General features: G+C 58.9%; 54 protein-coding genes and 2 tRNA genes (1 of these 56 cut by a window edge). 21 read left to right on the top strand and 35 right to left on the bottom strand.

Annotation, left to right across the window (positions count from 1 at the left end):
* Nucleotides 1-75 precede the first annotated feature (75 nt).
* The 4 genes from ABD919_RS19560 to ABD919_RS19545 form a co-directional block, all read right to left on the bottom strand.
* Nucleotides 76-750 carry a J domain-containing protein gene (locus ABD919_RS19560; RefSeq protein ID WP_345237749.1) on the bottom strand — a complete coding sequence of 225 codons (675 nt, stop codon included), beginning with the start codon at nucleotides 748-750 and terminating at the stop codon, nucleotides 76-78.
* A 9-nt stretch (nucleotides 751-759) separates the two neighbouring features.
* On the bottom strand, nucleotides 760-1,191 hold the full coding sequence (locus tag ABD919_RS19555; protein WP_345237748.1) for a hypothetical protein: 432 nt from the start codon (nucleotides 1,189-1,191) through the stop codon (nucleotides 760-762).
* Nucleotides 1,192-1,350: 159 nt separating this feature from the next.
* Nucleotides 1,351-4,140, bottom strand: coding sequence for a M36 family metallopeptidase (locus tag ABD919_RS19550; protein ID WP_345237747.1), 2,790 nt, complete (start codon nucleotides 4,138-4,140; stop codon nucleotides 1,351-1,353).
* 191 nt (nucleotides 4,141-4,331) lie between these two features.
* Complete coding sequence (locus tag ABD919_RS19545) at nucleotides 4,332-4,877, bottom strand: RNA methyltransferase (protein ID WP_345237746.1); 546 nt, start codon at nucleotides 4,875-4,877, stop codon at nucleotides 4,332-4,334.
* A 293-nt stretch (nucleotides 4,878-5,170) separates the two neighbouring features.
* Between ABD919_RS19545 and mutS the strand changes: the two genes are divergently transcribed.
* From mutS to ABD919_RS19525, 5 genes are all read left to right on the top strand, one after another.
* Complete coding sequence (gene mutS, locus ABD919_RS19540; protein ID WP_345237752.1) at nucleotides 5,171-7,849, top strand: DNA mismatch repair protein MutS; 2,679 nt, start codon at nucleotides 5,171-5,173, stop codon at nucleotides 7,847-7,849.
* A 130-nt stretch (nucleotides 7,850-7,979) separates the two neighbouring features.
* Nucleotides 7,980-8,055 (top strand) — tRNA-Gly (locus ABD919_RS19535).
* A 107-nt stretch (nucleotides 8,056-8,162) separates the two neighbouring features.
* Entirely contained in the window at nucleotides 8,163-8,618 is a 456-nt protein-coding gene (locus tag ABD919_RS24025) for an HNH endonuclease signature motif containing protein (RefSeq protein ID WP_425556423.1), read from the top strand.
* Nucleotides 8,601-8,684: transfer RNA gene (locus ABD919_RS19530), tRNA-Leu, on the top strand. The genes ABD919_RS24025 and ABD919_RS19530 overlap by 18 nt, the downstream gene beginning before the upstream one ends.
* Nucleotides 8,685-8,765: 81 nt before the next feature.
* On the top strand, nucleotides 8,766-9,926 hold the full coding sequence (locus ABD919_RS19525; RefSeq protein WP_345237745.1) for a tyrosine-type recombinase/integrase: 1,161 nt from the start codon (nucleotides 8,766-8,768) through the stop codon (nucleotides 9,924-9,926).
* A gap of 338 nt (nucleotides 9,927-10,264) precedes the next feature.
* On the opposite strand, the gene ABD919_RS19520 is transcribed toward ABD919_RS19525, so the two are convergent.
* The 24 genes from ABD919_RS19520 to ABD919_RS19405 form a co-directional block, all read right to left on the bottom strand.
* Complete coding sequence (locus tag ABD919_RS19520) at nucleotides 10,265-12,010, bottom strand: JAB domain-containing protein (RefSeq protein ID WP_345237744.1); 1,746 nt, start codon at nucleotides 12,008-12,010, stop codon at nucleotides 10,265-10,267.
* A gap of 146 nt (nucleotides 12,011-12,156) precedes the next feature.
* Complete coding sequence (locus tag ABD919_RS19515; protein WP_345237743.1) at nucleotides 12,157-12,408, bottom strand: hypothetical protein; 252 nt, start codon at nucleotides 12,406-12,408, stop codon at nucleotides 12,157-12,159.
* Complete coding sequence (locus tag ABD919_RS19510) at nucleotides 12,398-12,628, bottom strand: hypothetical protein (protein WP_345237742.1); 231 nt, start codon at nucleotides 12,626-12,628, stop codon at nucleotides 12,398-12,400. The genes ABD919_RS19515 and ABD919_RS19510 overlap by 11 nt, the downstream gene beginning before the upstream one ends.
* A 56-nt stretch (nucleotides 12,629-12,684) precedes the next feature.
* Nucleotides 12,685-13,380, bottom strand: a complete 696-nt coding sequence (locus ABD919_RS19505) for a hypothetical protein (protein WP_345237741.1) — start codon at nucleotides 13,378-13,380, stop codon at nucleotides 12,685-12,687.
* Between the two features lie 57 nt (nucleotides 13,381-13,437).
* Nucleotides 13,438-14,025 (bottom strand): glycoside hydrolase family 73 protein, encoded by a 588-nt coding sequence (locus tag ABD919_RS19500; RefSeq protein WP_345237740.1) that lies wholly within the window; start codon nucleotides 14,023-14,025, stop codon nucleotides 13,438-13,440.
* A 1-nt stretch (nucleotide 14,026) separates the two neighbouring features.
* Nucleotides 14,027-14,968 (bottom strand): hypothetical protein, encoded by a 942-nt coding sequence (locus tag ABD919_RS19495; RefSeq protein WP_345237739.1) that lies wholly within the window; start codon nucleotides 14,966-14,968, stop codon nucleotides 14,027-14,029.
* 1 nt (nucleotide 14,969) lies between these two features.
* Complete coding sequence (locus ABD919_RS19490) at nucleotides 14,970-15,671, bottom strand: hypothetical protein (RefSeq protein ID WP_345237738.1); 702 nt, start codon at nucleotides 15,669-15,671, stop codon at nucleotides 14,970-14,972.
* 3 nt (nucleotides 15,672-15,674) lie between these two features.
* A complete protein-coding gene (locus ABD919_RS19485; protein ID WP_345237737.1) occupies nucleotides 15,675-16,175 on the bottom strand; it encodes a hypothetical protein in 501 nt (166 codons plus the stop codon).
* 123 nt (nucleotides 16,176-16,298) lie between these two features.
* Nucleotides 16,299-16,967 carry a hypothetical protein gene (locus tag ABD919_RS19480; protein ID WP_345237736.1) on the bottom strand — a complete coding sequence of 223 codons (669 nt, stop codon included), beginning with the start codon at nucleotides 16,965-16,967 and terminating at the stop codon, nucleotides 16,299-16,301.
* A 90-nt stretch (nucleotides 16,968-17,057) separates the two neighbouring features.
* Nucleotides 17,058-17,465, bottom strand: coding sequence for a hypothetical protein (locus ABD919_RS19475; protein WP_345237735.1), 408 nt, complete (start codon nucleotides 17,463-17,465; stop codon nucleotides 17,058-17,060).
* Between the two features lie 52 nt (nucleotides 17,466-17,517).
* Nucleotides 17,518-17,682: a hypothetical protein gene (locus ABD919_RS19470; protein ID WP_345237734.1), complete on the bottom strand. Its 165-nt coding sequence runs from the start codon at nucleotides 17,680-17,682 to the stop codon at nucleotides 17,518-17,520.
* 59 nt (nucleotides 17,683-17,741) lie between these two features.
* The gene (locus tag ABD919_RS19465; RefSeq protein WP_345237733.1) at nucleotides 17,742-19,661 is read right to left on the bottom strand and encodes a transglutaminase-like domain-containing protein; all 1,920 of its coding nucleotides are present in this window, start codon (nucleotides 19,659-19,661) and stop codon (nucleotides 17,742-17,744) included.
* An 11-nt stretch (nucleotides 19,662-19,672) separates the two neighbouring features.
* Nucleotides 19,673-20,431 carry a hypothetical protein gene (locus ABD919_RS19460; RefSeq protein ID WP_345237732.1) on the bottom strand — a complete coding sequence of 253 codons (759 nt, stop codon included), beginning with the start codon at nucleotides 20,429-20,431 and terminating at the stop codon, nucleotides 19,673-19,675.
* 167 nt (nucleotides 20,432-20,598) lie between these two features.
* A complete protein-coding gene (locus ABD919_RS19455; RefSeq protein ID WP_345237731.1) occupies nucleotides 20,599-20,739 on the bottom strand; it encodes a hypothetical protein in 141 nt (46 codons plus the stop codon).
* A gap of 233 nt (nucleotides 20,740-20,972) precedes the next feature.
* Nucleotides 20,973-21,293, bottom strand: coding sequence for a hypothetical protein (locus ABD919_RS19450; RefSeq protein WP_345237730.1), 321 nt, complete (start codon nucleotides 21,291-21,293; stop codon nucleotides 20,973-20,975).
* Between the two features lie 3 nt (nucleotides 21,294-21,296).
* Nucleotides 21,297-21,686 carry a DUF3127 domain-containing protein gene (locus ABD919_RS19445; protein WP_345237729.1) on the bottom strand — a complete coding sequence of 130 codons (390 nt, stop codon included), beginning with the start codon at nucleotides 21,684-21,686 and terminating at the stop codon, nucleotides 21,297-21,299.
* A gap of 189 nt (nucleotides 21,687-21,875) precedes the next feature.
* Nucleotides 21,876-23,132: a replication initiation factor domain-containing protein gene (locus ABD919_RS19440; RefSeq protein WP_345237728.1), complete on the bottom strand. Its 1,257-nt coding sequence runs from the start codon at nucleotides 23,130-23,132 to the stop codon at nucleotides 21,876-21,878.
* Between the two features lie 54 nt (nucleotides 23,133-23,186).
* Nucleotides 23,187-23,444 carry a hypothetical protein gene (locus tag ABD919_RS19435; protein ID WP_345237727.1) on the bottom strand — a complete coding sequence of 86 codons (258 nt, stop codon included), beginning with the start codon at nucleotides 23,442-23,444 and terminating at the stop codon, nucleotides 23,187-23,189.
* 78 nt (nucleotides 23,445-23,522) lie between these two features.
* The gene (locus tag ABD919_RS19430) at nucleotides 23,523-23,690 is read right to left on the bottom strand and encodes a hypothetical protein (RefSeq protein WP_345237726.1); all 168 of its coding nucleotides are present in this window, start codon (nucleotides 23,688-23,690) and stop codon (nucleotides 23,523-23,525) included.
* A gap of 348 nt (nucleotides 23,691-24,038) precedes the next feature.
* On the bottom strand, nucleotides 24,039-24,236 hold the full coding sequence (locus ABD919_RS19425) for a hypothetical protein (RefSeq protein WP_345237725.1): 198 nt from the start codon (nucleotides 24,234-24,236) through the stop codon (nucleotides 24,039-24,041).
* 21 nt (nucleotides 24,237-24,257) lie between these two features.
* Complete coding sequence (locus ABD919_RS19420) at nucleotides 24,258-24,716, bottom strand: hypothetical protein (protein WP_345237724.1); 459 nt, start codon at nucleotides 24,714-24,716, stop codon at nucleotides 24,258-24,260.
* Nucleotides 24,716-24,928, bottom strand: coding sequence for a hypothetical protein (locus ABD919_RS19415; RefSeq protein ID WP_345237723.1), 213 nt, complete (start codon nucleotides 24,926-24,928; stop codon nucleotides 24,716-24,718). The genes ABD919_RS19420 and ABD919_RS19415 overlap by 1 nt, the downstream gene beginning before the upstream one ends.
* Complete coding sequence (locus ABD919_RS19410) at nucleotides 24,925-25,098, bottom strand: hypothetical protein (protein WP_345237722.1); 174 nt, start codon at nucleotides 25,096-25,098, stop codon at nucleotides 24,925-24,927. The genes ABD919_RS19415 and ABD919_RS19410 overlap by 4 nt, the downstream gene beginning before the upstream one ends.
* 3 nt (nucleotides 25,099-25,101) lie before the next feature.
* On the bottom strand, nucleotides 25,102-25,467 hold the full coding sequence (locus ABD919_RS19405; RefSeq protein ID WP_345237721.1) for a hypothetical protein: 366 nt from the start codon (nucleotides 25,465-25,467) through the stop codon (nucleotides 25,102-25,104).
* Nucleotides 25,468-25,570: 103 nt separating this feature from the next.
* Here ABD919_RS19405 and ABD919_RS19400 point away from each other — a divergent pair, with 103 nt between their 5' ends.
* Together ABD919_RS19400 and ABD919_RS19395 are read left to right on the top strand one after the other, a co-directional pair.
* Nucleotides 25,571-25,912 (top strand): hypothetical protein, encoded by a 342-nt coding sequence (locus ABD919_RS19400; RefSeq protein ID WP_345237720.1) that lies wholly within the window; start codon nucleotides 25,571-25,573, stop codon nucleotides 25,910-25,912.
* Nucleotides 25,909-26,367, top strand: coding sequence for a hypothetical protein (locus ABD919_RS19395; RefSeq protein WP_345237719.1), 459 nt, complete (start codon nucleotides 25,909-25,911; stop codon nucleotides 26,365-26,367). The genes ABD919_RS19400 and ABD919_RS19395 overlap by 4 nt, the downstream gene beginning before the upstream one ends.
* 727 nt (nucleotides 26,368-27,094) lie before the next feature.
* Here ABD919_RS19395 and ABD919_RS19390 read toward each other — a convergent pair.
* From ABD919_RS19390 to ABD919_RS19375, 4 genes are all read right to left on the bottom strand, one after another.
* Nucleotides 27,095-27,580, bottom strand: a complete 486-nt coding sequence (locus ABD919_RS19390; protein ID WP_425556422.1) for an XrtX-associated membrane protein — start codon at nucleotides 27,578-27,580, stop codon at nucleotides 27,095-27,097.
* 49 nt (nucleotides 27,581-27,629) lie between these two features.
* Nucleotides 27,630-28,217 carry an exosortase X gene (gene xrtX, locus ABD919_RS19385; RefSeq protein ID WP_345237717.1) on the bottom strand — a complete coding sequence of 196 codons (588 nt, stop codon included), beginning with the start codon at nucleotides 28,215-28,217 and terminating at the stop codon, nucleotides 27,630-27,632.
* Between the two features lie 88 nt (nucleotides 28,218-28,305).
* Nucleotides 28,306-28,512, bottom strand: coding sequence for a PID-CTERM protein-sorting domain-containing protein (locus ABD919_RS19380; protein WP_345237716.1), 207 nt, complete (start codon nucleotides 28,510-28,512; stop codon nucleotides 28,306-28,308).
* A gap of 119 nt (nucleotides 28,513-28,631) precedes the next feature.
* A complete protein-coding gene (locus ABD919_RS19375) occupies nucleotides 28,632-34,064 on the bottom strand; it encodes a fibronectin type III domain-containing protein (protein ID WP_345237715.1) in 5,433 nt (1,810 codons plus the stop codon).
* Between the two features lie 270 nt (nucleotides 34,065-34,334).
* Here ABD919_RS19375 and ABD919_RS19370 point away from each other — a divergent pair, with 270 nt between their 5' ends.
* Complete coding sequence (locus ABD919_RS19370; protein WP_345237714.1) at nucleotides 34,335-35,324, top strand: AAA family ATPase; 990 nt, start codon at nucleotides 34,335-34,337, stop codon at nucleotides 35,322-35,324.
* Between the two features lie 83 nt (nucleotides 35,325-35,407).
* Here the strand turns inward: ABD919_RS19370 and ABD919_RS19365 are convergent, their stop codons facing one another.
* From ABD919_RS19365 to ABD919_RS19355, 3 genes are all read right to left on the bottom strand, one after another.
* On the bottom strand, nucleotides 35,408-38,140 hold the full coding sequence (locus ABD919_RS19365; protein ID WP_345237713.1) for a T9SS type A sorting domain-containing protein: 2,733 nt from the start codon (nucleotides 38,138-38,140) through the stop codon (nucleotides 35,408-35,410).
* Nucleotides 38,141-38,484: 344 nt separating this feature from the next.
* Nucleotides 38,485-39,498, bottom strand: a complete 1,014-nt coding sequence (gene mnmH, locus ABD919_RS19360) for a tRNA 2-selenouridine(34) synthase MnmH (RefSeq protein ID WP_345237712.1) — start codon at nucleotides 39,496-39,498, stop codon at nucleotides 38,485-38,487.
* 102 nt (nucleotides 39,499-39,600) lie between these two features.
* Nucleotides 39,601-40,335: a pyridoxine 5'-phosphate synthase gene (locus tag ABD919_RS19355; protein ID WP_345237711.1), complete on the bottom strand. Its 735-nt coding sequence runs from the start codon at nucleotides 40,333-40,335 to the stop codon at nucleotides 39,601-39,603.
* Between the two features lie 98 nt (nucleotides 40,336-40,433).
* On the opposite strand from ABD919_RS19355, the gene ABD919_RS19350 reads away from it, so the two are divergent.
* The 13 genes from ABD919_RS19350 to ABD919_RS19290 form a co-directional block, all read left to right on the top strand.
* The gene (locus ABD919_RS19350) at nucleotides 40,434-41,450 is read left to right on the top strand and encodes a hypothetical protein (RefSeq protein ID WP_345237710.1); all 1,017 of its coding nucleotides are present in this window, start codon (nucleotides 40,434-40,436) and stop codon (nucleotides 41,448-41,450) included.
* Between the two features lie 94 nt (nucleotides 41,451-41,544).
* Nucleotides 41,545-42,009, top strand: a complete 465-nt coding sequence (locus ABD919_RS19345) for a GatB/YqeY domain-containing protein (protein WP_345237709.1) — start codon at nucleotides 41,545-41,547, stop codon at nucleotides 42,007-42,009.
* Nucleotides 42,010-42,108: 99 nt separating this feature from the next.
* Nucleotides 42,109-42,639: a CvpA family protein gene (locus ABD919_RS19340; protein WP_345237708.1), complete on the top strand. Its 531-nt coding sequence runs from the start codon at nucleotides 42,109-42,111 to the stop codon at nucleotides 42,637-42,639.
* A gap of 42 nt (nucleotides 42,640-42,681) precedes the next feature.
* Nucleotides 42,682-43,284, top strand: a complete 603-nt coding sequence (locus tag ABD919_RS19335; protein ID WP_345237707.1) for an anthranilate synthase component II — start codon at nucleotides 42,682-42,684, stop codon at nucleotides 43,282-43,284.
* Nucleotides 43,285-43,322: 38 nt separating this feature from the next.
* Nucleotides 43,323-44,108, top strand: a complete 786-nt coding sequence (locus ABD919_RS19330) for an alpha/beta fold hydrolase (RefSeq protein ID WP_345237705.1) — start codon at nucleotides 43,323-43,325, stop codon at nucleotides 44,106-44,108.
* A 97-nt stretch (nucleotides 44,109-44,205) separates the two neighbouring features.
* Nucleotides 44,206-44,880, top strand: a complete 675-nt coding sequence (locus ABD919_RS19325; protein ID WP_345237704.1) for a CBS domain-containing protein — start codon at nucleotides 44,206-44,208, stop codon at nucleotides 44,878-44,880.
* 51 nt (nucleotides 44,881-44,931) lie between these two features.
* Nucleotides 44,932-46,338, top strand: coding sequence for a POTRA domain-containing protein (locus ABD919_RS19320; protein ID WP_345237703.1), 1,407 nt, complete (start codon nucleotides 44,932-44,934; stop codon nucleotides 46,336-46,338).
* Between the two features lie 7 nt (nucleotides 46,339-46,345).
* A complete protein-coding gene (locus tag ABD919_RS19315; protein ID WP_345237702.1) occupies nucleotides 46,346-47,239 on the top strand; it encodes an NAD kinase in 894 nt (297 codons plus the stop codon).
* A gap of 141 nt (nucleotides 47,240-47,380) precedes the next feature.
* Nucleotides 47,381-48,331 (top strand): DUF6089 family protein, encoded by a 951-nt coding sequence (locus ABD919_RS19310; RefSeq protein WP_345237701.1) that lies wholly within the window; start codon nucleotides 47,381-47,383, stop codon nucleotides 48,329-48,331.
* 42 nt (nucleotides 48,332-48,373) lie between these two features.
* Nucleotides 48,374-49,123, top strand: coding sequence for a type IX secretion system protein PorG (porG, locus tag ABD919_RS19305; RefSeq protein ID WP_345237700.1), 750 nt, complete (start codon nucleotides 48,374-48,376; stop codon nucleotides 49,121-49,123).
* Nucleotides 49,124-49,252: 129 nt separating this feature from the next.
* Complete coding sequence (uppS, locus tag ABD919_RS19300; RefSeq protein ID WP_345237699.1) at nucleotides 49,253-49,999, top strand: undecaprenyl pyrophosphate synthase; 747 nt, start codon at nucleotides 49,253-49,255, stop codon at nucleotides 49,997-49,999.
* 9 nt (nucleotides 50,000-50,008) lie between these two features.
* A complete protein-coding gene (gene bamA, locus ABD919_RS19295; RefSeq protein ID WP_345237698.1) occupies nucleotides 50,009-52,522 on the top strand; it encodes an outer membrane protein assembly factor BamA in 2,514 nt (837 codons plus the stop codon).
* A gap of 38 nt (nucleotides 52,523-52,560) precedes the next feature.
* Nucleotides 52,561-52,864: the 5' portion of an OmpH/Skp family outer membrane protein gene (locus ABD919_RS19290; protein ID WP_345237697.1), read on the top strand. The gene runs 383 nt beyond the window's last position; only the first 304 of its 687 coding nucleotides appear in the window; its start codon is at nucleotides 52,561-52,563; its stop codon lies off the right edge, out of view.

The following is a 52,864-nucleotide window of genomic DNA, read 5'->3' as shown; positions in this document are numbered from 1 at the left end:
GGTTTGCCCTGAAAATTGCCCTCTTCATTTTTGCCCACACCCTCCACCAAGCCGGCCTATAGCCCGCAACTTGGGTTAGCTAACTTTCCCATACAACGGGATAGGCTCACCTTTTGACTGAGCCTGCGCGTAGTGTGCGGCAAGAGCGGTGCGGAACAGCGGCGTGCGCTTAATCAGCAATAATGTTCCAGGCGGAATTTCATCGTCCGCATCATTAGCGTTGAAAGTGCCTTGGTCGGTGGTGTATTGGAGGTAATAATGCGCCTGCCTCCGGGAGTGGCGGCTGCCCCCACTATGGTAGACTTCCAATTCTGCGCGCTGCACCCTTTCCGGGCTTTCGCGAGCCAACAGATAGTCCCCCATTACCCCAAGGCAGATTATAAGGGCCGCAATTAATATGGGCCGGAACAGGCGATAAAAACGGGCGTGCTCCGCATCGTAGTCCGTAACGGTGACCGTTGCGACCCGTCGGGGTGCGTGGAAGCCGCGGGCAGCGGCATCCCGTCGGCGGCCTGGGGACGCACCCAGCTCGGAAGTAAACGCCTTGCTGTGCAGCGTCCTGTCGTAGGCCTGCCGCCGGGCCGGGTCGCTTAGCGTATCGTAAGCCGCAATTACGGCCAGGTAGCGGCCGTGGGCAACTGGGTCGGGTGTACGGTCGGGGTGAGTAAGCAGCACGAGCCGGCGGTAGGCCCGGCGAATGTCATCTTGGCTTGCGGTTTCGGGCAGCTCGAGGGCCTGGTAGTGAGTCATGGGCGGGTGCTAGGCGGCCTTCAGGAGCTGCATTACTTCGGCCACCTGGTCGAGCACCCGACGCTGCGCCAGCTCCAGCAGGCGGCGGTTTATTTCCGGGCGGTGGGCGCGGTAGAATTGGTATTCCGCACTGGTAAACATGCCCGATACCAGGCCAATGATGCTGTAGCGCAGCTTGGTGTTGCGGGCCAGCAGCTCAGCCAGCTGCCGCTCCTGGTCGGCCACGGCCAGCCGGGGCAATGGCATGTGGTGGTCGTGCACAAAATCGGCTACTACCTGCAGCAGCAGCTCATTTTGTAGCTTCAGCACCGGGCGTAGGGTAGTGTGCAGAAAATGCCCCGCGGAAGGAGCATCCTGCTCAGGCGCAGCGCTGATAACGGGACGCAGCGCCAGCAGGGCTTCATCGGCTCGGGTAGGGGAGGGTAGTGGGCTAATGCTCATGAGGGGCAGCGCAGCTAAACGCTTGGGAATGCAATGTACTCTTACAACAAAAATCCCCCGGCCTTGTGAGCCAGGGGACTTTCATATTCAACTAAATCCGGGCGGTGGCATCTTGTCCGCTGCCGGGTCCGGCAGCGGGCAACTACCAATCAGCAGGTATTAGTGCTGCACCTGCACCTTGGTGGCAAACGTGCCGGTGCTGGTAGTTACCTGCACCACGTAGAGGCCGGGAGCCAGCGAGCTTACGTTGAGCTCCACGCCGCGCTGCAGGTCAGCAATCGGGGCAGTGGTCGACTGGGCTACACGGCCCAGGGCATCGCGCAGTACAATCTGTACGGGCGTGGTGCTGCTAAGCTGGGTGCGCACAATGAGCTGGTGATGAGCCGGGTTGGGGTAGGCCTGCACCAGGCTGCCCTTGGCAGCGGCAATTTCATCTTTGTTGGCCGTCACGATATTCACCGTGGTGGGGTTCATCATCGGGGCGGGCATCACGCCGGGGGGCATGTCGAACGCTTCGCTGATGCCGTTGCGGGTAGGGTTGCCAGCCGGGTTGCGGATGCCCTGCAGGGCACTGTAGCCCATGCCGCGGCGGGCAAACGTGGTCCAGATAAGAGCCGAGTTTCTGCCGCCGTTGGCAATGCTGTCGGCCCGCAGGATGGCGTCGCGTCCGTCCAGCATGCCCGGGTTGCACACCTGCAGCTTGCAGCCGTCCAGCACCAGCTTCAGGAATACGTTGTTGCCCCCGTTGGTAGCCAGGAAATTGGGGTTGAAGCCGTAGCGGTAGATAAACTGCCAGTTCAGGTCCCACAGAACGCCGGCCCATACTTCACCCAGGTTGTGGGTTTCGTTGTACTGGGGAGTAGCCACGATGCCGTAGGTATGGTTGTTCAGCGTCATGTTGTCGGTGTAGGGCTTGATGCGGATACCCGGGCCAGTAGCGGCCTGCTGGCCCACTACATAGGCACCGATGAAGCGCGGGGTAGCGCCGGTTACACCGCCGGGGTTAGCGGTAGTTGCTACGTTGGCCGTCGTCATCCACAAGCCGAAGAAGTCGCTCCAGCCTTCACCCATGGTCTGGAAGGTGTTGGTGCCGTCGCTGGTTACCAGGCAGCTGGAGTTGTTGGGGCCACCGGTAAGACGGTTGGAGATGCCGTGGCCCAGCTCGTGGGTTACGATGCCATTCTCGAAGGAGCCGTCGAAGTTGGGCTGGCCGTTGGCGCAGCCGGTTACCGTGGTGCCGGCCGCCAGGGCCTGCCGCACAGCCGCGCCATCTACCCCGCGCAGGAAGAGGGCCGGAATGCGAATGCCTACCGTATCGGCGCCGCCGGTCATGTTGGAGATGGTGGTGTTCGTCGCTACCGAGTCGATGATAATGGCCATGATGGCGCCGTTGTCCTGGGCGCGCTTGATTTTGCCGGCAAACGAGCTGGTGGTGCGGTTGGGGCCCAGCTGCACGCAGCCGCCGCGCATAATCACGGCAATCTTGCCGGCCACAGCGGCGGCGTTTACGTAGGGCGTGGCGCAGCCGTGCAGGCCGTTGTTGCCCGATACGCCGTCGTTCACCAATACCATGTTACCGCAAACCGGTCCTACATCGACCAGGCTGCGGCCAAACACGGTGGAGCCGGCCTGATAGGTGCCCGCCAGGCTGGCCGGGGCGCTGATGGTCAGCGAAGCCCGCCGCGGGTTGTCCCACAGGTACATCTGCATGCGGCCGGACGTACCATCGGGCGGGGTGCTGAAGTTGGCATTGTTGGTGCCGCCGCCGTCCTGGGCTTCGGCCCGCACGGGGTCGTTGCCCAGCCCCTGGGTGCCGAAGTTCTTGTACTGGAAGTTGCCAGACGCTTCGTTAAAGCCTTTGGAGGCCATCACGTCGTGCAGCATGTTGTTCCAGTAGAACAGGTTCACCACGCTGGCGTTGACGTTGCGGCGCGGGTTGGCGGCCGGGTCGAAGGGGAAGTCGAAGTCCAGCGTTGCGCCGCCGTCCGGCGAGTTGGTGTTGGAGTAGAGGTTCCCCGTATTGGCGTTGTCGTCGTAGGCCGCTACGTTGTTGCCGCGGGTGAACTGGTAGCCGGAGCGGGCATAGACGGCCGCGAAGAACGGGGGCGTCATTGCCGGGGCCTGGCTGGTTTGCCAGCCATAAGGCGACCAGGCGTTGATGCCGTCGCTCAGCGATACGCTGCTGCGCGGGCCGGAGAGGGGGCTTTCGGCCGGCACCTTCCAGACCGTCATGCTGTTGGGGGCGCTGATGCCGCGGGTGGCGGCCGGAGCCGTCACGTGGCTGTGGCTGCCTACTGATGCTGTCTGCTGGCTTACGGCACGGCTGTTCAGCTGCTGGAAGGTGGTGGCTTCCGATACCACGTAGTCGTGCTTGTAGAGCAGGCGGCCGGTGCGGGCGTCCACCAGCACGTTCCAGTGGTGCTGCTGGTCGAGCTCGGCGATGGTTACGCTCCAGGCCAGGTGCAGGGTGCTGCGGTTCAGCGGGTCGGGGAAGTAGAACAGGCGTACCGGAATGTTGTGCTCCGAGATGCCGCCGTTGTTGAACTCCAGCCCATCGGCGGGGCGTGCTTCGCGCACCAGCGTGAGGCCGGCCGGGCGGGGCAGGCCCAGAGCTACCGAAGCCGCCACTACGGCCTGCTCAGCCGTCAGGCCAGGCGTGGCAGCCGGAGCCAGGCGGGTAGCATTAGGCACGAAGCTCTGATTGGCCCACACCGGCTTGCCGCTACGGTCGGTATGAACGGCACCCACAGCGCCGAATACTTCCACGCCATTCACCCGCTGCCGCAGGTAGGTGTGGGCTACGCCGTTGTCTTCCCGGTAATAGTTGGTGATGGCCGGCTGAGCTACATCGGTTTCGCTAAGGCCATTGCGCTGGGCCTGGCTGGCGAAGTACGACAGGCTTTGGGCCGAAGGCTCGCCTACCTGGGCCTGGCTGGTGGCGGGTGCCATCCCGGCCAGCAGCGAACCAACTAGCAGTGAACCGCTAAAAGCCCGCGGAAAAGGGGAAAATTTTACCATGTGAGAAGTGTAAAAAGCGGCAATTGTGGGAATTAAGTGAGGAATACAAAATCGTCCCTAAAATTAGGGAAAAACCGGCATTTTTCATATACTCGGGTTGTGGTGTGCCGGCGTTGCCTGTATTACTGCCGGGCGGCAAACACGCCCAGCTTGCTCAGCACATCCCAAAGCACCACGCCCGCCGCTACGCTCACATTCAGCGAGTGCTTGGTGCCCAGCTGGGGAATCTCCACGGCTGCGTCGCACATGGCCAGTACGGCGTCGTCGACGCCAAATACCTCGTTGCCCATGACCAAGGCCACGGGCCGCCCGGCCGCGGGCCGAAACTGAGGAAGCGGCACACTGCCGGTGGTTTGCTCTACCGCCACCACCTGGTAGCCGGCCTGCTGCAGGGTTGCAATGGCGCTGGTGGTTTCTGCGGCGTGCTCCCAGGCTACTGATTCTTCGCTACCCAGCGCCGTTTTGGTGATTTCACGCTGCGGGGGGCGCCCGGTAATGCCGCAAAGCCATACTTTCTCCAGCCCAAAAGCGTCGGCGGTGCGGAATACGGCCCCCACATTATGCAGGCTGCGCACGTTGTCGAGCACCAGCACAACGGGGCTTTTGGGCGTACTTTTGAAGTCGGCTACCGTGGCACGGTTCAACTCCGCCATAGTAAGTTTTCGCATGGGCTGAAGCGCGAACTTTGTGGTTCGCTTTAGTAGTTTCCAGTTGCTGGTTTCCGGGTGCTTGTTGTGGTTTTGTTTCTTGTTGAAACGACAATCAGAAACAGGGAACAAGAAACCAGGAACTCCTTCTGCCGCGAAGTTCTGCTACCCGGCCCGTATTCTCTCACCTTTCTTCGATGCCCCGCCACCAGCGTGGGCGCCCTGTTGTTTTGTCCAGAGCCAAAAAAGAGTTTGTCATCAAGTCCGTCGGTCCCGAGCATACCACCCCCAGCCCGGCCTTCGACACGCCCCTGATGAAGCAGTACTACCAGCTGAAGCAGCAGCACCCCGGGGCCCTGCTGCTGTTTCGGGTGGGCGACTTCTATGAAACCTTCGGCGAAGATGCCGTCACGGCCAGCCGCATTCTCGACATCACCCTCACCAAGCGCGGGGCCGGTACCACCTCGGAAGTAGCCCTGGCCGGCTTCCCGCACCATGCCCTCGACAACTACCTGCCCAAGCTGGTGCGGGCCGGGCAGCGCGTGGCCATCTGCGACCAGCTCGAAGACCCCAAGCAGGCCAAAGGCCTGGTGAAGCGCGGCATCACCGAGCTGGTGACACCCGGCCTGAGCATGCACGACAACGTGCTGGAGCGCCGCGCCAACAACTACCTCGCAGCCATTCACTTTGGCAAGCAGGAGGCCGGTATTTCGTTTCTCGACATCAGCACCGGCGAGTTCCTGGTGGCGCAGGGCGACCGGGCCTACCTGGGCAAGCTGCTGCAGAACTTCAGCCCGGCTGAGGTGCTGTTCTGCAAGAAAAGCCGCAGCGAGTTCGAGCAGCATTTCGGGCCCGACTACTGCACCTATGCCCTGGATGAGTGGGTATTCGGCAGCGACTACGCCCACGACACCCTCACGCGGCATTTCAACACCACGTCGCTGAAAGGCTTCGGCGTCGACAACCTCAAGGAAGGGATTATCGCGGCCGGCTGCATCATGCACTACCTGGCCGAAACCAAGCACGCCGAGCTGGGCCACGTGGCCAGCCTGGGCCGCCTGGAAGAAGACAAGTACGTGTGGCTGGACCGCTTCACCGTGCGCAACCTGGAGCTCACCCAGGCCCAGCACCCCGGCGGCGTGCCCCTTATCGATATTCTCGACCAGACCCTTACGCCCATGGGCGCGCGCCTGCTGCGCAAGTGGGTGGTGCTGCCCCTCAAGGAAGTCAGCCAGATTCAGCGCCGCCTCGACACGGTGGCTGCCCTGGTGGCCGACGAAGACCTGCTCGGTGACCTTACCCTGCACCTGCGCCAGATAAACGACCTGGAGCGCCTGATTAGCAAGGTGGCCGTGCGCCGGGTAAATCCCCGCGAGCTATTGCAGCTGGCCCGGGCCCTCGAGGCCATCGCGCCCATGCGCGAGCGGCTGGCCGGCTCCGGCGTGAAAGCCCTGGTGAAGCTGGCCGACCAGCTCAACCCCTGCCAGCGCCTGCGCGAGGAAATCCTCACCAAAGTAAAGCCCGACGCGCCCCTGCTCACCAACCAGGGCGGCGTTCTCAACAGCGGCGTCGACACCGAGCTCGACGAGCTGCGGGCCCTGGCTTTCTCGGGCAAAGACTACCTGCTGCAGCTGCAGCAGCGCGAGCAGCGCAACACCGGCATCTCCTCGCTGCGCGTGGCTTACAACAAGGTGTTCGGCTACTACCTTGAAGTAACCAACGCCCACAAAGACAAGGTGCCCGCCTCCTGGATTCGCAAGCAGACCCTGGTGAATGCCGAGCGCTACGTAACCGAGGAGCTGAAAACCTACGAGGAGAAAATCCTCAACGCTGAAGAAAAGCTGTTCGTGATTGAGCAGCGCATTTACAACGAGCTGGTGCTGGCGGCCCTGGACTTTGTGCCCCACATCCAGCAGAATGCCCGCGCCATTGGGGTGATGGATTGCCTCGCTTCGTTTGCCCTCACGGCCCGGCAGCAGCGCTACGTGCAGCCCGTAGTGAACGACGGCACCGTGCTCGACATCAAAGCCGGCCGCCACCCCGTGATTGAGCGCCAGCTGCCGCCCGGCGAAAGCTACATTCCCAACGACATCTGCCTCGACCAGGAAGAGCAGCAGATTGTGGTGATTACCGGGCCCAACATGGCCGGCAAGTCGGCTTTGCTGCGCCAGACGGCCCTTATCGTGCTGCTGGCCCAGATTGGGTCCTTCGTGCCGGCCGATGCTGCTACCGTAGGCATCATCGACAAGATTTTCACCCGCGTGGGTGCCTCCGATAACCTGAGCAAGGGCGAAAGCACCTTCATGGTGGAGATGACCGAGACGGCCTCCATCCTCAACAACCTGTCGGACCGCAGCCTGGTGCTGATGGATGAGATTGGGCGCGGCACCAGCACCTACGACGGCATCAGCATTGCCTGGGCCATTGTGGAGCACCTGCACAACAACCCCAAAGCCAAAGCAAAAACGCTGTTTGCCACCCACTACCACGAGCTCAACCAACTGGCCGACGACTGCCCGCGGGTGCGCAACTACAACGTGGCCGTGCGCGAGGCCGATGGCCGCATCCTGTTCCTGCGCAAGCTGCAGGCCGGCGGCTCCGAGCACAGCTTCGGCATTCACGTAGCCCGCCTGGCCGGCATGCCCACCTCGGTGGTGCTGCGGGCCAACGAAATCATGCACCACCTTGAGCAGGAGCGCACCAGCACCGCCGTCGATGCCGATGTTTCTACGGAGTTCGACGACGTGCTGCAGGGCCTAAGCCCGGCGGCAGCCGCGGCAAATGCTGCCGGAGCCGCAGCCCCCAAGCCCCGGGCTACTTCGGCCGTGGCCACCGCCCCGCGCCCCACCCTGCAGCTGAGCATGTTCGAGCCCAGCGACCCGGCCCTGGAACGTATCCGCGAGCTGCTCCAACACCTCGACATCAACACGCTTACCCCCATCGAGGCGCTGATGAAGCTGAATGAGCTGAAGCTGGTATTAGGGAAAGGTTAAATTTTTCGGCCTGAGAATGAGGAAAAAAGGGCTATAGCACGAAAATTTCCATGCTCAGTGCTTGACATGAGTCAAAACGCCCCTACCTTTGTATCACCATTCGCCACCGCAGCAGCGGTAGCGGCCTCAAGCGAGAGTAGCTCAGTTGGTAGAGCGCGACCTTGCCAAGGTCGAGGTCGCGAGTTCGAACCTCGTCTCCCGCTCCAAAAACAAAAAAGACGTTGCTTTGCCGCAACGTCTTTTTTGTTTTCATCCTGCTGTATGGCCCAACAATCCAAAGTAAGCGAAGCTGCCTTGCGGGCTGCTGTAGCCGATAGCTTGGCGCTGGCCCAGGTTTATTGTAAAGCTGGGGCTGATTCCGGCTGGTGGTAACTACAAAACAGTTCAAGAAAAAATAAAGGCCTTTGGAATTGACACCAGCCATTTCACAGGTGCTGCTTGGAATCAAGGGAAGCGCTACCGGGCTTTTGGCAAGTACCCAGACTTAGCAGAGCTTCTTGTTGACGGCTCAACCTGCCAATCTTTTAAGCTGAAAAACAGACTTCTTAAAGCAGGACTGCTGCAAAAAAGCTGTTCATCGTGCGGCCTTACTCAATGGCTAAATAAGCCAATTCCATTAGAACTGGACCATATTAATGGGTTTAGGACTGATAACCGTATCGAAAATTTGCGTTTACTTTGTCCAAATTGCCATGCGCTGACCGATACATACCGTGGTAAGAACCAAAAGCGCGGCAGCGTTTCCAAACATGCCGGAGTGGTGGAATAGGTAGACACGCGGCACTTAAAATGCCGTTTCCGTAAGGAAGTACGGGTTCGATTCCCGTCTCTGGTACGCTTAAAAACCCTGTTTCCAGCCTGGAAACAGGGTTTTTTCTTGACTTAAAAATTTTTATCACAGCTTTTCAACGCGGCCGTGTTTGATTCAGACTATATCCCCCGGCTGTTCGATGCCGACGGAGACGTAAGCAAGCGCTGGTACATTGACTTCCGAATTTGGGACACCGACAAGGGAGAATTTGTGCGCAAGCAGTATACGGGCATGAACAAGCACAAAACCTTGTCAGCCCGCCGGCAGGCTGCAAAAAAGAAGTTGGCTGAAATCAAGCAACTCCTGAAGGACGGGTACACGGCCGGCAAGTCCCACCTGGACCACGTAAGCGGGCTGGACTGGCAGAAGGTGACGGTTAGCGAAGCCATTGCGTATATCCGGGACCAGAAACGGCTTCGGCGCGGTATTGAGGAATATAACCGGCTGCTGCGCCGACTCGGGAAAGGAGAGTATACCACGTTGGGCACTATGCCGGTCCGGCTGGTGCGGCCCCTGCACGTCGCGGGCTTTATGGCCTACCTAAACCAACGCACCAAGCGGAACGGGGAACTGATTGGACCAAAGAGCTATAATCATTACCGCAACACCCTGAGCACTGTGTTTAACCGGCTCGTGGTGCTGGAAGCCGTACCGAAAAACCCCTGCCTGGGTATCGAGCGCCTGCAGGTTGCCCCCTCCCCAATGCACCTGCCTTATTCCAACGAGCAGCGCGCGGCCGTGCGCGCTGAGCTGGAGCGCCGGGGCGACTACCAAATGCTGCTGTACATCAGCTTTATCTACTACTGCTTTATTCGCAGCGGGGGCGAATTGCGGCTGCTGCGCGTGCGGGACCTGCACGCAAAAACGGTGTTAGTGCCGGCTGCGCGGGCCAAGAACGACCAGGCCGAACACATTGCTATCCCTTCCAAGCTGGAAGAAATGATTCAGCAGTACCGCTTGCGCGAGTACCCCCCGGACTATTACGTATTCACCCACGACGGGCACCCAGGCCCGAAGCCGGTCGGGCCGAACTACTTTCCCTTGCGCCACCGACGCATTTTGCGGCTGGCCGGCATTGTGGACGAGGCGCACACCATCTACGGCTACAAGCATACCGGCGCGGTGAACCTTTACCTGGCCACCAATGATATTGAGCTAGTCCGCCGGCATTGCCGGCACGCCCACGCCGGCATTACGGCTACCTACCTGCGCGGCTTGGGCGCGTTGCACGACGGGGAAGCCGTTGATGCCATTCCCGATTTTTGACAGCGCGGCCGACGCCTGCAGGCGTCGGCCGCGTTCCCCAGGGCGAAGGAAGTGACAGCAATTCACCCAGGGCGCCGGCTGCGCAGCGCGAATGTTTGACAGCGTTTCTACCTGGTGCAGCAGCTGGCCAGCTCAAAAAATGACAGCACCACTTGGCCCCAAGTTTGCGTAAGCCATTGGATTAATACCCTGCACTATGTCACGAAAGAAAAAGCTGCCACGGCCCTACTTCTGGCCAGAAGAAACGGTGCACTATCCGCCGGTTATCGTGAACGTCTCCACTGGTGGACAATACGCCCCGGTCGAGTTGGCCCCTGAACTGTTGCCCGCGCCCGGCACTACATCAAGCCCCGGTCGAGCAAACTAACGTAGCCCGCCTGGGTAATAATCAAGCTGTCCATCAACGTCAGGTTGAGTGTTTTGCAAGCCTCCTTTAAGGTGGCCGTAAAATTCACGTCTGCCTGTGAGGGGGTGAGCGAACCGCTGGGGTGATTGTGCGCAACGAACAAGGTGCCGGCTAAGCACTTCAACGCGGCTCCCAGCAGCAAGCGCACATCGATTTGCACGGACGCGGTGCCGCCCACTGTATGCTTGTAGTAGCCCAGCATTACCCCCGAGCCCGTCAGGAAGAGGGCATAAAAGGATTCCTGCACGTCCAGCGTTTTCTTGTCCCAGACTTCGCGGAACATGTCGGCCACATCGACCGACGATGTGAGGGCCCGCGCCGGGCTAAAGCGGCGTTTGCGATACGAGACCGTGATTTCCGGCACGTTCATTTCGTCCAACCGCTCCGGCTCTATCTTCATGCCCCCTTTTAACCCGTCAATGGTATACACCGTTGTACCGGTCGGCCAGACATAGGGGCGCGGCTGTGCGGCCCCAAACAAGCCCGGCGCGGCTTCAGCCTGGCCCAAATCCCGGCGCAGCCGCTGCATTTCCAAGTCTATCAGCTGGCCTTGCTCTTTCAGTGTTTCTCGCTCCGAGTCAGTGTAAACACGTAGGCCCCGGTCGGTCGTGCGCAGCCGCTGGGTAATCGTTTCGCGGTATTTGGCCAGTAGCTCCAATTCCTTATAAGCCGTGGCCTGTGGGCCGCGTTTGGCCAAATCGTCCAAGGTGACACAGCCGCCCCGGTCGCACTCGGGGAAAAGCCGGGGCTTGCCCCATGCCAGGCGCTTCTTTACTACTTCCTCAAAATCGGCCCGGCTGGTGCGCTGGTGCTTTGCGTCCGAGTAGAAGAAGTTGAAGCAGTCCGTCTCGTGGGTGTTGCTCATTTCCGGGTACTGGCTGCGCAGCTGCCCTACCCATAAGGCAAACTTTTCGAGGTAGGGGAATTCGGAGCGGTTGTCCTGGCCAAGTGTGGCCACAAACAGCCCGGCCGGGTCCAAGTGGCTCCACGCCTCCAGCTTCGCGTGCTTGCCCTTAAACGCCTGGCTGAGCTGGCTTTTCTTCGCTGGCTTCAGGTTGCGGGCTTCGTCTCCGTCGCGCATCAACCGGTAAGCGGTCAGGTCTTCGACCAGGTTCTCTGCAGTCGCGGCCCGGTTGGCATCCACGCGGGCAAACTGAATGGCTTCGGCTTCGGTGCCGGCAAAGAAACGGGCCGGGATGGTGCGGGCCTTGCGCCGGCGCATGCCTTCGTACCGGCTGTGCCCGCTGAGCATGAAGGCCCGGCCGTTTTGCGCCGGGTCGCGCCACAATACAACGGGGTCGAACTTGTTGGGGTCGTAGTGCCGGGCTACGGCTTCGGCGCTTAGCTCGCTGAAGGCGTCCGTGCGATTCTGGAAGCGGGCCGGGTCCAGGTGGATTTCACCCATGGAAAATTCCACGGCTACGCAGTCGGTCGGCTCACCCACCGGCCCGGCGTCGCACTTGCCCCCGCACGAGGGGCACCCAATGGCGCCGTGCTGCCGGGCATATAACACTTCGACCGCGGCCGCTGTGCGGGCCAGGCCGGCGCGCTCAGCGGCCACGGCCACCAGGTTCTTGTAATCAGGGTCGGCTTCGCTGAATCCTGCTTGGCGCTGTAGCGCTAATTGCTTGCCGTAGGGGAGCCGGTTGAACCAGGCTTGATAAGAAGGAAAGTCCATGCTGTCAGTTTTGCCGGCTGCAGCGGCGCTGGCCAGCTGGTAATGCTGTCAAATTTTCGTCGACGTCGGCCAGGCCCGGGCGCGTTTTGCTGTCACGCTTTTTCCCTCGAGGAACGCTCCAGTAAAAAAGCCGGCTTTTTTTGCTGTCAGATGCCGGCGCCTGGCGCACCGGTGGGCAGCTGATCAGGCGCGGCCGTGCTGTCATAACTGGTCCCGGCTGCAGGCGGACCGCCGGCCCGCCCGTAGAGCAGGAACGGAATAACCAGCACGGCGTACGGCTGAATGTCGGCCAGCGTGGCCTTGCCCGCAAAGACAAAGCCGAGTAGTGCAGCCATGAACAAGATGCCCCACAGCGTGCTAACGGGATGGGCGCCGATGTTTTTCAGGTTAAAGCTCATGGATGTCTACCCCTAGCCGGGCGTAAATAATTTTGTCCAATGCGGTCAGAATGCGGTGCAACCGGCCGTTCTCGTCTTCTAGCTTGCCTACCCGGTCACTCAGGAAGTCGTTAAGCTGGGCTTGCGCCTTCCGGTCTTCTTTAAGCCCGGCTACTTCGCCCGTAAGGGTTTCTACCGTTTTGTCCAGCTGGCGCATTACCCGGACCAAAAGAAACCCCATTAGCCCAAGTACAATGCTGGCTACTGTCTCTGCTGAAAATTCCATTGTTTCAGCGGCTAGGGTTGTTCGGGCATTGGATCCGGCTCTAAGCTGGGATCGAAGTCCAAATTGCGTATCGGCTTGGTAAGCGGGAACTCGTCTACAATCTCCCGGCCGCTCGTGCCATCGGCAAACGTGAGCAACAACGGGGAATCAATGGTGAAGCCCGGCTCCCCTTTTACCTCCAGTTCCTTGCCGGCCGGCACGGAGATATCGCCCACCATGACCGTGTTCAGGCCCTGATTCAGCAGCCGGGCTGCAAAGCAATTGAGCACCAGCGAACCGCTTACGCGCACGGTCTCCGTGGTAATAAGCAGTCGCTTGCCCTCCAGTACCTGTCGAACCACCACCAGGCGGTTGCCGGCCGGACTGCCCAACCGGGACGGGCGGAATATCGCGAACACGTTCTTCATCTCGATACCGTTGCCTAGCATGGTGGCGCCTGGCTCCTGATAGTAGAACGGTGCCCATGCCGGGATATATTCTTCTCCTGGCTGCAGCTCTGTGGCAGTGAATCCTGTAATGGCCAGGCTGAGGTTTTCAGTGGCGATTGTACCCCCTTTTTGTACCCACAATATCACCGCCGTGCTGCCTACATTCTTGAAATAAATCGGCACGCCGCCTTGTCCGCTTATGCCGCCCGTTTCTTCAACGTCGGTAAAGCGGGGGCCTTCGTTCTGGTCCTGGATGTATAAAACACGTAACCTATTCATCGTTCTCTGTTTGCTTGTTCTGCGATAAATACCACCAAACCAGGCCGGCTATGGCTATTAAACCGGCTCCTGCTGATGCCCCTCCGACGGGCGTAATGCCGGCGCGTCGGGCTTGGTCGAGGGCACCAGCGGCAACTTTTTTCCCAGCTGCGCTACCATCGTCACCAGCTTGTTGGCGTACTGGTTATCCGTGGCATACCCAGCAGCTGCAATCCGCCGGCAGAACTCGGCCGGGTCTTTCGTTTGAAATGCGGCCCGGTAGCGGGGATTGTCGCGCAAAAACTTGCCCCGGTCCAGGTAAGCTGCGCGGGGGGATTCGTAGGCCCGGAACCGTTGCCGCACGTGGTATTTAAACCCGCCTTGGTACGGCTCCAGCCGGATAAAATCAGCCCCGTAGCGCCCGGCCTGCTTGTTGTCCTTGTGCCATTCCCAGGTTAACTGGTCCTGCGTTGCACCGGTCCACCGCTTATCCGCCTTTACACCGAAGTAGTTGAAAAAGCGGTTTTTGTTGTCCCGGCCAGCCTCCAGCACGTGTTGCGCAAGAGTGGCCAGCGCGGGCACGCCGTAAGTGCGCTCGACCTCCAGGGCCAAGCTGTGGAATTTGCCCAGAAAGGGAATGTCCGGATGTAAAGCGGGCTTTTGCATCTTACGCGAGTAGTTTAAAGGCCAGGAATCCTACTGTAGCCCACTTTACCAGGGCGCCGGTTTCGGCCAATGGCCCACTGCCGGCTTCTTTTTCCGCCTCTACCTTGCCTTCTGCTTTGCCCTGAGCTGTGTTTTTTGCCTTCATGGCGTTTAGCTCTTCCCGCATTTTTTGGGCTTTGGCAGGGTCCGTTTTCTCGACAATGGCAATCTGTTCTGCAACAGTGGGGCACTCGGTTAAATCTTGTTCGGATTCCTTCGCGTCGCCTACATAATGCTTTTGAGCAAGTATCCACGTGACGCCAGAAACCAGCGCAATACCACCTGCTACCAACCACCAAATAGCTGCTGGTGCAATGCCAATGCCGGAAATTCCAAACCATTTTTTCGCACCCGTTGGGGTAAACTGCGCCTTTACCGCGTCGGTCTGCTGGGTTACTTTCAGGTATTTCCCTGAGCGCAACCGCTGCTGACGGGCTTGCAAGCGCGAAGTCAGGCGTTGGTGCCGGGCCTGTATCGGGGCAAGCTTTGCTTCACTTACCCCCAGCTTGCGCAGAATCACAATTTTCGCGGCTGCTTCCGCAAGCACTTTTGCTATCCGCACATCCCGCGAGATGTAGTCTTTTACTAGCCGTTCAGCCGCCTTTTCACCACCTGTAGCCAGGAGCTTCGCCGTTGGCTCGTTTTTGGTCAACAGGTCGAAGCGTACCCAGCCGGCGGCCCCTTTGGAGTCTGTTACTTCCATCCAGCCGTGCCCTTTCCCGCTGGCCGGTACCAACTGCCGGCCTGTGGCGGTGCCGAGCGGGGCCGGGCTCGATGCGGACCGAAGAATACCGCTGGTGCTCATGTCGGGTATTCCACCTTTCAATTTGCGCACCCGCACGGCTTGCCCTACGGGGTAAAGCACTTGGCCGCTATAATTAGTGTTGCTGCTAAGTTTGAACATCTTAGAGGAAGCTAACGAGGTTGTTGATTTGGGCCGGGTTCTCTTTGGCCACCTTGGCAATTTTGCGCAGCACCTCAAGGGTGCGCTCGTCGTCTTGCCCTAGGGCATCGTGCAGGGCCTGCACGGTATCATTTACTATCGCCTCCTGCTCATTTACCGGCACGGTGGGCGTAGTGGGCTGCTGTGCTGGCGCTGCAGCCGGCAGACCGGCTACGGTGCCCGGGTGCTGGGTCTTTGCGTTTTGCAGGAGCTGATTGATTTGCCCTACGGCGTTGATAAGCTTGTCCATACCGTCCGGCTGGTTCTCTTTCGATTTCAGCCGCCGAAGCTCGTCTTCGTGGTCTCGCTTTAGCCAGCGGATTTCCTGGTCGTGCTGCATTTGCTGCATTTTCAGCTGCATATCAGCCAGGGCGAACCCATCGGCGCCGGCCGTGCTGCCAACGTTGGCACCTTCGGCCACTTTCACAAACCGGAAGCTGGCCGGGTTGCGGTTGGCCGCTGAATTCTTTTTGTGCGTGACGGTGTACAGCCCAGCACCTAGCCGGGTGTAGTCACGCTCGAAGCGTTGCAAGCAGGCGTCGGGAGTGGCTGCGCCTTCGTCCTCGGGCGCGTAGGAAAGGTTGATGCCCGGCCCGGTTATCGTATAGAACCGGGCGCCGGCATCCTCCAGGGTCTCGATACAGTCTGGTAGATTCCGAAACATCGCTTATTCGTAAATAACCAGCAGGGGAATTTCCTTGTCCTTGTTGGCTGCGGCTTCGGCCGGCGTGCCAAACACAATGGCACTTTTCGTCCAATCGATTACCGCGCTCTCCAGCAAAAACACTTGCCCGGTGCCGTTGGCCTTGGGGTCCAGCAGGTACAGCGGCAGGGCGTCGTGAATCACTTCGTTGTTGCCGTTTACAAGCTGCAGAAACGCGTTGTCCAGGTTGGACGACACGGCAACGCCGTTGCTGGTTACGGCCGGGCCGGCGGGAATTCGGGCAATGATGGCCCGCACCTTGCGGCCCTCCAGCACGCTTTGATTGCCCACGGCTTGCTTCGAGTTCCCGTTCACCTTGTGGTTGATGTTCACCGAGCGGGGAATTTGGATGCCATTGTTCATGGTTGCTGTCATTAATGCCGGCGCAGCTGCGCCCGGCCTGGTTGAAATGCTGTCATTGTCGCGCACCTGGTCGCCGGCGCGGTCGGCGTTTTGCTGTCGCATTGGCCCGCCTGGCGTCGCTGCAGCGCGCAGCTCAGCGCCGGCAATGCTGTCAGCTGGCACCTCAAAAGCCCCGACCGCAAGCGGCCGGGGCTTTTCTTTTGTCAGGTCAGCTGGCTACGCGGCTTATTGCTGCGTGAGGCCGGCGCCGCCGGGGATGATGAAGCCGTTCAGCTCCAGCACCACGCGCACGTCGAACGCGGCATCGGTGGCGGCAATGGCCGCGGCCACTTCGAACGTGGGAATGGTCAGGGTGAACGTGTTCTTCTTGGTGCCGCGCAGAATCAGGTTCGGCTCCAGCATTACCAGCCCGTCGTTCGGGCTTGACTGGATAGCGCCCGTAATGCCGGCGTCGGTGTTGATGCCCGAACCTTGCGGCACGTGGCGGAAGCGGCGCGTGCTGAACTTGTCCATCATCACCTGCTGGTCGATTTGCGCCTTCAGGTGGCCGTTGAAGATGCTTTCCAGGTCGGTCGCGTTGGTGGCGCCGGCCTGCGCTACCACGTGCATCGAGGGGTAGCGGTGCACGACACCGGTACCGGGCTTGGTCTTGCGCTCCACCAGGATGCCCAGGGCAATGCTGTTGGCCACAAACATGTCCTTCAGGCTCAGCAGCGTTTCGGTGGGGCGTTGGCCCGCCCGTTGCTCGTTAAACTCGAAGGTGTAGGTGCCGTTGTTGTTCACCAGCACGCGTTCTTCGCGCAGGGTGGCCAGGGTCGGCACGGATCCCTTGGGGGCCATTTTCAGTACCTTTTCGTACAAGGCGCGGTCACGCCCGTTGTTGTTGGTTTGCACGGTGTTGAAAAATTAAGTGAAGTTTCTTTTGGAGGTATTGCCGGCTGCGTGACTGCGCAGCCGGCTTGCTACAGCGTGGCCAGGGGCCGACTAAAGCGAGTTGATGCCGGCTACGTTCTCTTCCTCGGCACCGCTGACGAATCCTTGCTCGTCCACGTCGCCCACCTCGTAGTCGCCCTCTTCGCCGTAAATGCCGGCTACGTCGTCGTAGGGGCCGGCTACGTCGTCTTCAACGCCGCTGATGAGGTTGGGGAAGTGCTCGGTCAGGATGCCGTTCACGCCTTTCACTATCACGGCGTCCCCGGCATGGCCGATGAGCGCGTTTTTCTTGCCCAGCAGGTCCGGCCCGAGTGCGCCCACGGCGATAATGGCCACGTTCGACAACATGCCGGACAGGCCCAATTTGCTGATGCCCTTTTGCACAAAGCCGGCGGCAACAGTGCCGGCTGCCAGGCCGGCCACTTTGGTGCCCAGCCCCTTGAATTTGATGTTATTCACGGTTGAATATTAAACAGTTGGAAATTCGTTGAATAAGCCAATCGGTTGCGCGCTATTTCTTTTTGCGCAACGTTTCGAGCTTCTTTTTCAGCGCTTCGCGGTCCGACTTGGCCTTGGCCAGTTCTTTGCGCTTTTCGGCTGCTTTCAGCTCTTTTGCGATTTGCTTTTCCAGCTTGCGCGTGCTGGATTTGACGCCGGCGATTGCACTGCGTGCCATAAGGATTGGGGGTAAGAAGGTGAATGAAAAAATGAAGTAGTTTCTAGGGGTGCCCGGCCTTACAGCCAGTTGCCGATGCCGGCCAGGGCCTCCGTTTCCATTTCCAGTTCCGGGACGTCGGCTTCGGCTTCGGCATAAGCCGGCTCGCTGCTCTCGGAGTAGGGCTCGGAATAGGGCTCCACATCGGGCAGCGGCGCGTCTATTGGCGTATCCGCCGGCTCGTTGTCAATGGCGCGGTGCGTGGCATCTTCCACGGCTTCCTGTGCCATTTCCGCCGCGTAGTAGTCCGGTTCCTCCCCGCGCTGGCTGGCCGGCTTGCGCTGGGTGTGGGCTACCACCTTGCGCACGGTTTTCGCCGGGGCCGTTTCAAAGTCGGCTTCGGGGTTGGGCAGGTCGTCGGCGGTGGGCGTTTCTTCCGGCTTGGGCTTCTTCTTGAACACGCTGAAAATGCGCTTCAGCACGTCGAATACCACCGGCAGGATTTTCACGGCAGCGGCCACAACGGGCGCCACGCCAATACCCGAAATAGGCCCCTTCACGCTCTTGGCAAGGATTTGCTCGGGTGTACCCCCAAGTTGCCGCTGAATGCCGTTCCGTACCACCTTCAGGAAGTGGGCTTCCTTCATGCCAACGGTGTTGGTAATGAACCGGGCGAAGCTCACCGCCTTCTTCCGTTTGCGGGCTGCAGGCGCCGGCAAGCTGGCTATGGTGCTCTGGTTGGTAATGAACAGGTACAGGAACATCGGGGCCATCTTCGGCAGGAAGATTTCCAGCAGCCCCTTGGCCAGCAGGCGCATGGGCAGCGTGGCTGCCTTCAGCGCGAATTTGCCGGCGGCTACGGCCCCCTTTGCTACCACCTTGGCCCCTTTGGCTACGGCCTTTCCGGTTGCTTTGGCAGCGGTTGTTACCGCTTTGCCCGTTGCCTGAGCGGCGGTCTTAACGGCCTTGCCGGTTGCCTGAGCGGCTTTTTTCACGGCGCCGGTTACCTTCTTGAATACCTTTTTCAAGAAGCCAATGCGCCGTTCTTCCCGGTCGGTCGTTGGAGCTGTGAAATAGTCGTACCCAATCGGCTCGGGTACTACGCCGCGCACCCAGCGCGGGGCCTTGCTGCGCACGGCTTTGCGCAGCTGTGCTGCAGGAGAGTAGCGGGCCTTCAGCATGGCCACCGGGCTAACCTGCTGGTGAATCTTCTTCAGGCGGTCCCGAAGTTTCTTCAGAAAGCCGACCTGTGCCACCGGGCCGGCCTGCAGGGCGTGCAGTGCGTCGGTGTAGTCCTGCACGGCGGCCTGGTGCTGGCCAACGGCGAAGCTGCCGATGCCCTGCACGCGGGCCGCTAGGTTGCGGTCCAGCTCAGCCCCTTGCCGGGCCAGTTTCAAGGTCAGTTCCTCGTCGGTCTCAAAGCCGGAAATAGCCAGGGGCGTTTCAGCCCGGCGCATACGGCGGGCGCGGCCGATGCCGCTTACGCGGGATATTTGTGTCATGTGGTCCTCGTGGTGGGTGTAAGGCTTCTCTTGGTTGAAGCGGGGTAAGCAGGCATCCAGCACCACGAGCGGGCCTCCGGCATTGGGCCACGCCACGCTGTAGACGTGGGTAACATTGGTGCTCAGGGGGCTAAAGCTCACGAACCGAAACGCCGACCGAATGCCCAGGCAGCGCAGCAAGTCGTTCGTGAGAATGGCAAAGCCCTTGCAGTCCGACACGCCGGTACCGATAACAGCCTCCGGGGTTTTGATGAACTGCTTTCCGGCCGGGTCCAGCACGTAGCCGATGTTTTTCCGCACGAAGCGAAACACGTTTTCGCAGCTTTCCAGCGGGGTTTTCCCCTCCAGTGCCTTTGCCAGCTTGGCGGTCTGACCGGCACTTTCGGCGCTCACGGCCAGCACTTCCGCAATGATTTCGCGGGTAATCCCGTCCTGGTGCGTCACGCGCACTTGGCCGGTATGTGGGGCCACCAGGCCCCGCGCCGTTATGAGGCTCACGTGTGCCATTGTTAGCGGGGGGCGCTGGTGGACGGTTGTTTTTTGGGCGCGGGCCGCGTGCTTTTTTTCGGTGCGGCCTTGGCAGCCGGGCGGGCGGGGGCCTTTGGGGCAGGGGTGCGGTTGAGTATCTGCTTGTACTCATCCAGACGAGACGTCCGGGCCGGGGCTTTGCCTGCAGGGCGGGCCGGGGCTTTGCCGGCGGGCCGGGCAGTCTTCTTTGCTGCGGGTTTCACCGGCGCTTTTGCTGCCGGCTTTGCGGGTGCTTTGGGCGCGGGCTTTACCGGCGCTTTCGTTGGCGTGGGCTTTGCCGGGGCTTTCGTGGTGACTGGTGCCGTGCTGCTGTTGCGCGGGTCATAAGGGGCCAGCGGCACCTGAATGCCCTCCAGCGGGGTTTCTATGCCTTCGGCTGTGATAAACCCTTGCACGTCCAGGGCAGGCAGGGGCTTGCCACTCGACAGCAGCGGCACCAGCTTGCGCAGCACCACGGCGCCGCGCAGGCTGAGCGGAAACTTAACCGTGGTTTGGGTGCCGGGCGCAATCGTGAATTCCTCGTTGGCAAAGCAGTCGCCTACCAGGTCGCCGCCTTCCTTCACGTTCAGGCGGATGCTGTTCACCTTGTACGATTGCGACGAGGTGTTGAGGAACCGCACCGATACGCGCAGGTCGAGGTTCAGCGGCAGGCTGAACTTGTGCACTTGAACGCCCACCACCTCATATTCCAATTTCTTCAGCCCGTCGCCTTTCTTCGACAAAGCGTAGGCAGCGAACAAACCAAGCGGGAGAAGGAATCTGAGCACGGCGGGCGTTTGTACTTGTGGGAGATTAGAGGCTTTAAAGCTGCCACCACTCCCACCACGCACTGTCCGGTTTGGGCAGGTTTCGCGTGATGTGTCCGCTTTTGTCCGTTTTTTCTCTGATACGGGATTTTGTGACAATTCTACGGTGTCGTATTTTTCGACACTGTTTCATTGCTTTTTTCTTCTGTAAGCCAACTCGCTATGTCTGCTGAACCGCCTTCTGCTGCAAAATCCAAATCCGAACTGGCCACTGAGTTTGGCGTTTCGGTTAAAACGCTCATGCGTTGGCTTACTTCCTGGAATAAACGGCTCGTGGATGCCTTCGCCGAACCCATCGACGTAAGCGGCCAGGTATTCACGCCACGCGATACGCGCCGCATCCGGGAGCAATTCTCCTGACCACTGCAAAACCGCGCCGGAACCGCTGCACAAGCGCGCCCAAACCGGCTACACAACCGCATAAAAAAAGCCGCCCGTAATGGGGCGGCTTTTTTCTTGGGTTTTCGGTCCGTTTCTATAGGCTGGGCGGAAGCAGAAACTTGCCGAGTAGCTGCAACGCGCCCTGCAGCTGCTGCAGCTCGGCGCACTTGGCCTCATACTTTTCCTTCCAGTCGCGGGCTATGCCGTTGGCCTCCGTGATTTGTTGCCGCTGGGTAGCTTGAAAAACTTCGCTCTCGGTCAGCTTACGCCGGACCTTGACCAATTCGCGCAGCAGCCCGTTAATGGCTGCGTTCTCCGTGGCGTAGCGTTTGCCGGTTTCCTCCGCCAGCAGCTGTGCTACGTCGGAATCCAGTCGGAACGTTTTCCGGCTTGTGGTTTCTGCTTCCGCTGCCATGACTTAGAAAGGCAAGTCGTTGTCGTCGTTGCCGGCAATCGGGGCGGCTGCCTGCTGCTGGGGTTGGGGCGCCGGGCGCTGCTGAGGTGCGCCAGCTTGCCGGGTGGGGGTGTTGCCGTGGCCTTCCACGCGCCAGGCTTCGAGGTTGGTGAAATAAATCATTTCGCCGTTTTTGTTGAAGCCACGGCCGCGCAGGGCGAACGTTACCTTCACTTCGTCACCTAGGCGGTACGGCTCAATCAGGGCGCATTTGTCCTGCACCAACTGAAATTTGATGTGCTCCGGGTATTGCCCGTCCTGCACTTCGACTACGAACTCCCGCTTGCGGAACTTCTCGCTTACTTGTTGCTCCGAGAATATCTCGTGGAGCCGGCCGGTTACTGCGTAACTCATGGGGTTTGGGGTTGGGGTTAATTGGGGTTAAAGGGTAATGCTGCTGTCATTCTTGCGCACCTGGTGCGTGTCGAGCTGCGCGTTTTGCTGTCACTATTGGCCGCGGCCGGGCTGCAGCTGGAGATAATTTGCTGTCACTTCTTGCGGCCTGGCGTCCGACGTCGGCGCTGCTCAGGCGTGGCCGTGCTGTCAATTCGGGGGCGGGGCGTAACCGTCCAGTATGTCCATTAGCCCACAGTGGCCCCCATATCCGCCCCCTCTCGGCATACCCTGCCGGTTGGCCAGCTTGCCGTAATGCTTTAGCCAGTCCGGTAGGCGCCGGCTCATCCACTGGTAGAGGTCGTACCGCTCTATTTGCTCCTTCATTACCCCCAACGCTTCCGGCCGCGTGGCTTCCGGTATAAGGTCCAGCACAATGTCCTTTACCGTCAGGTGCACCGCCATTTTGGCCTTATACCGCCCATCGGTCAGGGGCCGCGGAACCTTCTCCAGCAGACGCGCTCCTAGCGCGTTGAAGGGAATCAACTCTATTACCGCTTGCCGGCTAACGTTGCGGTGCCCGGTCGTGTCCGTGAATTCAAAGTAGTTGTTGCAGCCGGTCCGAAATAGGTCGAACAGAAAACTGTAATCGGTCAGCTTGTGGATAGCAAAGTCCTTTACCTCCTTCACCGCCTTGCCCCTCATGCGCAGCTCTACGCGGTACACCGGGCACGCTGGCCCGCCATTCTCCAGCCCGTTCGCCTGCCAGTATTTTTCAATGTAGCCCTTGTTGCTGCGCTCCAGCTCCTTCGTTTTGTTGTAGACGCTGATTTGCTTTTCACTGGTGCCAGAGCCGATTTTGAAATGGTCGTAGCGCATCGTGGTCTTATCCAACACGCCGGCCGAGAACCGGGCCTTGCCCTTCATATGCACCCGTTTGTTGTGCTCGAACTGCTTTTGGTAGAGGTTCAGGAAGTCGATGATGTAATTCAGCCCGTCCAAGGCAATGTCCAGCCGCGTAACATTCTTCACGTAGAGCCCGCACGCTTGCACGACGGTTTGCAGGTCCTCGTACCAGTGGTCGGTGTAGAGTAGCGCGTTGTCGATGTGCAGCGCCACGCTATCCGGCTTCAGTCCCTTGCCCTCGCTGCGTGGATTGGCGTGCAGCGTGCCGAATTTTTCGCCCCACAAGTACACGTTGAAACTGTCCCGCATCATTGGCGTGCCCTTTCCGGTCCACTCCAGCAGGACGCCTTCGCCCATTTCGGTGTGTGGAACCGCATCCGAGCCCGGTTCTATGTGCCCCCGACACATCAAATCCAACATATCCAGCGCCAGGGTGAATAGAGGATTTTCAAGTTTCCGGCTAATGGCCTGGTAAAGTTGACCCTTGTATAACTTGGCAGGGTCAACCCCCCTAACGGGGCGGTTATCAGTGCGTTTGGCGATGCTAACGGAGACGCTCACGGAAAATTGAACTTTGAAGGGTTTTCGGCAGAGAAAAGGCGGTGGCGGGCTCCGTTAGCCCCCATATGGCGAACGGCTGCGGGTAGGGGCAGCCGGCTTTTTTGTTGGTGGCGTGTTCAGTAGGGTTAGCTGCTCTGGCTTCTCCGCAGCCAGGCTTTGCAGGGCCCGGTTGATTGCCTGAATCCGTCGCGTGGTCGCGATGGCAGATTCGTTCTTCTCTTGCAGCTCAGTTTGGCGCTTCAGTAGGGCTTGGCGCATTCCGCGCAGCTCAGTGTCCGCCTCAGCTGCGCTCATTCGGGAAAATTCAGCCATGATGGTAGGAGAGATTGCCGGCTGCGCCGGCATGAGTTTTATTATCGTTTGGCACTCCCGAGAGTGCCCCGGGCTGTTCTAAGCCAGGCGCCGGGCTGCGTGGTCGAACCGGCGAATCATCCACCGGCCTACCCGGTCGGAAGTGGGCAGAACGCGGTAAGGCGGCTCGTACTCGTGGGCGGGCCAAGTGCGACGGTTCAGGAAGCCGGCAAAGCGGGCGCTGGGTGCAGGGGGCAGGGCGTTCATGGTCGAGCGGGAAAGGCCGGAATGGCTAGGGGCGGGGGGCGCCGGCCGGACGCCCCCCACTGCCACGACTTAATTGGGCAAGTCGCCAATGCCTGACTATGGGTCACCCCCTGGTCGTGCCACCGCCTACGCTACAGCGTTCCGCTCCCGGATTGCGCTGATACCCTTGGCGGGTGTGGTCGGGGGCGGAATCGAACCGCCTGCCCCGGATTGCAAGCCCTGAGCACCGTAGTTCCCGACCGGCCGCACGAAGCGGCCTCCCGTCTTTCCGGGCTGTCAGTTGGCTTTTGCTCCTTCTGCTGGATTTGTACCCTTCCTCCGTCGAGGCCGCCAACTACCCTGGGTATGCTAGTTGTCTTGTCCCGGCCGTAAGCCGCCCGGATTCAGGCGCTCGTCAAACTTTCGGCTGGTCGTTTCCTCGTCCTTCATGCCGCACTCAAAGCAGATGTTTTCGCCGTTGGGGCCGTAGGGCCGTAGCTCGGCAACCTTGCCGCACAACTCGCAAGGGGCATCTTCTTGCGGTTCGCCAATGATTACAATGTTCATAACAGGGGATAGAAAAAGGGATTACATCACGTCGTTGTCGCTGCTGGCTGCAGTGGCCAGCGGGGGACTATCCAGCCCAAGGTGGGCCACGTCGGCGGCAACGGCCCGGTAGATTTTGGCCAGGCGGTCGGCGTAGACTTGCCGGGCTGCCGGCGACTCGTTCACGTAGGACGGGTTGGCTGAAAAGGCAATGCGGGCCGCGAAGGCGTCCCCGTCGTGGCTCAGCCGGACTGCAGCGGGCCAGGTCTTGGCCAGGCGCCGGGCGTAGGCCGTGAAGCCGGCCCGGTCGGATGCGTACACCAGGTGCTTGCCTCCCTTCAGGAAACCGAAGTAGTTATGCCGGGCAGCAGCGCGTACGTTGCCGGCGCCGGATTCCTTCAGCGCATGGGCCAGCATGGCCACCGGCGACAGGCCGAACGGGGTGCCGACCTCCACGGCCAGCGCCCAATGCTTTGCTACAAATTGGCGGCGCGACAGCATTACCGTTTCAGGTTTAGGGATTGAGCTACCGGCTTGTCTGCCGTGTAGTGGCGGGCTTTGGGTTTGGGGGGAGCGGCTGCTTTGGCCAGCTTGCCGGCTTTCAGAATCAGGTGCAGGGCCTGCACCGCCGGGGCTAGCTCTGCCACCGGCACCGTGGGCAGCAGCGAGTGCAGCAGGTCGTGCAGTTCGTCGCGGGTGATGGGCGCGTTCATTGCTGCTTGGGGTGCTTATCGACAAAGCGAACCAGCAGGTAAGAGGCGCGCAGCAGCGCCACCACCACCAGGATTTGCCCGGCAGTGATAGCCAGGCCGTGCAGCCACTCTTGCGTTGAAAGCGTGGTGAGGCCAGCCGGAAAAATTTCGGGAGCAACGAACGGCATCATGGCCTAGCCCTCCTGCTCGTTTTTGTCGAACTGCTGCGAAGCGGTAGCCGGGGCGGGCTGGGCTACTTCGGCCAGCTCGGCGGCTACGATGTCGTTCAGGTCCACGCCCGATTCCAGGAAGAAGTCCCGGTAGAGCTGCAGGTAGCCAGCGCGCATCCGGGACACTTTGTAGGTGCGGGCGGTCTGGCTGTTAAAGGTGAGCGGGTTGATGCCGTGGGATTTCAGCATTTCCCGGAACTCGTTCACGCGGACGCTGCCCAGCGCCGTGTACAGCTTCCACAGAATGTTACCCTCGTCGGGGCCCCGGCGCTGCTTCTTTTTCCGGGCGGGAACTTTTTCAACAAGTTCCTTTTGGCTTGCGTCTTGCATGAGCAAAATGATTAGATTGGTCAGGACTGATTTTTTTGACTAGACAAACATACGTTATTGTCTAGACAAAAAAGTACAGCCAGGCCCGTAAAAAAATCACGCAATGGCTCACCAAGGCAAAATCCTGAAGCGCCTAATTGACAAGTTAGACCTTAAGCAAGTGGAGGCAGCAAACCTTTTAAACCTCTCTAGGAGTGGGCTTAATGGCCTTTTTGATAAAGAGACTCTTGCAGAAAAACACATCAGCAAGGCCGTTGAAAAATTGGGCGTAAGCCGTGAAATATTTTTCCCTAATGAACCGGATTTGTCCAGTAAATCAGCCGCAGATGTAGCCTGCTGGCAACAACTCGCAGAGGCTAGACTTGAGATAATAGACCTACAACGACAGATAATTAGAATGACTCAACCGAATATCAATGCACCAAAAAAGAAAGAGGCAGTATGAAAAAACTACTACTAGCAGCCCTTTTGGGCTTACCCGCAATGTGCCTTGCGCAAGAGCCGCGTCTAGGGGAATCCGTTCCAATGCATGGAGACGATTTCGTAGGTGTCTGGAAAATGAAGGCTCGTTGCGTAGAAGTTGGTTGTGAAAATCCTTCGGCTGCAGAACCAGCAGAAGGGAGCTTATCTGCTCAAACGTGGACAATTAGCCAAGTCAGCGAAGGTGTCTTTACCCTCGTTTCTGAAAACAAGTCGATTGGAACTTTGAGAAACGGCTATTTCAATTCGTCTGGCAATGCCATTGAGTTTACTGGGTCAGCGAACGGCACAGCTAATTCCACAAATCACATTGTCATTAAACGTCCAGTGGGCGGAAAGATGAGTGCTACTAGATTGATTGGGCGGCCTGCAAGTCGTGGCGTTTGCATGATGCGCTTCACAGTAACAGGGTCAGAATAGAAAAGCCCCACCGAAGGGACGGGGCTTGCTGTCATTTTCTCTCCAGCAGCTGCGCTGAGCTTGGCTGATTTGCTGTCATAATTGCGCACCAGGTGCGCGCCGGCGGCGCCGTTTTGCTGTCAGTTGCCGGCGCCTGGCGCGCCGGTGGGCAGCTGCTCAGGCGCGGCCGTGCTGTCAGATTTGTCTTCTAAGCAGAGTGCGTGACCAAACAACCGGATAGCATCTGCATGATTCGCTGCATTGATAGTATAGGCACAGGCCCTACAGTAGTAGGCCCGCGTCGAATAATTAAACCATCGGGCACCAGGTGCCCTGCAGGCACTACGATTACAAAGACCGCCTTTTTCGCCTACCCTCATTTTGGCTGCTCATTAGTCTGCTGAACATTCGCCCGAGTAGCCCGGCGTTCGCGGCGGTCTTTTAATAGCACATCTATCAGGGCCACAACACCCTTCACAATGATTTCAATGATTACCGGATTCTTCTGCTGGGTCACGATTTTATCACATATGAGGTTTCAGAACGCCTCCGAAGCTAACGCGAAAAGCCTCATTCCAGCAAGGAATGAGGCTTTTTGTTTCTGGTCTACCCGTTCGATTCCCGTCTCTGGTACTAAAAACGGCCTTCATTATGAAGGCCGTTTTTTTAATTTCGAAACTTGGATAAAGTAGGGCTGCTAACTGGGTTCAAAGTGCCCGGTAGCTTTAATCCGCTTTATCCGGGCAGATTATTTTGCCTGCATTCTACTGTCAGTGCTTTGTGGCCCCAGTCCGGCTCGGAAAAGAACCAGCAAACCTGCTATAGGCAATGGGCCAACCAAGAAGTCGATAAGATGGCGGCTCAGGCGATAGGCCCATACGGCATCGCCGGCCAGCTTGCCAATGGCTACTATCAATACATAGGCGGCAATAATACCGGCGTAAAGCTGCAGCACCAGACGCCATTGCAAGGGGTCGTGTACCAGCAGGCGCAGCAACAGCAGGCAAAGGGCAATGTAAAATGCCGCATAAGTGAGTACCGCCGGCAGAGCACGATGCGTTACCCCGCCGTGCACGCCCTGTTGCAGCAGTTCAGCTTGCCGGCTTAATCCCACGGCGGATAGTACTTTCTGCCATGCGGTAGTCAGAAAGCCAAATATCTGGGCATCGTACACCCCTGCCAGGAAAAGCACCAAAACCAGCAGGCCTACCAGCACCCAGCGACCCGTGTTCATCCGGGGGGTACTGGGAAGTGTCCGGGCATCCGGGGAAGAAGCGACGTGTTTAGGCATGAGCAGCAGTTGGTGGTGCCACTTCGGTACGCTGGGAAGCAGGAGAAAGAGCCAAGCCTTTGGCCCACAGCATCCACAGCATAAAAATGAAGCCGTATACTACAAAGGTGAATGTGTAGTGATGGTTAAAGTCCATGGAATCACGCGAATATTCATGGTTGAGTGCCAGTGCCACTACACGCAGCACATTCAATACCCAGATGACGGCAATTCCCAGGGGGATGTACCACAGCTTGCGCCGGAAGGGCCCCGGAAACGCCACCACGAAGCCAGCAAATAGGGCATACAGCACCAGGCCATTGCAGGGCGGCCCAACTACCACAGCGGGCTTGCCATTTATTACTACGAGGTTCAAAATGTGCTTGGGCAGGCTATAGTCGACATGGGCAGTAAAGCCCAGTATGTTTAACACGCCTGTGCTGGCGGCTGCAATCTGTGTGCAAAGTGCAGTATCGAGGCGGCCATCCTGGGCCAGCCATTGCTCATACCCAAAAAACCACGCCAGATACAAGACGGTAGCAACCACCAAAAATCGAATAAGTAGACGGTTGCCGGAAGCGGCAGTACTGGTTATTGACATAGAACGGGCGAAAAGATGACTGCAATTTCCGCATAAAAAAGCGGCTCACTCTTTCGAGCGAGCCGCTTTTTTAGGAAAAAGGTTCCAACTAGGCTTTGCGACGACGGTCACGCAGGTGTTTTACACCGTAGGCAACACCACCGGCCAGAAGCAGCGAAACGCCACCGTCAATGGGAACGGGAGTGGGACCACCGGGCGTGGGACCGCCCCCACCGGGCTGGGCTACTGCTACGGCAGTGGCTGCGAGAGCGAGCACCAGAGTCGGCAGCAGGCTGTTAAGCAGAAATGATTTCATACTGTAAGAGTGAAGGTTGAGGTTAGAAGTGATGCGAGTTCGGGGAGGCAAATATAACGAAAAAAGCTTTGTATATACCCCAGTCGGAAAAATGACCGGGGTATATACTAACCATTTAGTTACTCATTCACAACTACGCGCTTGCTCACGATTTGGTTCTGAGCCTCCAGGCGCAACACGTATACGCCTGCTGCCAGGCCCTGCACACTCACCTCAGCCGTAGCGCCGGCTGCAGTAAGCGAAATAGTGCGGGTGCTTACTACCTGACCCAGGGCATTGAGCAGCGTAGCTTTCACTTCCTTCTGGCCAGCTACCGGAGGCAGCAGCACCGTGAAGCGGCTCTGAGCCGGATTCGGGAATACGTTCACCTGCTCGGCGTCGAAGGCATTCTGCGTAGCGGTGACGCTGGCGCCGCGGAACACGAGGCTGAAGCGCGTAGTGCTGGTCGAGGCCAGGGTAAAGGCGTAGCGCGTGCCTTGGCTAAGCAGCAGCTGGGTGCCAGTCTGGGCATCGCGCAGGTACACCGTGCCCGTGCCGAAGTTGGCGAGGGCAGCGGCCTCCAGTGTAAAGCTGCCGGCTTGCGGCGTGCGCAGGGTCAGGGGCACGATTACGTCGCGGGTGCCAGCCAGGGTGGGCAGGCCGTTGATGGCCAGCTCCGTGTTGCCTGCCAGCGAGGCCAGGTTCAGCCCCGAGGGATTGGCCAGTTTCACGGCGTCGAAGCTTCCTTCAACGGCCGAAGTCGCACCCTGTTCGAAGTACACATATGCGTTGTCGCTGAGGCCGGCGCCGGCCACCTGCAGCTGCAGCTGGGCGCGGGTATCGGCCGTACCACGGCCAAAGACGGGCTGGGCGGCGAAGGTCGTGACGCGGTTGGCGTTGCTCAGGTTTACCGCGCCGGGGGTGCCAGCAGTGGCTACCCGCACGAAATAACCCTGGCCGGCATCAACCAGCGGGCTGGCGCCGCCTACGCCGTTCACGTAAGAGCGGTAGAAGCCGCGGTACTGGCTGGTAGCAGTGTACACGTACATGGCCGCGTCTACCCCCGGGCGCTGGGCCGCAGTTACGGTGCTCCAGTCGAGCGGGGCCGGGTAGGGGTTGCCCAGCAGGTGCCAGCCGGCGTCGGCATCGGTGCCGCGGTTGAGGGTGCCCGAGTTCTGGGTGCCGTTGTTGAAGGTGCCCACGAAGTCAATCAGCGCGGAGCTGGGCACGTTGGCGGTGTAGCCGCGGGTGGGCTGCATCGGCGTGGTGAGGCTGGCCGGCGAGAACCAACCCTTGTCGAAGCTGCCATAGGGCGAAGTTACCGTGGCAATACGGTCCTGGTTGTAACCAAATACCGTGGGGAAGGGCGACACGTTGCCGGGGTCCGGGTCGGTGTTGTAGGCCGGGTTCAACACCGGCGTAAAGCCCGGGGCCACCATGTCGGCAAACGTGGTGTTCTGCACCGGCGAGCTATAGTGACGGTAGCCAATGGCAGCGCCGCCCGTGATGGCCCGCTGCATGGTGCCGGCGCCAACCACCGTGCCACCGGTGTTGTCAACCAGGGCCGTGCCGCTGCCCGACGAGAGCAGCGTGAAGGCCTGGCCCTGCGTGCGGAGGTTGCCCGACTGCAGGCGCAGCAGCTGCGAAATGCGCAGGTCGTCGCTGAGAGAGAGACCAGCGCTGTTAAGCACCGTTACGCTACGTGCCTGAGCCGGCATCAGGGCTCCGGTCTCCTGCGCTACGCCACCACCGAAAATGTAGTTGGCGTCGGTGCTGAGGGACACAGTGCCGGTGAGCAGGAAGGGGCCGGTGCCGTCGTTGGTGATACCTGCGGCGTCGTTGGCCCGCATGGTAGCACCGGCTTGCAGCACGAGGCTGCCGGGTCCCTGGATGTAGAAAGCAGTGCTCGTGTTGAGTACCCCGCCTGGCTGTACCGTCAGGGTGCCCTGTACGTTCAGGTCAGACGACAGCGAAGCCACGCCCGTGCCGGTTACGGTCACGTTGTTGTAAGTGCCGCCGATTGCCTGGGTCGTGCTTACCACGAGGTCAGTCAGCGGAGCGCAGGTAGCCGTCATGGTGAAAGCACCCCGGGCGCCGTTCCAGCCAGTTACATACACGTAGTACGTCGTGCCCGAGGTCGAAGTAAAGGTAACCTGTGACAGGCCGCCGGCCCCGCAGTCATCGTCGCTGGAAGCCACGGCATTGGTCAGGCTGCCGCAGCTGCCAGTGAATACAAAAAGCTGCGAGTCGTAAATGGGAGTGCTGCCACACATGCTCAGCGTTACTACGGCTCCAGTGCCGATAAAGCGGTAGAATACCCCGCCCGAGTTGGCGTAAATCTGGTTGCCGAAGTAAGTGCCGGTGGGGTCGCCGGTGCTGGTCGAGCCTTGCGTAGTACCCGTTACCGAGCCACCGCAGGCAATCAGCGGCGAGCTGGCCGAGCACTGGTCGTTGGTGGGCACGGTGTACAGCGTGCCCGATACCGCCGTGGACGTAGCACCGCCGGGGCAGTTGCCTACTACCGATACGGTGTAGCCCGTGCCGGGCGTCAGGCCACTGAGGGCGATGGGCGAAGCCGCGGCGTTTACCGTTTGGGTAGTGCCGCCGCCTACGGGAGTGTAGGTCAGGGTGTAGCTGGTGTTGGAGCCACCGGCCGTGAACGTGATGTTAGCTGAAGTGCCGGTCACGCTGTTGGCAGCCAGGGCCGAAACAGGTCCGCAAGCTGGCGGTACGTCCGTTACCACACCCAACATATAGCGGGAGTTGGTGCCGGCGCCCGCATCGTTCGGGGCTCCTGGGTTGCTCACGCTGAGGGTATAGAAGGTGCCCGTGCGGCCGGGGGTGTCCGATTGTACGCCCATGGGGAAGTACTGGGTGGTGCCCGAGCCGGTTACCTGGGCCAGGCCCGCGAGGAAGTCGCCGGCCGGCAGCGTGTAAGGAGTGGTGAAGGTGAGGGTTTGCAGGGTGCCCAGGCTGGCGGCCGTAATCACAAAGTTGGGCGTAGCAGCCAGGATGGCCCCCGTAGTCGGGTTGGCCAGAATGCCAAATACCGTGCGGCCCACGGCGTTGTTGTCGGTGCCAATAAAGGCTTGCACGGCTACCACGTTGCGCGAAGCGTTGGTGGTGAAGCGGGCCGCAAAGGCATTAGTGCTGGCCGAAGGGCCAAAGCCCCGGCTCGTGACAGCACCCTGACCCGGCGTAATGTACGAGTAGGTGGTGCTGGTCACCGATTGTGGGGTGCTGCTGCCGTTGGCGGCGTTGTCATCGGTAGCCGATACGCTGATGGTATTGGTGCCCGTGGCCGTAGGAGTGAAGCCGGCAAACGAGACGGTGGCCGAAGCACCCGGAGCCAGCGAGGCTACCGTTTGGGTGTTGGTGAAGGTGTTAGCACCGCTGATGCTCAGCACCACGGGCAGGTTGGTCAGCGTATTCTGGCCTACGTTGGTTACTACGGCCTGAATCACGTGCGGCGCCCCAAACGGAATGGGCAGCTGCCCCAGCGTGTAGATGGCAGAGGTGGCCGCATCGTTGCTGTACAAGGTAGTAAACGTAACCGTAGCCGGAGCGGCCGTAGTGCCACCCGCGCAGTTGCTGGTGATGCTTACCGTGTACTGCGTGCCAGGCGTAAGGCCCGTCAGGTTAATGGGGGAGGCCGTAGGAGCCGGCGTCATGGTGGTGGCGCTGCCACCTTGCGGCGTGTAGGTTACGGTGTAGTTGGTAGCCGTGGCCGAGGTGGTAAAGTTGATGCTGGCCGCCGTATTGGTGATGCCACCAGCCAGCAGGCTGGTAGCCGGCACGCAAGCCGGCGGGTCGGTCGTGATGGCCTCAATCATCAGGCGCACGTTGGTGTTGGCGCTGAGGTCGGAAGGGGCCGCCACGGGGTCTACCCCCACGGTGAAGAAGGCATTGCTGCGGCTAGGAGTTTCGCCCTGGGTGCCCAGGGGATAATAGATGGTCGTTTGCCCGGCCTGATAAGTCGGCACCAGGCCTACGAGAATAGGGCCGGCACCGAGCGTGTAGGGCGTTTGCAGCGTAAAGTCCTTCAGCGTGCCATTGCCACCATTGGCTGCTACGTCGGCAGCCGTAACCACATAGTCGGCCGAGCGGGCGAGCATGGCGCCGGTCGTGGCATCAAACAGGGCGGCATATACCGTTTTGCCGGTGGTGGCATTTGCACCAGCTACAAACTCTACCAACTGCGCCCGGACTCCGGTAATGGTACGGGCCGTAGAGCTTTGATACTGTACGGCAAAAGCAAAGGTGCTGGCACCTGGGTTGAACCCGCGAGCGGTAACCGGCGCTACCCCGGGAGCAATGTAGGAAAAGTCGCCGGTGGTATTCACCACCTGGGTTTCGCTGCGCGAGTTGTTGGCGGTGTTATCGTCGTTGGGCACCGTCACCGTTACGCTGTAAGTACCGGCAGCCGGCGGCGTGAAAGCGTTAAAAGAAACGAGGGCATTGGCCCCCGATGCAGCATTGATGACGTTCCGCGTGTCGGTATACACCACCGCCATGGTGGAGGTGTTGGTTACCGTCAGCGTTGCTGTTTGGCCGGCAAAGGTTGCCGTGCCGTTATTCCGGATGGAAGCCCGCACAATGTGGGGAGCACCGCCCGGCAGCGGCAGCTTATTAAGGGTGTACACCGCGACTACCGCAGCATCGTTGGCATAGGTGGGCACAAACCGGTACGTGCGACCGGCGTCCGGACCTACGTATGCTCCACCAGTGCTTGCCAGGCCGCGCACATTAAAGCGGTTGCCCGTATAGGCTGCCAGGAAAGATGCGGCCGACCAAGCCTGCGTCGAGCCTTTGGTAATTACCACCGCGTTGGTGCCCGTCAGGCTGCCTTTAATACCTGCGTCAACAATACGGAAGGCAGACGTGGCTCCCGGGGTTGCCACATCGTATACAAATTCGATTATTCCACCCGACTCGTACAGTTTAATCTGAAACGACATGTTGGTGTATTGAGTCGGCACAATGGTGCCGCCAGCTCCGGATAAGCTAGCCTTGTCGGCTACGTTTTTCCATTGAATGGTACACACCCGGTTCGGAGCAGTACCAGTCGTGGCTACCCGGTAGTCCGGCGTGCCGGTTCCAGCTATCAGGTCCACGTTGAACGGCATCAGCAGGTTCACGTCGGCAGCGTTGGTGCTGGCTACGGCCCCGCCGCCAGTCGTCTGGGCATATTGATAGTAGAGCGCCGCCGACGAAGGCGCCTGCGTTCCCAGACGAATCAGGCCATTGGTGCTCATCACAAAGTCGGTAAACGAGCCTCCGTTGTAGCTAAACGCAAAGCCAATGGGCTGGGCCGAGGAGTTGGCATCGTCGGTGTTGGCCATGGTGATGGCCGTGCCAGTGCTGCCTAAGTCGGTATAGGCCGTGGTTGTGTTTACGGCATTCGTGACCTGGTAATTCAGCTGAGCCTGGGCGGCTTGTGTGCCCAATAGGCCCATGCCAGCAGCCAGTAGCCAGGCCCGCAGCCGGGTCGAATAACCCGATGTGCGTGGGGTCGATTCAGTGCGGCCGTACGGCCCACTGATGCCGCCCCCAATGAATAGAGGTTTTCTCATAAAACAGGTTGAAAAAGGTTGAAAAATGGAATGCCTATGCTTTGCTACTACTCAGGCCGAAAAGAAAAACTGGGTAAGCAGCATTAGCGCAGCTAGTTGAGGAATTTTCAGAGAAAAAGCAAGTTTTATTTATTAATCGCCTTTTAATTTTTGTTCTGCCGCATTATTTCCAATGATTATTCGCCATCCGGTCAATACTTGAAAACTCGTCAGTAAAGCTGCCCAAGGCTTTTGCCTACCTTGCAGGCTGTTTGATACCCTGTTTCTTCTATGGCTACTCTCCCCGATTCGACCCTCCCTTCTGTCAACTACCAACCCCTCATCCGTCAGGTGTTTTCTGAGATGGGGAAAGTGGTGGTGGGCCAGCAGCAGCTCCTTAACCGCCTCCTGATTGGGTTATTCACCGGGGGGCACATCCTGCTTGAGGGCGTGCCCGGCTTGGCCAAAACGCTTACCATCTCCACCTTGGCCAAGGTGCTGCACCTGCACTTTCAGCGCGTGCAGTTTACCCCCGACCTCTTGCCTTCAGACCTGGTGGGTACCATGATTTATAACCAGAACCAGTCCATCTTCGAAGTAAAGAAAGGACCCATTTTCGCTAACCTCGTGCTGGCCGATGAAATCAACCGCTCGCCAGCCAAGGTCCAGAGTGCCTTGCTCGAAGCCATGCAGGAAAAGCAGGTTACTATTGGTGAAACCACCTATCCGCTTGACTTGCCTTTTCTGGTGCTGGCCACCCAGAACCCGGTGGAGCAGGAAGGCACTTACCCGCTGCCCGAGGCCCAGGTCGACCGCTTCATGCTAAAAGTACACGTCGACTACCTGAAGAAGGCCGATGAGCTGGAGGTAATGCGCCGCATGGCCAACCTGAGCTTTCAGGACGATGTGCAGGCTATTCTGACCAAGGAAGATATTTTCGGCATCCGCCAACAGATAAACCAGGTGCAGATATCCGAGACACTCGAGAAATACCTCATCGAGCTGGTATTCGCTACCCGCCGCCCGGCCGACTACGAGCTGCCCGAGTTTGCCCAGGCCGTACAGTTTGGCGCCAGCCCCCGCGCCAGCATTGCCCTGCACCGCGCATCCAAAGCCGTGGCCTACCTCGATGGCCGCGACTATGTACTGCCCGAAGACATTAAGGAGGTGGCTTCCGACGTGCTCAATCACCGCATTCTGCTCACCTACGAAGCCGAAGCCGATGGCGTGCGCACCCAGGATTTGATTGAGTCCATTCTGCGCAAGGTGCCGATTAGCTAAGGCATCCGGCAATAAAAAAGCCCCGCCAAAACTGGCGGGGCTTTTTTATTGCCGGATGCTGGCTTAGTTGCCAGCCGCCGGAGCTATTCTACTACTACACGCTTCACTACCAGCTCGGCGCCGGTCTTCAGCTGTAGCGTGTACACGCCGGCAGCCAGACCAGCTACGTCGAAGGTAGCTTCGCCACCAGCCACGGGCAGGTTCAGCTGACGCTGCTGTACTACCTGACCCAGGCCATTGTAGAGCGTAGCGCTGGCGTTGTGCAGCTTGCCGGCCGGCACAGCCAGCGTAAAGGCACGGTGTGCTGGGTTGGGGTACAGGCCTACCGTGGCAGCCAGGGCATCGTTGCGGGTAGCCAGCGGGTTGCGCAGCGTTACGGCTACGGCCGGGCGGAACGTAGTACCCGCCGTGCTCAGGTCCGTGAACGTCATGCCATTGGTCGAGAACAAGAAGGTGCCTGTGCGGAGGGGCGACTCGTTTTCATATGCCAGGCCAAAGTTGGTGGTCGTCAGCTGACGTACGCCCACGTAGAAGCTGCCCGATACGGCGATGTTGGGAATGGGCACTACATCGGCCCCGCCAGCCAGCGGACGCACGCGGGCCGGGGAAGTGTAGAGCACCATGCCCGGAGCGCCATTCGCGCCGGAGGCATCTGTAATCACTACTTCGTAGTTGTTGGAAGCAGTAGCCGTGCCAGCAAAGGTGGGCGTGACAGCAGTTACCGTAGTCGGCGTAGTGTTGGTAGTGTAACGTACGTAAACCGTTGCGTTAGCAGCAGTGTTGGAGCCGAAGCCACCGGCAAAGGTGGTGGTACCTGGGGTGGTATACGACAGCATGTTGCTCGACACTGCCTGCTGCGTAGTGGCCGTGTTGTTGGCCGGAGCATCGTCGGCCGGCAAGGTTACCGTAATGGTGTTGGTTCCGGTAGAAGCCGTAATCGGGAAGGCAGGGAAAGTAACAATGGCAGTAGCGCCGACGGCAATTGCCGGTACTGGCTGGGTCGAAGTGTAAGTGGTAGCACCGCTGACCGTCAACGTTACGTTGCGGGCCGTTGTGGCGGCCACGCCTGCATTGCGGATAACCACCTGCACGCCCACGGGCGAGGCATAGCTCGATACCGTGCCCAGGGTTTGAATGGACTGCACCGCTAGGTCGTTGTTAGGCGTTGAGGTTACGCAGATGGTGAAAGCGCCCTGCGTGTCGTTCGAGCCATAACCGGCCACCGATACATAGTAGGTGGTGTTGGGCATCAGGGTATTCACCGACAGCGGTGCCGAAACGGTGTTGTTGTTGCCGCCGGAGGCGCAGGCAACTTCCGTGAAGGGCCCGGAGGCACCGCCGGTGGAAGAAAACAGACGCAGGTAGCCGGCCGGTGCGCCGGTAACCGTAATGGTAACTGCCGTGCTGCCCAGGCCCGAAGCAGCCGTGGTGAACCTGTACCACACATCCTTGGGGTTTATGGCAATGCCACAGCCTGTACCAGGATTGGTATAGCCATTGGCCGTGGTGGTGGTAGCGCCCGCATTGGTGCCGCTGGTGGGAGTGCAGGTGCTGCTTATGGCCAGGGTTACGGCCCCACTGGGGTTGTCGTTAACAGGGGCGGCACCGGCTTGCGTCGTGAAAGTGCCACTCAGCGCCGTTCCCATGCCACCATTAGCACACTGGCTCTGGATGGTAAGGGTGTACTGGGTGTTGGGAGTCAGGCCCGTCAGCTGAACCGGCGAGGAAGTGGGGTTCGGAGAAATGGTAGTGGCCATGCCACCCTGCGGCGTGAGCGTAACGATGTAGCTCGTGTTGTTGGCACCAGCAGTGAAGCTAAACGTAGCCGAGGTGTTGGTGACGTTCGACACGCTCAGGGCCGTGGGGTTGCCACAGGTAGGAGTAGCGGAATTGGTTACGCAGATGGTGAAAGCACCTTGCGTGTCGTTCGAGCCGTAGCCGGATACTGAGATGTAGTAGGTGGTGTTCGGCGTCAGGTTAGTCAGACCCAGCGGGGAAGCTACCGTGTTGTTGGTGGTACCAGCCGAGCAGCTTACTTCCGTAAAGGGACCAGCGGCACCGCCCGCTGACTGGAACACCCGCACCAGACCAGCCGGGTTGCCAGTCACCGTCACCGTAGCGGCAGTGCTGCCTGCGCCGCTGGCAGCAGTAGTGAAGGTATAAAACACATCCCGGGGGCTTACGGCAATGCCGCAGCCGCCTGGGTTAGTGTAGCCGCTGGGCGTGGTGGTGGTAGCACCGGCATTGGTGCCGTTGGTCGGCGTGCAGGTGCTGCCCATGGTCAGCGCAATGGCCCCGCTGGGGTTATCGTTAGCAGGAGCAGCGCTGCCACCTACTGCGCAAATGCCAAACTGGCCGGTGGGGGTTGCGTCGTAGCTGAACACCCGGGCATAAATGGTGGAGCCCGCAGGCAGGCCAGCAACCGTCACCGACGAATAGAGGCCATTGGCATCGTCGTTGCAGCCAATCTGAGTCAGAGCCGCGCAGGTGCCCGAGTACAGGCCCAGCACGGTATCCGTTAAACTGCTGCCGGCTACTGCGCTGGTGGTAACAACGACCGAGCCGCTGGCCGGCACCACTATGCTAAACCAAACATCGTCGTTTACTACGCCAGCACACGTGGGTGCCGCCTGGGGCGAGGCGGTAGCATTCTGATTCGAGGCAGTAATCGGAGTACAGGTTGTACCGGTTGTCAGTGCGATTGCGCCCGAACAGTTGTCGTTGGCTGGGGCCTGGGCATGTGCAGCCAATGGCAACAGCAGCACCGGAAGCCACCGGCTAGCTTGTTTCAATCGGTTTTGTAGGGATTTGAACATGAAAAAGAAAAATGAGTGGGAGGAAAAGTGAAGTAACTGCGGTATTATGAGCTATCGAAGCTGTTCAAAAAGGATGAAAGTCCTGATGGCCGTCATGCTGAGCGAAGCGCGCTTGAAGTATCCTGCCAAGGGAAGTAGTCTATTTGATTGGGTTTACGCTCGAGGTAGAGGTGCTTCGACTTCGCCCTCGCCTACGCTTCGCATGACGTTCCAACGACTTCCTAAAGCAGCTTTATCAATTAGCGAAGCTCAACTCAAATTTGCAGAGAAATTATGACATCGGTGCCACAGCTCCTTGCCCGTACGGCAAAGCGCACACTTTGTGATGTTTATGGCTTTGCTCCTTAGGCCGCATTTAGAAGGGTAAGGGCATTGGCTGCTGTGTCGGACGAGCTGACACTGACAGTGGTCTGGGGTGGACTGCCCGGTTGACCTATCAGGCCAAAGGCATAGGTTTTGTCATAATAATTCAGGCAGAGCTCAACCATGCGGGCCATGTCGCCCGCCGCAATGGCCGCCAGCGCTTCCTTCGTGGCCAGCCCGCCCAGCCGCTTGGCCAGGCGCTGCACGGCTTCACTCAGCAGGGCCGGGTCTTGTGAGCCATACTCCGCCGCCAGCTTGGCAACGCGCGCCGGGCGTGGAACATCAAGCACCCACCGGGGCGCCTGCTGCAGCTGCTCGAACAGGGGCAGGGGAATGGTCAACCGCCCGATCTGCCGGCTTTCGTCTTCCACCCAGATAGGTGCGGCGGGCAAGGTAGTGAGCACCGCGGCCAGCTCGTTTTCAAACTGCTCCTGCGTGGGCTGGGCCGGCTGCCCAATGGAGCCAAAGGACGAGCCTTTGTGGCAGGCCAGCTTTTCCAGGTCCAGAACGGGCTGCTGGTGCGGGGCCTGCGCCAGGTGTTGCAGTACATCGGTTTTGCCGCTCCCCGTAAACCCACCCAGCACCCGCCAGCTCCGGGGACGCTCAAATTCTGCCAGTACGGCCCGCCGGTAGTCTTTATAGCCTTTGTCGAGCAGATGTACCGTAAAGCCGGCCAGCTCCAGCAGCCACAGCACCGCGCCGCTGCGCATACCACCCCGCCAGCAGTGCAGCCGCACCTGCCGGCCCGGGGCCAGGCGCTGGGCCTGCTTCACCATGGTCGACATTCGCGGGCCAAAAAAGTCAAGTCCCAGCAACACGGCCTTCTCCTGGCTTACCTGCTTATAGGTGGTGCCAATGCGGGCCCGCTCCTCGTCTGTAAACAGCGGCAGGCTAAGCGCACCGGGTATATGACCCTGGGCGTACTCTAACGGTGCCCGCACATCCAGAATAGGGTAGGGGAGGGCCAGGAACTCAGCTAGGGAGTGACGGGGCATACTACTATTAGGAGAAGGGCTGGCCAGGCGGTAAGCAGGAAAAAACAATACCTGGTAAGAAAGACGGGGGCAAACGCTCGGTTTGGTATGGATAGGTTAAAGTTAGTGGCTGCTGCCTGCGCGGGGGGCCAGCTGCCGCCGGTATAGCTGCACTGTATTCTCCAGCCCCAGGTACAGCGCATCGCAAATCAGGGCATGCCCAATGCTTACCTCGGCCAGCTCGGGCAGCTGCTGGTGCAGCCAGGCCAGGTTGTCCAGGTCCAGGTCATGGCCGGCATTCACGCCCAGCCCCAGCTGTCCGGCCCGGGCTGCTGCCAGGCGGTACGCGGCCACTGCCGCTTCCCGGTTGGCATGGTAGCCGCGGGCATACGCTTCGGTATAGAGCTCAATGCGGTCTGTGCCGGTTTGGGCGGCCGCTTCTACCAGGGCCAGGTCTGGGTCGAGGAAGATGCTGACCCGGCAGCCCAGCTGCTGAAGCTCGCCTACTACATCGCGCAGGTAGCCCTGGTGCCGCAGCGTATCCCAACCGGCATTGGACGTAATGGCGTCGGGCGCGTCGGGCACCAGCGTCACCTGCTCGGGCCGCACCTCGCGCACCAGGTCCAGAAAGTCAGGTGTCGGATTACCCTCTACATTTAGCTCCGTGGTGACTATGCCCTTCAGGTCGCGCACGTCCTGGTAGCGAATATGACGCTCGTCGGGTCGGGGATGCACAGTAATACCCTCGGCTCCAAACCGCTCAATGTCGCGGGCGGCTTGCAGCACATCGGGACGGTTGTGGCCCCGGGCATTGCGCAGGGTGGCAATTTTATTGATGTTAACGCTTAGCTTCGTCATGGAATAGCAGGCTGGGCGGTTTGCGCCGGAATAAGGACGCGAAGGTCGCAGAGTTTGCGCGAAATGCCAGCATACACTCCTTACCCATTCGCCGGCCCTTGACCATCTCTCCACCCCTTATCACCCGTGCACGGCCGCTGCTGGTATTTGGCGGCCTGCTGCTGCTCCTGCTGGCTGTCGAGCGGCTCGTAACCACCTTGCCGGTGTTTACCCAGCGGCCCTTGCTGCCCTTCGCAGTTACGTTCGACTTGCTGGTATGCATTCCGGCCCTGTACTATTGGTTGGTAGTGCGCCGCTACGGCTTGCCCGTGAGTAGTATAGCGGCCGCTTTTGGGGCGGCGCTGGGACTGGGTTACCTGCTCATACCCACTCCTCAGCAGCAATACTTGCACCAGGCCAGCCACCTGCTGGTGGTGCTCGAGGTTCTTACCGTTAGTCTGGTCATGGTCAACCTGCGTCGCCTGGTGCAGGCCTACGGCCAGGCCCGGCAGCACGAGGCCGATTTTATGCTGAACCTGAGCACGGCTTTTCAGCAGGTGCTGGGCCGCTCCCTGGCACCGCTGGTGTTCGAAGTGGCAATGGTGCGCTATGCGCTGCTGGGCTGGTGGGCTGCCCCCGAAGCCCGCCCGGAGGATGTTTGCTTTACCGGGCACCGGGAGTCGGCCTTTACGGCGACGCTCGCTGTGGTGTGTAGCATTTCCCTTATTGAAACGGCAGCTGTACACTTGCTGGCCAGCCTGTGGAGCCAGGTGCTGGCCAATGTGCTGCTCCTTCTGGATGTATACACCCTGCTCTTGCTGCTGGCCCACGGGCACGGGGTGCGGCTGCGGCCCACATTGCTCACCCCCGACAGCCTGGTGTTGCGCGTGGGGTTTGTCTGGAAGCTGGTCGTGCCTCGTTCGGAGGTGGTTGGCATCGAGAAAATAACCGATGCTCCTGCCCCCGGTTCCGGGGTGCTGAACACCAGCAAGCTGCTCTTTACCGTCCCGAATCTGCTGCTCAGCTTTGCCGAGCCGGTGGAAGTAGCCGGCCCCTACGGCATCCGCCGGCGGGTGCGCCAGGTGGCCCTGTACGTCGACCAGCCGCAGGAATTCATGCAGCACTTTTTATCGTAGCCAGGGGACTGGCTGCCTACCGCCGGGCTTTCTTGTCCGTAAAGCTGTTCTTTTGTGCCCGCATCCCATTCTCTCACGCTGACATTTTACACCTATGCCCCTTAAAGAAACCATCGACGCTGCTATCAAGCAGGCCATGCTGGCCAAAGATAAAGTACGCCTCACTGCCTTGCGCAGCATCAAATCCCAGATTCTGCTGGCCGAGACTGCCGAGGGTGCCGGCGCAGCCGGGCTCACGTCCGACGCCGAAATGAAGCTGCTCAACAAAGCTGCCAAGCAGCGCCGCGATGCGGCTACTATATATAAGGAGCAGTTTCGCTCCGACCTGGAAGCCAACGAGCTGGCCGAGCTGGCCGTCATCGAGGAGTTCCTGCCCCAGCAGCTGTCCGAAGCCGACCTGGTGGAGCGCCTGGTTGCCATTATTCAGCGCGTAGGCGCCAACGGGCCTTCCGACCTGGGCAAGGTAATGGGCGTAGCTGCCCGCGAGCTGTCCGGCCAGGCCGATGGCAAGATGATTTCGCAGGTAGTAAGCAACCTCCTCAACAATACCAATCAATAGCTGGTAACGGGATAAGCCATAAATCATGAGCTGTGCACCAGGCAGCACGCCGGCAGCTCATGATTTATGGCCAATAGCTCGTGTTTTATCATACGGTACATGTCTGCCCTCGATGTTCTGCTGCTGTTGCCTCTGGGTGTTGGCGCGGTGAAAGGCTACCAGCGCGGCCTGGTGCTGGAAGTGGCCTCCCTGCTGGCTTTTGTGCTGGGCATTGTGGGTGGGCTAAGCCTGCTGTCGGCGGCCATTCCCCTGGTGCGGCACTACGTTGGCGATGCCTTCGGGATGCTGCCGCTGGTGTCCTTCGCTCTGGTGTTCATTGCCATCATGTGGGGAGTTCACCTGCTGGGGGGGCTGCTGAAAACCGCCGTTCACCTCACACCGCTCGGAATGCTCGACAACCTGCTCGGGGGCGCCGCCGGGGTGCTGAAGTGGGTGCTGGGCATCAGCCTGCTGCTCCATGGCACCGGCCTGGCGGGGCTGCGCCTGCTCTCCCCCGGCCTGGCTGCCGACTCGCAGGTGCTTCCCTTTGTGCAGCAGGCCACCCCGTTTGCGCTGCAAATTACGGGCTACGTCATCCCGCTGGCCCAGGACCTGCTCCTGCGAATGAAAGCCGCTTTTTTGAAGGGGTGAGAAATGAATTAACCGGCAGCCGCGTTTAAGCCACGATTTCCCATGCGCCTGCTTCTGCTCGACAACTTTGACTCCTTTACCTTCACCCTGGCCGACTACCTGTGTCAGCTCGGAGCCGAAGTAGTGGTGCAGCGCAATAATAGGTCCCTGGCCGAGCTGCAGCTAGACCGTATGGATGGGGTGGTGCTTTCGCCCGGCCCCGGCCATCCGGCGCAGGCTGGCGTAATGCCGGCCTTAATCAAGGAATATTACCAGCAGCTGCCCATGCTGGGGGTATGCCTGGGCCACCAGGCGCTGGGGGAGTTTTTCGGCGCGCCGCTGCTGCGCTCAGCGGTTCCCATGCACGGCAAGGTATCCGACATCTATTGTCGGCCCCAAAGCTTGCTCTTTGACGGTCTGCCTTCTACCTTTCCCGTTACCCGCTACCACTCCCTGATAGTAGGTGAGCCCCTGCCGGCCGAGCTGCTGCCCTTGGCCCATACCACGGGCCCCGCCCCCGAGCTGATGGCCTTTCGCCACCACCGCCTGCCTCTTTACGGAGTTCAATTTCATCCCGAAGCCTTGCTCACAGCCCACGGATTGGCAATTTTGGCCAATTGGCTTCGTTGTTGTATCATTGCCCAATCCGGTTCCGCGCCGGCTTAGGCCTCACTTTACTTTCTGTCTCCCGAAGCCCTCTACCAATGGAACTGCGCCCCCAGCAACAGCACGGGTATGAGTATGTCGACGAGGGTCAGGGCCCCGTCTTGCTCTTGCTGCATGGCTTGTTCGGCGCCCTCAGCAACTGGCGGGATGTGGTAGCCGAGTTCTCGGCCGACTACCGTGTGGTTATTCCCCTGCTGCCCGTCTACACCATGCCCCTAACCCAGGCCGGCGTGCCAGGCCTGGTTTCCTACGTCGAGGGGTTTGTTGCTGCCTGCGGGCTGCCGTCTTCCTTCACGGTGCTTGGCAATTCTCTGGGTGGTCACATTGCCCTGGTGTATACCCTGAACAATCCACAGCGGGTCAGCCGCCTGGTACTCACCGGAAGCAGCGGCTTGTTTGAGGATTCCATGGGCGGCTCCTTTCCCAAGCGCGGCAACTATGCTTATGTAAAGGAGCGCGTTGGCTATACGTTCTACGACCCTACTGTTGCCACCCAGGAACTGGTCGATGAGGTTTTCAATGTAACCAACTCCAACGCTAAGTGCCTGCGTATTATCGCCATTGCCCGCTCCGCCCAGCGTCATAACCTGGGTAAGGAATTGTCTAAAATTTCGGTGCCGGTGCTATTGGTTTGGGGGCTGAACGATACCATTACCCCGCCGCCTGTCGCCCACGAGTTTATGCGCCTTCTGCCCCGGGCCGAACTACGCTTCCTCGACCACTGCTGCCATGCTCCCATGATGGAGCGGCCTGCGGCCTTCAACAACTGCCTGCGCCGGTTTTTGCGTACTACCCAGGCAGAAGCCGCTCCAGCACCTCTCTAAGCCTGCCGGCCTGATATTTGCCAGCCCGGTAAACTTTGTAGGGCTGAGGTTAGTCTAGTACTGTGCGCTGTCGTGCCTCTTTTTTTCTGCTTTGCTTATGCCTGCTCTGCTCGCCGAAGACTTAATGAACGAAATGATTCCGCCCCTGAAAGGGACGGACTCAGCCGCGAAGGCGGCCCGCTGGCTCGACGAGTTCCACGTGGGCCAGCTGCCAGTGCTCGACAATCGCCACTACCGCGGCTTGGTCACCGAAGCCGACCTGGCTGATTTCGATGACCCCAACACCCTGCTTTCCGAGCTTCCCCTGGGCTTTACCGATACTTTCGTCCGCCCCGACCAGCACTTCTACCGGGTAATGGAGCTTGCCATCCAGAATAAGATTCAGCTGGTTCCGGTTGTCGATGAGCGACATGAGTACGCCGGCGTGGTAACCATCAGCGACGCGCTGGCCGCCTTTGGGCAGCAGCCCGCCGGCGGGCAGGGTGCCATCCTGGTCCTCACCATGGAGGAGCGCGACTATTCGCTTTCGCAAATCAGCCGTTACGTTGAAGAAAACAACGCCAAGATTATCAGCGCCCACGTAGCCCAGGACGAGCACGACCCATACCGGGTGCGGGTTACCCTGAAGCTCAATACCGACAGCCTGGCCCGCATTACTGCTACGCTGGAGCGGTTCGGCTACGTTGTAACGGCCCAGTTCAACGGTACCTCGGCACTGGGTGAAGACGAGCACGAGCGCTACGACGCCCTGCTGCGTTACCTGAGCATCTAAGGGCGAGTGCTGGGGATTCTGCTTTCGCTGCACTTGCTGCTTCAGGCGGGCATGCCTGCCCCGCCCGATACCGTCCCGCGTGCTTTGCCGCCAGTAGTGGTGCCCACCGACACCCTGGTTCAGATTGTTGCCTGTTCCCCGGCCGGTCGGGCCGCAGTCGCTACCATTCTGTTTGCTGGCAACGACATCACCCGGGAGCGTATCCTGCGGGCTGAGCTGGATTTTCATGAAGGCGATTCGCTGGATTTATCCGAGCTCCGTACCCGCCTCGAAGCAAACCGCCGCCGGTTGTTCAACCTGCAGCTGTTTCATGCCGTCTCAACGCAGGCCAGCTGCCGCGCGGGTAAGCTGTTCGTGATTTTCGCACTGCAGGAGCGCTTCTATACGTTTCCGGTCCCCATCCTTTCGCTCGCCGACCGCAACTTCCGCTCCTGGCTCAACCGCACCGACCGCTGGCAGCGGGTCGACTATGGCCTGCATCTGCTGCGTACCAATTTTCGGGGGCGCAACGAGCAGGTGATTGCCAACCTGCAGTTCGGGTTTAATCGCAAGTACGAGCTGTTTTACGAAGCTCCTGGCCTCGGGCCCTACCGGCGGGTTGGTTTCGGCATGGGCATCTCTTATTACCAAAGCCACACCCTGGACTACATTACCCAGTCCGACCGGCAGGTTCCCTTGCGCGAGGATGAGTCGTTTCCGGTGCAGCGTTTCTACTCCACGGGCGGGCTGCGCTTCCGCCACACCGTACAGTTTCTGACGGCCTTGGATGTGGCCTATCACCAGGAGAAGATTACCGAGACTGTAAATCAGCTCAATCCGACCTACTTTAATGGCTTAACCCGGCGAGAGTTCGTGAATATTTCCTTGGTAAGCACCCGCAACGAGCGCAATACTTTCGCCTACCCGCTTACCGGACGCTACCTTCAGGCAATGCTCGCGCACCGCCAGTTTCTGAATTCCACGCTTCCCGCGCTCACCACTCTCCGCCTGCGCTACGCACGCTACCTGTCGTTAGGGCATGGCTTCTACTACGCGGCCGGCCTCAGCGGGCAGGCCCGTATTTCCCGGCAGCTGGCCTATGCCGATTCCCGGGCCCTTGGCTATGAGGCCCTGGTGCGCGGCTACGACGAATACGTAATAGATGGTCAACATTATGGCCTGTTCCAGCAAGGTCTGTCTTATCGTCCTTTTAAAGCCAGCCAGCTACGCCTTGGCGCTATCCGCAACCCGAAAATCAACACCATCCCGCTGGTTCTCTACCTCAATCTATTTACTGATGCTGGTTATGTTGTAAGCAACCTGTCACTGCCCCAAAACCGGCTGCCCAACCGCCTGCTAAGCGCCGTCGGTGTAGGTTTACATCTGGTTACCTATTACGACCGGGTGTTCACGGCCGAATACACGCTCAATGGCTTGGGCGAAACCGGCTATTTCTTTCGTACGTCCTTCCCCATCTGATTGCGTCATGAAAATTGCCATCCTCGGCAAGCCTTTCCAGGACGAGGCCATTCCCTTCATCCAGGCCTTGCTCGACGACCTCAAAGCCCGTCGGGCCGAGGTGCGCATTGGCGAAGCTTTCCGTACCTACCTCGACAATCGCCTGACGCTGCCCGACGACGTAACCGAGTTCCGGCGGGGCGACTCACTCCGCGGAGTGCAGTTCGTACTGAGCATCGGCGGCGATGGTACCCTGCTCGACACCGTTACCTATGTAGGAAGCCAGCAAATTCCGATTCTGGGTATTCATACCGGCCGCCTGGGCTTTCTGGCTACTATTACCCCCGACCGCATCGCCCAGGCCATGGATGCCTTGTTCAAAGGGCACTTCATGATTGAGGAGCGAAGCCTTATTCGTGTCGATACCGACCCCGATGTTTTTGGCAATCTGAGTTTTGGGCTGAACGAGTTTAGTATCCTGAAGCGCGACACCTCCTCTATGATTGTGGTGCATACCTATATCGATGGGGAGTACCTGAATTCGTATTGGGCCGATGGATTGGTCGTGGCCACGCCTACGGGCTCCACCGGCTATTCCCTGAGCTGTGGAGGCCCGGTGATGCTGCCGCAAACAAACAATTTCATAATTGCACCCGTATGCCCCCACAATTTGAACGTAAGACCACTCGTTGTCTCCGACCAAAGCGTGATTTCCTTTGAGGTAGAAAGCCGCAATACCAGCTATATGCTCTCACTCGATTCCCGCTCGCTGCCAATAGAAGCCTCCGTTCAAATTGCCGTGCGCCGGGAGACGTTTAATGCCCGACTGGTGAAGTTGAACCACGTCAATTTCCTGAGTACACTTCGAAGCAAGCTCAATTGGGGGCTTGACCGGCGCAATCCTGCCGGTACTCAAGTATGATTAACGTGGTTTTTTCTTGAAAAAAATCGCTAAAGTTTTTTTTAGTTCCCGCCAACACCTACTTTTGCCACCGTCTGAAACTGCGCACGCACTGCATCGTATCTAACACCCGAACATAAGTATCCCCATTTTTGCTGCCTTATGAAACATATTTTCACCTACCCTACGGCCCTCCTATTGGGGCTGGCCCTGCTGGCCGCGCCGAAGGCGGAAGCGCAGCAGTTTAGCAAGCGCAAAAAATACAACTCCGTCGGTTTCAGCCTGAACGCCATGAACTACTTTGGCGATGTTACTCCTGAAACCAACTTTACCAGCTTCCGTTTCGGTGCCACCCGCCCCAACGTAGGTGTATCCCTGACTCGTCGTTTTGCTCCGCGTGTATCCGGTCGTGTAGCCTTGTCGTATGGCCGCATCACCGGTGATGATTCTAAAGCAGCCAATCAGAATGACCCGGACGCTCGTTTCCGCTACAACCGCAACATGAGCTTCCGCAACGACATTCTGGAAGCCTCGGGCTCGGTTATCGTTGACCTGATTGAAAACCGCAACAACTACCTCAAGCGTCCCGATTTCGTTCCTTACGTATTTGCTGGGGTTGCAGCTTTCTACCACAACCCACAGGGCCTGACCAAAGGTGGTCAGTATGTAGCTTTGCAGCCGCTTAAAACCGAGGGGCAGACCGATGGCTACAGCCTGGTACAGTTCTCGCTTCCCTTCGGTGGTGGTGTTCGCTACCGCATCAACCGTAATTTCGATGCTAGCCTCGAAATCGGCTGGCGCAAAACCTTCACCGACTACCTCGACGATGTGAGCGGTGACTATGCTCCGGCCAACTCGCTGACAACCCCGAACCAGATTTATTTTGGCGGTGGTAATTACTTAGCTACTGCAGCAACCGGTGACGGACCCGCGAATAACACTTTTGAAGGTGATGGCTTAGGCATCACTCGTACTCGTAGCGGTGACTTTGGCCTGTTCGATATTCCCGGCGCCAAGCGTGGCACAGGTGACCGTACCGACTGGTACATCGTAACGGGTTTGTCCCTGAACTACATCCTGACGCCCCGTATCAAGAACCCAAAATTCCGCTAGCCAGCCTAAGTTGGCTGTGCATCTTACCAAACAGTCAGCTTAATGAAGATTTCGGCTTTCCATGGAGCACTCCTTGCTTGTACAATTCAGGCAGGGAGTGCGTTTTTTTGTGTTTCCGCCCAAGCTCAGAATACCAGTGAGCTCGGGTTTGGCCTTGGAGCCACTAACTATAAAGGCGACGTTTCCCCGCAGTATCAGCTGCAGAACAACCGTCCGGCGCTCACGGTATTCTACCGCAAGGATGTATCGGTGCCGGTTACACTACGCGGGGCCTTTACGGGTGGTCTGCTGCGAGCAGATGATGGCAATGTAAGCGGCGCAAACGGGGGAGTGCCGCCACTACAGAACTTCCGCCAGGCTAACACCAAAGGAAGTGTACTGGAGGCCTCAGTAGCGCTGGAGTATAATTTCCTGGATTATCACTACCGCACCGATAAGCTGCACTTCACCCCCTATTTGTTTATAGGCCTGGCCGGCTTTTATGCCAATACCCGCACCGAAAGCACTACGCTTGGCGGTACATACAACCAGCGGGGTTCCATACTGGGAGTTGCCGTGCCCATGGGCGTGGGGTTCAAATACGCCCTCTCCGAGCATTTCAACCTGGGGTTGGAGTTTGGCGCGCGCAAAGCGTTTACCGACCAGCTTGACCACTTAAGTGAGCAGGACCCTTTCCTGGTAAACCGGCATGACCAGGATTGGTACTATTACAATGGCCTGAGCCTATCCTACACTTTCTATAAGATTCCTTGCCCAGACCAGTATAAGAAAAACAAAACCTTGCTTAAGTAGCTCGCTGCGCTAGCTATAGGGTGCGCACTCAGCATATAATCTGCATTTTAAAGGAAGAAGGTGAAGCGAGGGCCGGTGCAAGTGCAACCATTTCCGTAACTTGCGGCCTCTATTACCGAAACCGCAAGGATGACCGGCAAGGCCGAAATTGACTCTCAAAATATTCCCTCGCACGTGGCTGTCATAATGGATGGCAACGGACGCTGGGCAAAGCAACGGGGCGGGCTACGTGTGTTTGGGCACCAAAGTGCCATCACCGCAGTGCGCGAAACAGTGGAGGAAGCTGCTGAGCTAGGGGTACAGTACTTGACCTTGTATGCCTTCTCAACTGAGAACTGGAACCGGCCTGCCTTGGAGGTGACGGCTCTGATGCAACTCCTGGTACACACCATTCGGCAGGAAACTGCCACCCTGCTCAAGAACAGCATTCGTCTGCAGGCAATCGGCGATACCAGCACCCTTCCCTCGAGTTGTCAGCGGGAGCTTGCCGAAGCCATGGAAATGACCAAGGGTGGCACACGTATGACTTTGCTGCTGGCACTTAGCTACAGCGGGCGCTGGGATATAACCCAGGCCACCCAACGAATGGCTGCCGATGTTGCCGCGGGCAAGCTGCAGCCTGCGGCTATCACCGAGGCCACCGTGGCCGGTTACATGGCTACTGCCGGCATCCCAGACCCGGAACTACTCATCCGCACCAGCGGAGAGCAGCGGATTAGCAATTTTCTGCTTTGGCAATTGGCCTATACCGAGCTGTACATCACCGATTTGCTATGGCCGGATTTCCGCCGTCTGCATTTTCAGGAGGCCATTAAAGCCTACCAGCGTCGGGAACGGCGCTTTGGCAAAACCAGCGAGCAACTCGCGGTATCTTAAGCTTTTGTAATGATTACTGTGCGCAATCAGTTTTTGAGTTTTCTTTTTTTGTTGGTAAGTGCGCTGGGCATTGTCTCGGGTAACGCATTTGCGCAAGGCGGCGCTTCGGGGGAAGAGCCCAAGCGGTACGAACTAGGGGGCATTACCGTAAGTGGTGCGCGTCATCTCGACCCGAGTACGCTTATCAACCTGACGGGCCTCCGCGTGGGCGATGCTATTACCATTCCCGGAGAAGAGATAGGGAAATCGATTAGGAAGCTGTGGGCGCAGGGCATCCTGGGAGATGTCAGCGTTACCATTGCCCGTATCGAAGGAAATAAAATATTCCTGGACTATAATCTCAAGGAGCGGCCGCGCTTATCGAAATTTACTTTCTCTGGTATCCGGAAAGGACAAGCGGAAGAGCTGACGAAAAAAATAACCCTCATCCGTGGCAAAGTCGTAACCGATGCTTTGATGAACAATACCCGCACGCAAGTGCGTAAGTTCTTCGTCAACAAAGGCTTCCTGGATACCAAGGTGAATATTGTTCAAGTGCCTGACTCCTCGCTATCCAACAGTGTAGCGCTACGAATCGAGGTAGACAAAGGCTCTAAAATACGGATTCATGATATTGCTTTTGAAGGCAACACGGCTTTCAAAGACGGTAAGCTGCGCGGAAAGCTGAAAAAGACCAAGCAGCGCAAGTTCTACAAGATTCTTACCGGCGGCAAGTTCCAAAAGAGCGAATACGAAGATGATAAAAAGGGGCTGATTGAATATTACAACGCCCAGGGTTACCGCGATGCAACAATCGTCAGCGATACCCTTATCCGTGATGAAAAAGGGCTAGCCCTCCGCATTACTGTAGACGAAGGTCCAAAGTACTATTTCCGGAATATCTCCTGGAGTGGCAATTATCTGTATGATGATAAGACCCTGTCCAATGTACTCGGAATTAAAAACGGTAGCGCGTACAGCAAGGAGGTTCTGGACAAGCGTCTAAACTACAATCCTACGGGGCAGGACATTACTTCGCTCTACATGAACGATGGCTACCTCTTTTTCTCTATCGACCCGGTAGAGAAAAAGGTAGTGGGCGACTCCATTGACATTGAGATGCGCATTACCGAAGGAGTGCAGGCCCATATTAAGGACGTAAACATTGCGGGTAATACCAAGACCAGCGACCACGTGCTGCGCCGCACCCTGCGGACACTGCCCGGCGACAAGTTTAACCGCGAACTGCTGATTCGCTCCCAGCGGGAAATAGCTACCCTGGGCTACTTCGACCCAGAGAAGATTGGTATTAATCCCGTGCCCAATGCCGTTGATGGTACCGTTGACATCAACTATACCGTTGTAGAAAAGCCGTCGGACCAGATTACCCTCTCGGGTGGCTGGGGTGGCTTTGCCGGGTTCATTGGCACGGTGGGCCTGGTATTTAACAACTTCTCGTTGCGCAAAGCAGGTAACTTCCATAACTGGACCCCTGTTCCGGCCGGCGACGGACAGCGCATTGCCCTGAACATTCAGGCCAATGGCTTGCAGTACCAGGCTTACTCGCTGTCCTTTACCGAGCCCTGGCTGGGGGGGCGCCGTCCCAATTCTTTCTCCTTTAGCCTGAACCACAGCGTACAGCGCACCGGTACCAACTTCGATGCCTCGAGCGGCAGTTTCATCAAGGTTAACAGCGCAACCCTCGGCCTTGGCCGTCAGCTGCGCGTTCCAGATGACTACTTTACGTTAAGTAACTCGCTTTCATTTAGTCAGTACCAAACCCAGAATTACCAGTTGCTGCCGGGCTTTGCTACGGGTTATGCCAACAACATTGTCTTTAACACGACGCTGTCGCGCAATAGCATCGACAACCCCACCTATACGCGCCGGGGCTCGTCGCTGAGCCTGAGCGTGAACCTGACGCCGCCCTATTCCTCAATTAACCCCGGCCACTCCGATCAAAACAAGTGGATTGAGTACCACAAGTGGATGTTTGATGCATCGTGGTTTACTCCCATTGTAGGCAAGCTGGTGCTGAATACGCGAGCCCACTTTGGCTTTTTGGGCACTTACAACTCGTTGCGGGAGCTTGGCCCCTTCGAACGTTTCAAGATGGGCGGGGCAGGCCTGGGCTTTAATGGCGGCGCCAACTTCCTGGTGGGCACCGACTTCATCGGTTTGCGCGGTTACGACGACCCCAATAACCCATACGCTATACCGACGGCTCAGAATAACCAGAGCGGGGGTATAGCTTTCAACAAGTATGTACTGGAAATGCGCTATCCGGTAAGCCTCAACCCTGCGGCGACGGTGTACGTGCTGGCATTTGCGGAAGCAGGCAACTCATACGACTCCTACAATAATTACAACCCTTATAAGTTGTACCGCTCAGCCGGTGTTGGAGCCCGCATCTTCATGTCGGCATTTGGTTTGCTGGGCTTCGACTTTGGCCGGGGCTTCGATGCGGTAGTGCCGCCTCCCGGAACTACTACTGCTCGCGACCCCAACCACTTTCACTTCATAATCGGCCAGCAAATCCGCTAATACGGCACTTCGGCGCGGCATCTTTTGTTTTCTCAGCTATGAAGATTTTAAATGCTCTTGCGCTGGCAGCAGCGCTGCTGCTAGCTGCTTCTTCTGCGCACGCACAAAAGTTCGGCTGGGTCGACTCAGAGTTCATAATGGGGCAGATGCCGGAGTATGGCAAAGCTCAGCAGGAGTTGAATACTTTATCCGAAACCTGGCAGAAAGAAATCGAATCCCTGAAAAAGGACCTCGATAAGCTGTACCGCAACTATCAGGCAGAGGAGGTAGTGCTTACCGAGCCGATGAAGAAAAAGCGGCAGGATGAAATTCTGAAGAAAGAGCAGGATATCAAAGCCTACC

Source organism: Hymenobacter saemangeumensis (assembly GCF_039541835.1).
GTDB lineage: Bacteria > Bacteroidota > Bacteroidia > Cytophagales > Hymenobacteraceae > Hymenobacter > Hymenobacter saemangeumensis.
The sequence above is the reverse complement of the archived record's forward strand: the minus strand, read 5'-3'. Positions and strand labels throughout refer to the sequence as shown.

What these genes read in the sequence shown, in the direction of transcription:
- ABD919_RS19345 (WP_345237709.1), top strand. Translation starts at nt 41,545, where the DNA reads ATGCCCCTTAAAGAAACCATCGACGCTGCTATCAAGCAGGCCATGCTG.
- ABD919_RS19310 (WP_345237701.1), top strand. Translation starts at nt 47,381, where the DNA reads ATGAAACATATTTTCACCTACCCTACGGCCCTCCTATTGGGGCTGGCC.
- ABD919_RS19395 (WP_345237719.1), top strand. Translation starts at nt 25,909, where the DNA reads ATGAAAAAACTACTACTAGCAGCCCTTTTGGGCTTACCCGCAATGTGC.
- ABD919_RS19485 (WP_345237737.1), bottom strand. Translation starts at nt 16,175, where the DNA reads ATGCGACAGCAAAACGCCGACCGCGCCGGCGACCAGGTGCGCGACAAT.
- ABD919_RS19505 (WP_345237741.1), bottom strand. Translation starts at nt 13,380, where the DNA reads ATGAATAGGTTACGTGTTTTATACATCCAGGACCAGAACGAAGGCCCC.
- ABD919_RS19515 (WP_345237743.1), bottom strand. Translation starts at nt 12,408, where the DNA reads ATGAGCTTTAACCTGAAAAACATCGGCGCCCATCCCGTTAGCACGCTG.
- ABD919_RS19325 (WP_345237704.1), top strand. Translation starts at nt 44,206, where the DNA reads ATGCCTGCTCTGCTCGCCGAAGACTTAATGAACGAAATGATTCCGCCC.
- ABD919_RS19555 (WP_345237748.1), bottom strand. Translation starts at nt 1,191, where the DNA reads ATGAGCATTAGCCCACTACCCTCCCCTACCCGAGCCGATGAAGCCCTG.
- ABD919_RS19390 (WP_425556422.1), bottom strand. Translation starts at nt 27,580, where the DNA reads ATGAACACGGGTCGCTGGGTGCTGGTAGGCCTGCTGGTTTTGGTGCTT.
- ABD919_RS19365 (WP_345237713.1), bottom strand. Translation starts at nt 38,140, where the DNA reads ATGTTCAAATCCCTACAAAACCGATTGAAACAAGCTAGCCGGTGGCTT.
- ABD919_RS19420 (WP_345237724.1), bottom strand. Translation starts at nt 24,716, where the DNA reads ATGCTGTCGCGCCGCCAATTTGTAGCAAAGCATTGGGCGCTGGCCGTG.
- ABD919_RS19355 (WP_345237711.1), bottom strand. Translation starts at nt 40,335, where the DNA reads ATGACGAAGCTAAGCGTTAACATCAATAAAATTGCCACCCTGCGCAAT.
- ABD919_RS19455 (WP_345237731.1), bottom strand. Translation starts at nt 20,739, where the DNA reads ATGAGCGTTTTAACCGAAACGCCAAACTCAGTGGCCAGTTCGGATTTG.
- ABD919_RS19510 (WP_345237742.1), bottom strand. Translation starts at nt 12,628, where the DNA reads ATGGGGTTTCTTTTGGTCCGGGTAATGCGCCAGCTGGACAAAACGGTA.
- ABD919_RS19490 (WP_345237738.1), bottom strand. Translation starts at nt 15,671, where the DNA reads ATGTTTCGGAATCTACCAGACTGTATCGAGACCCTGGAGGATGCCGGC.
- ABD919_RS19330 (WP_345237705.1), top strand. Translation starts at nt 43,323, where the DNA reads ATGGAACTGCGCCCCCAGCAACAGCACGGGTATGAGTATGTCGACGAG.
- ABD919_RS19370 (WP_345237714.1), top strand. Translation starts at nt 34,335, where the DNA reads ATGGCTACTCTCCCCGATTCGACCCTCCCTTCTGTCAACTACCAACCC.
- ABD919_RS19560 (WP_345237749.1), bottom strand. Translation starts at nt 750, where the DNA reads ATGACTCACTACCAGGCCCTCGAGCTGCCCGAAACCGCAAGCCAAGAT.
- ABD919_RS19450 (WP_345237730.1), bottom strand. Translation starts at nt 21,293, where the DNA reads ATGGCAGCGGAAGCAGAAACCACAAGCCGGAAAACGTTCCGACTGGAT.
- ABD919_RS19400 (WP_345237720.1), top strand. Translation starts at nt 25,571, where the DNA reads ATGGCTCACCAAGGCAAAATCCTGAAGCGCCTAATTGACAAGTTAGAC.
- mutS (WP_345237752.1), top strand. Translation starts at nt 5,171, where the DNA reads ATGAAGCAGTACTACCAGCTGAAGCAGCAGCACCCCGGGGCCCTGCTG.
- ABD919_RS19320 (WP_345237703.1), top strand. Translation starts at nt 44,932, where the DNA reads ATGCCTGCCCCGCCCGATACCGTCCCGCGTGCTTTGCCGCCAGTAGTG.
- mnmH (WP_345237712.1), bottom strand. Translation starts at nt 39,498, where the DNA reads ATGCCCCGTCACTCCCTAGCTGAGTTCCTGGCCCTCCCCTACCCTATT.
- ABD919_RS19375 (WP_345237715.1), bottom strand. Translation starts at nt 34,064, where the DNA reads ATGAGAAAACCTCTATTCATTGGGGGCGGCATCAGTGGGCCGTACGGC.
- ABD919_RS19405 (WP_345237721.1), bottom strand. Translation starts at nt 25,467, where the DNA reads ATGCAAGACGCAAGCCAAAAGGAACTTGTTGAAAAAGTTCCCGCCCGG.
- ABD919_RS19340 (WP_345237708.1), top strand. Translation starts at nt 42,109, where the DNA reads ATGTCTGCCCTCGATGTTCTGCTGCTGTTGCCTCTGGGTGTTGGCGCG.
- ABD919_RS19410 (WP_345237722.1), bottom strand. Translation starts at nt 25,098, where the DNA reads ATGATGCCGTTCGTTGCTCCCGAAATTTTTCCGGCTGGCCTCACCACG.
- xrtX (WP_345237717.1), bottom strand. Translation starts at nt 28,217, where the DNA reads ATGTCAATAACCAGTACTGCCGCTTCCGGCAACCGTCTACTTATTCGA.
- ABD919_RS19415 (WP_345237723.1), bottom strand. Translation starts at nt 24,928, where the DNA reads ATGAACGCGCCCATCACCCGCGACGAACTGCACGACCTGCTGCACTCG.
- ABD919_RS19335 (WP_345237707.1), top strand. Translation starts at nt 42,682, where the DNA reads ATGCGCCTGCTTCTGCTCGACAACTTTGACTCCTTTACCTTCACCCTG.
- ABD919_RS19495 (WP_345237739.1), bottom strand. Translation starts at nt 14,968, where the DNA reads ATGTTCAAACTTAGCAGCAACACTAATTATAGCGGCCAAGTGCTTTAC.
- ABD919_RS19425 (WP_345237725.1), bottom strand. Translation starts at nt 24,236, where the DNA reads ATGAACATTGTAATCATTGGCGAACCGCAAGAAGATGCCCCTTGCGAG.
- ABD919_RS19430 (WP_345237726.1), bottom strand. Translation starts at nt 23,690, where the DNA reads ATGAACGCCCTGCCCCCTGCACCCAGCGCCCGCTTTGCCGGCTTCCTG.
- ABD919_RS19520 (WP_345237744.1), bottom strand. Translation starts at nt 12,010, where the DNA reads ATGGACTTTCCTTCTTATCAAGCCTGGTTCAACCGGCTCCCCTACGGC.
- ABD919_RS19380 (WP_345237716.1), bottom strand. Translation starts at nt 28,512, where the DNA reads ATGAAATCATTTCTGCTTAACAGCCTGCTGCCGACTCTGGTGCTCGCT.
- ABD919_RS19470 (WP_345237734.1), bottom strand. Translation starts at nt 17,682, where the DNA reads ATGGCACGCAGTGCAATCGCCGGCGTCAAATCCAGCACGCGCAAGCTG.
- porG (WP_345237700.1), top strand. Translation starts at nt 48,374, where the DNA reads ATGAAGATTTCGGCTTTCCATGGAGCACTCCTTGCTTGTACAATTCAG.
- ABD919_RS19545 (WP_345237746.1), bottom strand. Translation starts at nt 4,877, where the DNA reads ATGCGAAAACTTACTATGGCGGAGTTGAACCGTGCCACGGTAGCCGAC.
- ABD919_RS19500 (WP_345237740.1), bottom strand. Translation starts at nt 14,025, where the DNA reads ATGCAAAAGCCCGCTTTACATCCGGACATTCCCTTTCTGGGCAAATTC.
- bamA (WP_345237698.1), top strand. Translation starts at nt 50,009, where the DNA reads ATGATTACTGTGCGCAATCAGTTTTTGAGTTTTCTTTTTTTGTTGGTA.
- uppS (WP_345237699.1), top strand. Translation starts at nt 49,253, where the DNA reads ATGACCGGCAAGGCCGAAATTGACTCTCAAAATATTCCCTCGCACGTG.
- ABD919_RS19315 (WP_345237702.1), top strand. Translation starts at nt 46,346, where the DNA reads ATGAAAATTGCCATCCTCGGCAAGCCTTTCCAGGACGAGGCCATTCCC.
- ABD919_RS19445 (WP_345237729.1), bottom strand. Translation starts at nt 21,686, where the DNA reads ATGAGTTACGCAGTAACCGGCCGGCTCCACGAGATATTCTCGGAGCAA.
- ABD919_RS19550 (WP_345237747.1), bottom strand. Translation starts at nt 4,140, where the DNA reads ATGGCACCCGCCACCAGCCAGGCCCAGGTAGGCGAGCCTTCGGCCCAA.
- ABD919_RS19435 (WP_345237727.1), bottom strand. Translation starts at nt 23,444, where the DNA reads ATGGCTGAATTTTCCCGAATGAGCGCAGCTGAGGCGGACACTGAGCTG.